Annotated in this window: 39 protein-coding genes (1 of these 39 only partly in view); 25 read left to right on the forward strand and 14 right to left on the reverse strand. The window is 36.8% G+C overall.

Annotated elements, in window-relative coordinates:
- Window positions 1–82, forward strand: the 3' portion of a protein-coding gene (gene cueR, locus EHQ59_RS03210; protein ID WP_135617702.1) for a Cu(I)-responsive transcriptional regulator. It extends 308 nt beyond the left edge of the window; the window shows 82 of its 390 coding nt (coding positions 309–390); the start codon falls outside the window, past its left edge; the stop codon is at window positions 80–82.
- Window positions 83–182: 100 nt separating this feature from the next.
- Here cueR and EHQ59_RS03215 read toward each other — a convergent pair whose 3' ends face one another.
- On the reverse strand, window positions 183–1,298 hold the full coding sequence (locus tag EHQ59_RS03215; RefSeq protein WP_135617703.1) for an SGNH/GDSL hydrolase family protein: 1,116 nt from the start codon (window positions 1,296–1,298) through the stop codon (window positions 183–185).
- A 46-nt stretch (window positions 1,299–1,344) separates the two neighbouring features.
- Here EHQ59_RS03215 and EHQ59_RS03220 point away from each other — a divergent pair, with 46 nt between their 5' ends.
- Entirely contained in the window at window positions 1,345–2,754 is a 1,410-nt protein-coding gene (locus EHQ59_RS03220; protein WP_135617704.1) for an LA_3751/LA_3752 family putative glycosyltransferase, read from the forward strand.
- A gap of 65 nt (window positions 2,755–2,819) precedes the next feature.
- Window positions 2,820–3,731, forward strand: coding sequence for a hypothetical protein (locus tag EHQ59_RS03225; RefSeq protein ID WP_135617705.1), 912 nt, complete (start codon window positions 2,820–2,822; stop codon window positions 3,729–3,731).
- A gap of 18 nt (window positions 3,732–3,749) precedes the next feature.
- On the opposite strand, the gene EHQ59_RS03230 is transcribed toward EHQ59_RS03225, so the two are convergent.
- Window positions 3,750–4,061: a hypothetical protein gene (locus EHQ59_RS03230; RefSeq protein ID WP_135617706.1), complete on the reverse strand. Its 312-nt coding sequence runs from the start codon at window positions 4,059–4,061 to the stop codon at window positions 3,750–3,752.
- 110 nt (window positions 4,062–4,171) lie between these two features.
- On the opposite strand from EHQ59_RS03230, the gene EHQ59_RS03235 reads away from it, so the two are divergent.
- Together EHQ59_RS03235 and EHQ59_RS03240 are read left to right on the forward strand one after the other, a co-directional pair.
- The gene (locus EHQ59_RS03235) at window positions 4,172–4,456 is read left to right on the forward strand and encodes an STAS domain-containing protein (RefSeq protein ID WP_135617707.1); all 285 of its coding nucleotides are present in this window, start codon (window positions 4,172–4,174) and stop codon (window positions 4,454–4,456) included.
- 90 nt (window positions 4,457–4,546) lie between these two features.
- A complete protein-coding gene (locus EHQ59_RS03240) occupies window positions 4,547–5,659 on the forward strand; it encodes a hypothetical protein (RefSeq protein WP_135617708.1) in 1,113 nt (370 codons plus the stop codon).
- Between the two features lie 22 nt (window positions 5,660–5,681).
- Here the strand turns inward: EHQ59_RS03240 and EHQ59_RS03245 are convergent, their stop codons facing one another.
- From EHQ59_RS03245 to EHQ59_RS03265, 5 genes are all read right to left on the reverse strand, one after another.
- Window positions 5,682–5,840, reverse strand: coding sequence for a hypothetical protein (locus EHQ59_RS03245; RefSeq protein ID WP_244245360.1), 159 nt, complete (start codon window positions 5,838–5,840; stop codon window positions 5,682–5,684).
- Between the two features lie 13 nt (window positions 5,841–5,853).
- Window positions 5,854–8,979, reverse strand: coding sequence for an HAD-IC family P-type ATPase (locus EHQ59_RS03250; RefSeq protein WP_135617709.1), 3,126 nt, complete (start codon window positions 8,977–8,979; stop codon window positions 5,854–5,856).
- 118 nt (window positions 8,980–9,097) lie between these two features.
- A complete protein-coding gene (locus EHQ59_RS03255) occupies window positions 9,098–9,505 on the reverse strand; it encodes a hypothetical protein (RefSeq protein ID WP_425270112.1) in 408 nt (135 codons plus the stop codon).
- Window positions 9,506–9,533: 28 nt separating this feature from the next.
- Entirely contained in the window at window positions 9,534–10,337 is an 804-nt protein-coding gene (locus EHQ59_RS03260; protein ID WP_135617711.1) for an SDR family NAD(P)-dependent oxidoreductase, read from the reverse strand.
- A gap of 163 nt (window positions 10,338–10,500) precedes the next feature.
- Complete coding sequence (locus tag EHQ59_RS03265; RefSeq protein WP_135617712.1) at window positions 10,501–12,513, reverse strand: neutral/alkaline non-lysosomal ceramidase N-terminal domain-containing protein; 2,013 nt, start codon at window positions 12,511–12,513, stop codon at window positions 10,501–10,503.
- A 183-nt stretch (window positions 12,514–12,696) separates the two neighbouring features.
- Between EHQ59_RS03265 and EHQ59_RS03270 the strand changes: the two genes are divergently transcribed.
- From EHQ59_RS03270 to EHQ59_RS03290, 5 genes are all read left to right on the forward strand, one after another.
- Window positions 12,697–13,023, forward strand: a complete 327-nt coding sequence (locus tag EHQ59_RS03270; RefSeq protein WP_135617713.1) for a DUF3817 domain-containing protein — start codon at window positions 12,697–12,699, stop codon at window positions 13,021–13,023.
- Between the two features lie 2 nt (window positions 13,024–13,025).
- On the forward strand, window positions 13,026–14,561 hold the full coding sequence (locus EHQ59_RS03275; protein ID WP_135617714.1) for a lipid A deacylase LpxR family protein: 1,536 nt from the start codon (window positions 13,026–13,028) through the stop codon (window positions 14,559–14,561).
- Window positions 14,562–14,656: 95 nt separating this feature from the next.
- Window positions 14,657–15,976, forward strand: coding sequence for an MFS transporter (locus EHQ59_RS03280; protein ID WP_135617715.1), 1,320 nt, complete (start codon window positions 14,657–14,659; stop codon window positions 15,974–15,976).
- Between the two features lie 4 nt (window positions 15,977–15,980).
- The gene (locus tag EHQ59_RS03285; RefSeq protein ID WP_135617716.1) at window positions 15,981–17,675 is read left to right on the forward strand and encodes a glycoside hydrolase family 2 protein; all 1,695 of its coding nucleotides are present in this window, start codon (window positions 15,981–15,983) and stop codon (window positions 17,673–17,675) included.
- A 10-nt stretch (window positions 17,676–17,685) separates the two neighbouring features.
- A complete protein-coding gene (locus EHQ59_RS03290) occupies window positions 17,686–18,879 on the forward strand; it encodes a YheT family hydrolase (protein WP_135617746.1) in 1,194 nt (397 codons plus the stop codon).
- Here the strand turns inward: EHQ59_RS03290 and EHQ59_RS03295 are convergent.
- From EHQ59_RS03295 to EHQ59_RS03305, 3 genes are all read right to left on the reverse strand, one after another.
- A complete protein-coding gene (locus EHQ59_RS03295) occupies window positions 18,876–19,421 on the reverse strand; it encodes a DUF4334 domain-containing protein (RefSeq protein WP_244245362.1) in 546 nt (181 codons plus the stop codon). The two genes, EHQ59_RS03290 and EHQ59_RS03295, sit on opposite strands and share 4 nt — an antisense overlap.
- Before the next feature lie 86 nt (window positions 19,422–19,507).
- Window positions 19,508–20,236 carry a flagellin family protein gene (locus EHQ59_RS03300; protein WP_135617718.1) on the reverse strand — a complete coding sequence of 243 codons (729 nt, stop codon included), beginning with the start codon at window positions 20,234–20,236 and terminating at the stop codon, window positions 19,508–19,510.
- Window positions 20,236–21,387, reverse strand: coding sequence for a hypothetical protein (locus tag EHQ59_RS03305; protein WP_135617719.1), 1,152 nt, complete (start codon window positions 21,385–21,387; stop codon window positions 20,236–20,238). Before EHQ59_RS03305 ends, EHQ59_RS03300 begins: the two co-directional genes overlap by 1 nt.
- Window positions 21,388–21,577: 190 nt before the next feature.
- Here EHQ59_RS03305 and EHQ59_RS03310 point away from each other — a divergent pair, with 190 nt between their 5' ends.
- The 3 genes from EHQ59_RS03310 to EHQ59_RS03320 all read left to right on the forward strand — a co-directional run bounded on the left by EHQ59_RS03310 (window position 21,578) and on the right by EHQ59_RS03320 (window position 25,137).
- Window positions 21,578–21,988, forward strand: a complete 411-nt coding sequence (locus EHQ59_RS03310) for a CoA-binding protein (protein ID WP_135617720.1) — start codon at window positions 21,578–21,580, stop codon at window positions 21,986–21,988.
- A 194-nt stretch (window positions 21,989–22,182) separates the two neighbouring features.
- A complete protein-coding gene (locus EHQ59_RS03315; protein WP_135617721.1) occupies window positions 22,183–24,558 on the forward strand; it encodes a TonB-dependent receptor in 2,376 nt (791 codons plus the stop codon).
- Between the two features lie 15 nt (window positions 24,559–24,573).
- Entirely contained in the window at window positions 24,574–25,137 is a 564-nt protein-coding gene (locus EHQ59_RS03320; protein WP_135617722.1) for an LIC_11695 family lipoprotein, read from the forward strand.
- Between the two features lie 9 nt (window positions 25,138–25,146).
- On the opposite strand, the gene EHQ59_RS03325 is transcribed toward EHQ59_RS03320, so the two are convergent.
- Both EHQ59_RS03325 and EHQ59_RS03330 read right to left on the reverse strand, forming a co-directional pair.
- Window positions 25,147–26,253, reverse strand: a complete 1,107-nt coding sequence (locus EHQ59_RS03325; protein ID WP_135617723.1) for a PepSY-associated TM helix domain-containing protein — start codon at window positions 26,251–26,253, stop codon at window positions 25,147–25,149.
- A gap of 108 nt (window positions 26,254–26,361) precedes the next feature.
- Entirely contained in the window at window positions 26,362–29,883 is a 3,522-nt protein-coding gene (locus EHQ59_RS03330; RefSeq protein ID WP_135617724.1) for a nitrate reductase, read from the reverse strand.
- Window positions 29,884–30,301: 418 nt separating this feature from the next.
- On the opposite strand from EHQ59_RS03330, the gene nirB reads away from it, so the two are divergent.
- The 7 genes from nirB to EHQ59_RS03365 all read left to right on the forward strand — a co-directional run bounded on the left by nirB (window position 30,302) and on the right by EHQ59_RS03365 (window position 39,923).
- Window positions 30,302–32,821 carry a nitrite reductase large subunit NirB gene (nirB, locus tag EHQ59_RS03335; RefSeq protein WP_135617725.1) on the forward strand — a complete coding sequence of 840 codons (2,520 nt, stop codon included), beginning with the start codon at window positions 30,302–30,304 and terminating at the stop codon, window positions 32,819–32,821.
- Window positions 32,822–32,839: 18 nt separating this feature from the next.
- Window positions 32,840–33,220, forward strand: coding sequence for a nitrite reductase small subunit NirD (nirD, locus tag EHQ59_RS03340; RefSeq protein WP_135617726.1), 381 nt, complete (start codon window positions 32,840–32,842; stop codon window positions 33,218–33,220).
- Entirely contained in the window at window positions 33,217–34,008 is a 792-nt protein-coding gene (cobA, locus tag EHQ59_RS03345) for a uroporphyrinogen-III C-methyltransferase (RefSeq protein ID WP_135617727.1), read from the forward strand. Before nirD ends, cobA begins: the two co-directional genes overlap by 4 nt.
- Before the next feature lie 9 nt (window positions 34,009–34,017).
- Window positions 34,018–34,932, forward strand: coding sequence for a bifunctional molybdenum cofactor biosynthesis protein MoaC/MoaB (moaCB, locus tag EHQ59_RS03350; RefSeq protein WP_135617728.1), 915 nt, complete (start codon window positions 34,018–34,020; stop codon window positions 34,930–34,932).
- A complete protein-coding gene (locus EHQ59_RS03355) occupies window positions 34,929–36,119 on the forward strand; it encodes a molybdopterin molybdotransferase MoeA (RefSeq protein ID WP_135617729.1) in 1,191 nt (396 codons plus the stop codon). Before moaCB ends, EHQ59_RS03355 begins: the two co-directional genes overlap by 4 nt.
- Before the next feature lie 198 nt (window positions 36,120–36,317).
- Window positions 36,318–37,673, forward strand: a complete 1,356-nt coding sequence (locus EHQ59_RS03360; protein ID WP_208652311.1) for an MFS transporter — start codon at window positions 36,318–36,320, stop codon at window positions 37,671–37,673.
- Window positions 37,674–37,766: 93 nt separating this feature from the next.
- Window positions 37,767–39,923 (forward strand): molybdopterin-dependent oxidoreductase, encoded by a 2,157-nt coding sequence (locus tag EHQ59_RS03365; RefSeq protein ID WP_135617730.1) that lies wholly within the window; start codon window positions 37,767–37,769, stop codon window positions 39,921–39,923.
- A gap of 5 nt (window positions 39,924–39,928) precedes the next feature.
- On the opposite strand, the gene EHQ59_RS03370 is transcribed toward EHQ59_RS03365, so the two are convergent.
- Window positions 39,929–40,996: a HesA/MoeB/ThiF family protein gene (locus tag EHQ59_RS03370; protein ID WP_135617731.1), complete on the reverse strand. Its 1,068-nt coding sequence runs from the start codon at window positions 40,994–40,996 to the stop codon at window positions 39,929–39,931.
- Between the two features lie 127 nt (window positions 40,997–41,123).
- Here EHQ59_RS03370 and EHQ59_RS03375 point away from each other — a divergent pair, with 127 nt between their 5' ends.
- The 5 genes from EHQ59_RS03375 to EHQ59_RS03395 are packed head-to-tail and all read left to right on the forward strand — an operon-like array spanning window position 41,124 to window position 43,968.
- Window positions 41,124–42,059: a GTP 3',8-cyclase MoaA gene (locus EHQ59_RS03375; RefSeq protein WP_135617732.1), complete on the forward strand. Its 936-nt coding sequence runs from the start codon at window positions 41,124–41,126 to the stop codon at window positions 42,057–42,059.
- The gene (locus tag EHQ59_RS03380; protein WP_135617733.1) at window positions 42,060–42,302 is read left to right on the forward strand and encodes a MoaD/ThiS family protein; all 243 of its coding nucleotides are present in this window, start codon (window positions 42,060–42,062) and stop codon (window positions 42,300–42,302) included.
- Between the two features lie 10 nt (window positions 42,303–42,312).
- A complete protein-coding gene (locus EHQ59_RS03385) occupies window positions 42,313–42,738 on the forward strand; it encodes a molybdenum cofactor biosynthesis protein MoaE (RefSeq protein WP_135617734.1) in 426 nt (141 codons plus the stop codon).
- Window positions 42,728–43,351 (forward strand): molybdenum cofactor guanylyltransferase, encoded by a 624-nt coding sequence (locus tag EHQ59_RS03390; RefSeq protein WP_244245363.1) that lies wholly within the window; start codon window positions 42,728–42,730, stop codon window positions 43,349–43,351. The genes EHQ59_RS03385 and EHQ59_RS03390 overlap by 11 nt, the downstream gene beginning before the upstream one ends.
- Window positions 43,348–43,968, forward strand: a complete 621-nt coding sequence (locus tag EHQ59_RS03395) for an HAD family hydrolase (RefSeq protein ID WP_135617736.1) — start codon at window positions 43,348–43,350, stop codon at window positions 43,966–43,968. Before EHQ59_RS03390 ends, EHQ59_RS03395 begins: the two co-directional genes overlap by 4 nt.
- Here EHQ59_RS03395 and EHQ59_RS03400 read toward each other — a convergent pair.
- Window positions 43,939–44,652 carry a sensor histidine kinase gene (locus EHQ59_RS03400; protein WP_341867133.1) on the reverse strand — a complete coding sequence of 238 codons (714 nt, stop codon included), beginning with the start codon at window positions 44,650–44,652 and terminating at the stop codon, window positions 43,939–43,941. The genes EHQ59_RS03395 and EHQ59_RS03400 overlap by 30 nt on opposite strands.
- Between the last annotated feature and the right edge of the window lie 88 nt (window positions 44,653–44,740).

The following is a 44,740-nucleotide window of genomic DNA, read 5'->3' on the forward strand; positions in this document are numbered from 1 at the left end:
TACCTTAAAACATCTGGTCCACAATTGTCATGGTGACCATAGACCCGACTGTCCTATTTTAAAAAATTTAGAAAGGATTTAGAAAAAATTCCGCAACAGAAAACTGGATCCGAGATACAACTAAAAGCAAAAGAAGTGGCCTTTTTTTAGAAGACTACGGATTCCACTAACAATCAGTGATTTCATAAAGATTTTTTGATTGTATCTGCGATGAGTCGATTTGCTTTTTCATTGAAGTGGATGTCTTCTGGTTGTAATAAGTCTCTATGACTACGAAAGATTGGACGTAAATCAATCAAAGGAATTTGAAATTCTTGAGCCAATTGTTGCAATGCTAAAATGAATTCCGCATCACCCGTAAGCCAATTTGGATCCAAAGGAAAACCAATTTCCTTGTACACTGCAAACCTTGAGGAATCAAATTCAACATCGAGAGGAATATAAACAAGTGTGAGTGCAACATTTCGTTTGGTGAGATTTTCTTTGAGTCTAAACAAGATCTGTTTCCATCGTTTCCAATTTTGACTCGATACAGATTTTACCTGTAATGATTCATAAAAATAATTAGGACTAATCGAATATAAGGTTTTAAATGATGTGTAATTTGGTGGAATCGGAGGGGAATCTTTTGGATTGCCTCTTTTTTTATTATCCAGTAATGGCAAATTAGAAAGACGATTCAGTTCTTCTGTCATTCGAACTTGCACCGATTGGAAATACTCTCGTTTCCTAATCGATCGAGAGTACTCTGGTAAAAAAAACGTAAGTACATCCCTATACCAACTTTGTCGTTTCACAAAATGAAGAAAATCGGGTGTATCTCCCGTCTCATACACATCATTTCCATAAATCACTAAGTATAATTTTTGAAACGAAATGGAATCTTTTATCGTTTGGTATATCGAAAATTCGTTTTCTAACGTATAACCAGGAACACTGACATTGATCCATTGGCAATTCGTCTCAGCATTCAAAAGTTCGGTAAAACGATCCTTTAAAAAAATTCCCGAACCAAACGTTTGCGAATCACCTAATACGAGATAATGACAATTTACATTTTTCAACCCATTGGGTTGTCGGATACCAAATTGGTTTGTTTTCCCGTATTCTACTTCTCCATTCCGGAAAAAAGGAATGGTTTGGTTTGGGGGATAGTGATAGGTTCCATATTCGACAAAGGGAACTAAAAACCATCTGTCTACGAATCTAAGGCAAAGAAAAGCAGAAACAAAGATGATGAGGATCAAAAAAAGGAACCGAAGTTTTGTTCCACCTAAATGTAAATTCACTTTTTTCATTGTAGAACTGTGGAACTCTTATACCATGTACTAGATTCGATTTGATATGAACCTGTCCAAAAAAGCAATAGGATTCTTTTTTCTCTTAGGATTTTTCATACTTTGTTTTTTCCTCACAAAGATGGATGCAATCAAATCATTTTCTGATTTTTCTTTATTCGAATGGCAAACTCATTTGGCCACCCAAGGGAAACTGTATTTACCTTATACTCATTCCTCTTTAGATCCAGAATATCAATTCTTTCCGTTACCGAATTTGTTTTTTCACCTAACAAAAAATAATGCTCACGCAACTTTTCCTAATTTATATCCAATTTTAATGTCTCCATTGTATTTACTTTTTGGAGTTTACGGAATACAAGTCGCACAGTTTGTACTTTTTCTGATTTCCATCTGGATATTTTTCCAGACCACAAAAAATGAAGTTTTGACTTTGTTTTTGTTTTTTAGTTCTTCCATCGTTTTATATATCTTTTTGGTTCATGATACCATCTTAGTCTTTTTTATAGAAATCCTGGTTCTCTTTTTCTATCAAAAGGAAAAACCATTTCTGACATCACTCTTGACTGTTATCGTGATTTGGATGAGACCGGAAATGGGTTTTGTTTTTTGTTTTTTACCTTTTTTGTTTCCTCATTCGATTCCATGGAAAAAGTATTTTTTTCTTTGCAGTGTCTTGTTTCTCTTATTCGCTTTGATTAATTTTATTTTCTATCATTCCTTTTTACCCTTACGATTCTTAAAGAATTCCCAATCCCAATGGAATCCTGAAGTAGGAATCTACTTACTGCGTTTGGTTTGGCAACAAATCCCAATATTTATACTCTTTATATTCTTCCTGATTTGGGAATGGTTTCATCAGACCAAAAATTATTTACATATCTTCCTTGTTTGTACCACAATTTTGGTTTGTTTTGTTTCACCGAATACGGGGGGACATGATACACCAAGATACCTATATGGTTTCATACCTTTGTATTTACTCTCGATGGAAAACAAAAACAAGAAACTTACAATTCATCCCGTGATCGTGACTTTTTTTTTGCTCCTTATGTCTATCTATTTCACCTATGGGCTCCATTCCCAATTCAAAACCTTAGCTAAAATCTCCAAGTATCAATCGAACACTTTGTCCGAAATCGCTTCATTGAAAGAAAAAACAATTGTGGTCAACAATTCTGATTTATCGTTTATCCTTTTGCCACTATTGACTCAAAACAAAGACATCCTTCTTTTGCGGGAAGAAGTATCTAATTCAGGTTTTGTCAATTTTTTGACAAAAAACCAAATTCCAGAATTTGTGTTCGTGGAAATTCCTCCGAGTCCCTATCCCATCCCTGATTCCCTAGTTTCCGAAGATTGTCAGAATCACTGTATCTACCAAAAACGAGAATCTAATCCCTTACCCAATGCTCTGTTACCCATCTCTATAAGCCGTTATCTCCGATCTTTCTAATCAATAGGGATTTCTGACTTGATTTCTAACGAAACTCTCTATAGTATTTCTTGGGAAAGGTTCGTATGAGTTCAAATAAATGTCCAAGTTGTGGTAGCACCAATATATACCAAGAGTCGGCAAATATTTTTCGATGTGGAGACTGCTTCGACAAACTTCCGTCAGCTTCTCTTTACGACAGTCCTCCACCGAAAGTATACGGAACCAATCAAAAACTAGAAAGTTTTTCCTTTACTAAGTACAAATACATCATCATCGCCGTTGTTGTTGGTTGGATGTTTCTCGGAACCGTCATTACATCGATCTCTCAATGGATCAATTTGAATAACACTGCAACATCAGAAGAAGAATCACAAGAAATTGCGATTGATCCAAGTTTAAATAATGTAGAGATCCAACCGGAAGGTGAGTTCACTCTATTAGGGGAGATTCCTGATACAATCGGCAATATTTATTTTGTTGGTAAATTTGAAAACCAATCCGAGTCAACTCTCCTCATGCCGAAAATCACGGTCAACTTACTTGCGGAAGACGGAACTAGTGTAGGCAAATGTGAAGGGTATGGAGATAAAAACTTTGTGACAAAAAATGAATCAGTAAGTTACGAAGTTCTTTGCACCGATGCTCCCAAATACCATCACTACGAACTACTTCTGACTGGTACAAATTATGTGGCCGAATTTTCTCGACCAAATTTTACTTTGTCTGCCATCAATGTAAAAAAAGTAAAAAACAAAGGCACTGTGATTACAGGAAAAATCCAAAACAGTGGATCCACGATCGCAAATTACACTAGAGTCAAATGTCTCTTAGTTGGTGCGAATGGAAAAACTTTCGATTATGGAACATATACTTGGGATCAGGAAGATTTTCCACCACAAGAAACTCGTACCTTTTCCTTAGAATTCAATCGATCAAAAGAAAGAGCTGCTTCTTATTACTGTGACGCTGATGCAGTGAACCAAGAAGCGAATTAAAAGAGGCCAATTAAGATTTTATGATTTGTCCCACTGTGCATGTAGGACTTGGTAAAAATTTTCAATCGACTTATCTAGGTTATGAGAACGCCAATAAGGATTGGATTCTAGTGCAATTTGTACGTTTTTGACAACACTTCTGATGAAATTCGTGCGCTCAATTTTAGAACCGTTTTCTAATTTTTCAAATGTTGTGTTACGGGTTGCCAGTTCTCGTTTGAGAGCAGTAGATATCACTATCACCGCATCATCTGTTGTTAGTCGGTGCTCCATCACCAATAATTCTGCTGCTTCTTTGATGAGTTTCAGTTGTCGATTGCTTACAGTCATGAGATCGAAGCATATTTGACAATAAGGGTTTCTAAAAAACAAGACAGAAATGGATTTTTGTAGCGAAAAATTCTTTCAAAATTTCCAATACAGAAAATAAAGAGAGAACTTTGGCAATTTTGATCAAAATCAAAAATGAAGACATTTCCTTCGATGGACTGAGTGGTTTTCGTGAAAGGATTATGTCTACCATCAAAAACAGCAAAGAAGATATAGAATTGGATTTCTCAGAAATCACCATGTCCCTTGACAGCGCTACCATAGGCGAATTGATGAAGTACCATTCGACCTTAGAAGCGCAAAACTTGCAGTTACGCCTGACAGGTGTAAACAAATTGATTCGCACCGTCTTCCGATTGAACAAACTCGACACCATCTTACACCTAGCAGAATAACTAAGGATAAGTACGCATTGCACTGTTTCTCCTAGTACGAATTTCAAAACGTACATTAGGTAGTCAAAACTCATTCCGTCAAATTCGAATATGAAGTACGGAATTCTTATTACTCTTTCTCTCCTTATCCTCCAGCTTAATTGTGAAAAAAAAGACAAAGACTCTTACTTATGGGCGATTGCCTTACTTAACTCTTCGCAATCAAAAGAAATCCAAACACCTGAGGAAACTCCAAACCCAGAGATTTCCTTCCCAACCAAAATCCATTTCACTGTTTTCACTGGACCAGAAACAAAAGGACTATGTCCAAGTTTTGGAGGTCTATTTGTTCAATACAAAAGAGGTGAAGAAGAAACTTGCTCATCTACTGGTTGGGAACCTTCTTGTGTTTCTTATCTCTATTCTCCAGATGGAACGATCAAAATGATCGATGCGAGAAGTTTTTTGGGGCTCAGTTTCAACGAAGATTTGGAAATGCCATCACATATTTTTCCCACAAATTCAACTTCCAATATTCTATGTTTCAAACAAATGATGCCAACTGACAACGATCATGTGGAAATGTATAGTTTCCAATTGCAGGCAATCAAAAAAAATCAAACTGTTTGTGAAGGAACTTGGAACGACACTCAATGTGTAGATTCGATACCGATTTTTGGTACCTCAGAATTTCTCATGCCGAAAGAATTCCCTATTTTAACTACGGATGGAGATGGGCATGTTGGTTCCCAAACTTTGAATCTTAAATATGTTTCTGAAGAAAATTTTTATACCACTTGTACTTTTTTTGGCAATGAACATAGAAAAGTGGAAGGATTTACTTGGAATGCTTATATTGCAGGCACTGGAGAGATGGGAGATGGCCTTGGTATGTGTCGTCAATGTGAGCAAAATTACTGCGAATCAATCGATCCAAATACGGGCCTTGCTATCCAACTCACTCCAGAAAGAATATTTCCAATCCCAGTTGGCAACATCATCACAGCAAAAAAAGAAATCATTTTACATGTGATCAAAGGCCAAGGACCAGGCAAACATAGTGTCAGATGGAATATACAAGGTTTTCGTCAATGGGTTGGCCCAAAAGAATTGTTGGTAATGTTATCCAATAGCAATGTTTTATTTGTCTTCCTTTTTCCCATCCTTCTAACAGTATTTATATTTCTAAAAAAGTTTTGGAAAAAAAGAATCAAATTTAAGTGAGCAAATGATCCATCAACCTAAGTTATGTTTCATTTTGCACGGGTAATGCAATTTGAAATGCAACTTTCGTTTTTGGTTTTCCATCCCAATCCAGATGGTCTTTTACATTAAAAATTGAAATTTTACCTTGGTGTTTTTTGATGCAATTATCCACATAACTCAATCCCAATCCAAAATCCAAGGTTCCATATTTTTCAAATTTTTAGTCTTTTTCTTCGAAAGTATTTCAAAATTTCTGAATACAATAATAAAACAACTGTTCCATGGAAAGCAAATCCGTAAACATGAAATGGTAACGGAGCAAAATAATAGATAAATCGTAAATCAGTATAAAAGAATAAATAACATAACAAAAAGGAAAACAGAATCCCGATCCAAATGATTTGATTGGAAAACAAATTCATTGTAAATACAGATTCCAACTTAGACCTTTTGCTAAATACATTTGCAATTTGTACTGTGATTGTTGGGAAAAAGAAAGCAGTGAGGGATTGCAGATACTCAGGACTTGCCTTTGTCATATTGAGTCCTTCTGGTGAAGAAGGCATCACTCCTCCACATTCCGTGTATACAAAATAGTAATAAGTACTAAGACAAGCTCCTAATAATATCATCCCTTCCATCAGATAAGATTTTAAAATAAAACCAAGAGAGATCAATTTTTCATTTCGATTCCTTGGTTTTCGATTCATAATTCCTTTTTCCGGTGGTTCCGATCCCAAACCCATCGCTGGAATCAAATCGGTTCCGACGTCTACAGCCAAAACACCCATCACTGTCATAAGGAGAGGAAACCCAGGAATCAATGCCCAAAGCAGGAAGGGAATCAACTCTTGTGGATTCGAGTTTAAAACATATGCGGAAAATTTTCGAATATTCTCAAATACCCCTCTTCCTTCTTCAATCGCGGACACTATGGTTGCAAAATCATCATCCACGATGATCATACGAGCAGCTTCTTTAGCTACCTCAGTACCACGTTTGCCCATGGCAATCCCGATATCGGCTTTTTTTAAAGCAGGACCATCATTTACACCATCTCCTGTAACGGCAACAATTTCACCTAACTCTTGTAATATTGTGACAATTCGTAATTTTTGAGATGGGGAAACTCTTGCAAAGATAGGTTCCCCTTTTTTAACCCATTCGCGTAAACTGATATCGTTCATTTGATCCAATTGGACACCAGTGATGACAACAGGTGATTCCCCACCGATCCCAATGGATTTGCCTACCGATTCTGCAGTCAGTGGGTGGTCTCCAGTGATCATCAGAATTCGAATACCCGCCGTATGACATTTTGTGATCGCATCTGGAACTTTTGGCCGAATGGGATCCGCAAGGCAAGCATGTCCCAAATAAATCAAATTGGATTCTATTGCATCTAACGAGAGTTCATTTTTTGATGTGGTACTTACTTCTAAGGTTTGGTAAGCAAATGCTAATACACGATTTCCTTTTCTAGCTGATTCATCAGAACTTTGTTTTAATTTTTCTCTCTTTGTTTCATCCAAAGGATAAACAGAACCATTTTCATACACATAAGAACAAATCGATAAAATTTCTTGAGGTCCTCCTTTCGCAAACGATGTAGTGAAGTTTTGATTTTGCACCACCACACTCATTCGTTTCCGAATCGAATCAAATCCATTGGTAAATATCCTTTGGTTAGAAGTATTTTGGATTCTACCGGATGCTAAATACAATAAGGCCAGTTCCGTAGGATCACCCATTGGATTTGGAACTAAGGATGCGTTATTGCAATAGTATCCACATTCCAATAATAATTGACTGCCTTCTTTTTTAGAAAATTCATCAGGACTTAAGAAGTGATTATCAAAATACAATTCTACTACACGCATTTGATTTTGAGTCAGTGTTCCCGTTTTATCTGAACAAATAACAGTCGTACAACCCAATGTTTCTACACTGGATAAATCTTTTAAGATTGCATTCCGTTTGGCCATCCTCGAAACACCTAATGCTAGTGATAAGGTGACAGTAGGAAGTAAACCTTCAGGGACATTTGCGACAAAGATTCCTATAAAAAACAAAAAGGCTTGCACAAAACTAAGGCCAGCGACCCAATACCCAACTGCTAAAAAAATCACTCCAATACTAAAAGCAAAAAAAGATATAGAGATAACGGTTTGCCTTAATTGTTTTTGTAATGGACTTTCCTCTCTTTTGATTTTGGAGGTTAATCCTGCGATTTGTCCAATTTCAGTTGTTTGGCCCGTCCCAAATACAATGGCTTTCGCCTTACCTTTGATGAGGGAACTTCCCGCAAAAAGAATGTTTGGCATCTCTAACCAAAGAAATTTCCCTTCTAAAACGATTTCGTTTTCTGATTTGTAACGACGTGCGGAAGTAGATTCACCTGTGAGTGATGAGTTATCAACTTCTACATCCTCAGACTCAATGATTCGACAGTCAGCAGGAACAATATCACCTTCCGAAAGAACGAGAAGATCCCCTGGAACAATGTCATCAGCCTGAATGGTTCCTAACTCACCTTCTCGAATCACAGGGCATTCATTTGCTAATAAGTTTCGTAATGCTTCCACAGCATGATCGGATTTAGATTCTTGAAAAAAAGAAAAGATCCCGTTGATGAGGACAACAATGAAAATGGCAATCCCTAATTCTGGCATGTCTACACCAGGCACAAAACAAAGACCCGTTGCCACCCAAAGTAAAACGGCAAATAAATTAAAAAAACTTTTTAAAAACTTCCAAATCACAGGTGTGGATTTTTCTTTTTCAATGACATTTTTACCAAACGTTTTCAATCGAAAGTTTGCTTCTTTTTTTGTAAGACCATTTTGTAAATCAGTTTGTAACTCAAAAGCAATCTGAGACTGATTTAAGTTTTTATAACTTGGTTTCATGTTTTTTTCACCAAGTTGAACCACACTGAGTACATCCACAGCCTTCTGACACTTCAAAAGTTCTTCAAATATTTGAGGTAACAAAGAAGATAAACCATGTAACAAACGTAAGTGCAAGGAGGGCAATGCTTCCGGTATCATTTGATACAATACAAGTTGTATCTTTTTCTCACTTACGAAAATTCCATTTGGCAAAAGGAATAAAAACAATTCAGGAGTTTTGATTTTTTGGGAGCGAAAATGAGGAATGAGAATCTGATCCCCAATCCTTTCAAAGGTTTGGTTGGGGATCGAATGGAACCGGTAGTGGATTTCTTCTTGTAATTCGAGTTCTGGAATTTTTTTGATTAATGCGTTTTGAACATCTTCCCAATCATTTGCATCTTTTAGAATTTGGATGGAATCAACATTTAGATATTCAAGTAACATAATCGAATTTTGTCCCTAGTCTTCATCGGACGATATTTTGGATCAGAATCTATCGATTCTATGTGAATGAAAACTTCAGGAAACGATGGATTCAAAGACACTTCCAAAGGAAATTTGATTATTCTTGGAAAATTTCCTTGGCCGCTTTCGGGTAACGCAACTGGATACCATCCCACCAAACATCTGTACTAAAGGCAGCAGATTCGGCTATTTGCCATTTTCCATTCACTCGTTTGTACAATGCTTCTACATGGCAACAGTCATAAGGAAGATCTTCTGCCAATTCTATCTCTTTTCCATCTTTTCGTTTCGCAGTACCACGAAACCAAGCAAAATCACCTGACAATTTAAAGTGTTCCACAACAAATACAAATTCTTGTTTAAACTCTTTTGTTAAGTTGGCTCTTAATAAATCTAACAAATAGGTACGTTCTACTTCGTTTGATTTATTTTTTGTTTTGTAATCCAAAACATTGGTTTGCGAATATAAACCAAAACTAAAAAGGAAAACTAGTAGAATATAAATACTCTTTTTATCCAAAGGAACCTCCCGTTTATCGAACCTTTACTTTTTGGATCATCTTAAAAAATAAGGAAGGAAAAAATGTTTGTAAAAACAAACCAAATTTTTCTTTGAATCCAGCAATCACAACTTCCCTCTGATGATTTGCAACTGCATGTAAAATGCGATGAGCACAAAGTTGGACAGGGAGTCCTGATTCAATGACGGCATCCATTTTTCCCGTGGAAGACCCATCTCCTTGTAATGCATTTTTTGAGATATTGGTTTGGATAAAACCCGGGTAAACCATCGTAACAAAAATTCCTGATTTTTCTTCCTCTGCACGTAACGCATGAAAAAAACCAACTAACGCAAATTTGGATGCAGAGTAGGCAGAACGAAGAGGACTTCCCAATTTCCCTGCGACGCTCGATATCACAGCAAAATGAACCGATTTTTTGCCTAAAATTTCTGGCAACATCGCGCGAGTTAACTCAGCTGCTCCAAAAAAATTTGTGTTCATGATTTTTTCAATCGTGGACAAATTGGTTTCTTTCGTAAGAGATCTTTGGCTTATCCCACCATTATGAATGACAACTTTGGGGATTCCATATTTTTTCAGACATCGTTTAGCAAATTCAGAGACAACTTGGTATTTTTCTAAATCCAGTTTCTCAACAGCATATCTTCCTTTTTCTAAACCGAGATCCTTGGCGATTTGTTCCAAGTCTTTCGGTTTTCTTGATGCCAATAAGACATTTGCATTTTGCTGATACGCTTGTTTAACTAATTCTTTTCCAATTCCAGAAGAGGCACCTGTGATCCAAACCCATTCTCCTTGATAAAACTCGTTCATAGATTCCCCTTCACGTTTCAAAATAACAATTTAGAGAAAATATAAAGGATCAATGTTTTTTCACAACTTGTTTTCTATGGCAGGACTTCTTTGATGAGAATTGTAAATATCAAAAATTACGGTCTGCCTTTGCAAAAAGGAACAGACCTATGTGTATGTCAGTTTACTTGGAGAGAGTAAAACTCGGGCATTCAATCCGATAGGGATTTTTTTTGCCTTGGGAATTCAAATACATCGCTTCATGTACAAGCCGATATTCTCCTTTCGGAAGAGACTCATTCGTTTCCCAAATCAAATTCATTTTACCAAGCCCACCAAAAAATAAACCAGGCTCTTCATATTCAAATTTGGTATCATAATTTGCATCCGATCGAATTTGTTTCCAAACATTTCCCTGTTTTGTTTCTACCAAGAGATAGGATTTCACTTTCGGATAACCAATATTCGGATTTGCCGCATTCACTTGGCAAAGTGCAGTTTCTCCATTTTGGTAAACTTTTGCATTTTCCTTTAACACCTGTTTGGGTTCATCTGATTTCAGTTCTGAGTTTGGAAGTTTTAATGGATGAACACGATCCGAAAGATCCAGTGGTTTCAAATCCCAATTTGATGATTCGGAAACTTCATTTCCTTTTAACAATTCTTTGGACATGAATGCAAACTCTTGGCGAAGTGCGTTTAAACTTTGTCTCCCATGTAAGGTATGCCCTCCTTCATAATTCTGAGTGTTATATTCTTCCGGTGTGGTGATGTATCCCGAAAAATCATTGGTTAAACCAGACAAAACAATTTCCGAAACCCGACCGTGTAAAACAGAGTTTACTTCTTTTTTTAACCTGCGACTCGACATCGTCGTCACTTCATGTGGCAAAACCAAAATGGAAAGATCACCAAGTAAAACAAGTCCGTACGGCAGAATTTGTGGTAAACTTGGAATTGGTTTTGTTTCGCCCATAGGGAATAAAATAGCTTTTGGTTTTTGGCATTCACGTAACGAATCAGAAGGAGATTGTAACATGAATTTGGCGATCCAATCAATATAAAACTTTCGATTTTTTTCTGTCATCCCTTCATGAAATAACCAATGTCCACCACCTTCTTCAGTTGAACCTGCAGCAAATGCATAACCGTAAGCAGATGGACATGTGTATTCTGTTTTGCCAGTGCCGGAAAATTCACTGCTGACGGGATGCCTACTCATATCAATGAACTTTTGATAGAAACTAAGACCAACTTTTAATGATTTTCCTTGTGCCAACAAAATCTCTTGGCTCGCTAAAAATTGTCGTTTGCCAATGATAAAACTACTTTCATAAATATCTTTGCCTGGGCCCGTATTATTCAAATTTAAATTCGGTGATACATCTCCTTCATTCGCTTGTGCAAAAATAGCGATAAAGGAAGGATTCCCTTTTTTAGATTCGGCTTCTTCGGCTAACAGAGATGCAATTCCCTTATTATCAGAGGAAATCAAACGATTATCAAAAGTAATATTTGTAGGATGAACTCCATACCAATTCACAAATCCGATTGCTTTTCCATCTACATAAACATTGAGTTGGACCATCTCACGATCAATGGTATCTAGATAAGACTTTCGTTCGGATTCTGGATTTGCCAGGTACGCCGACAAACTTCTGTTCACACCTGCATCTGGTACAATGGATTTCCCAATTTTTAATTCAGCTTGTTTTCTATTTGCATATGCTTCTTTAATGGCTTCAAAAATTCCATCCCTTAGTACAGCATATGACTCTCCATAAAACTGAGAGGAATAAAACGAAACTTCTGAATAATGGAAATGTCCCGCAGGGCCACTATGAGTATGGGAAGCATTGAGTAAAACATTTCCAAAATGAAACTTGGGATCCACTTCCTTTTGGAGTTTGGCCACTACTTCTCTTTGGATTTCAAATGGGATTCCTCCCACCTCAGCCGTGACATAGGCCAAAAATTTCTTTTGGGATGGCTCTTCAATGACAAGTGCTCTTGCAAATTGGCGAGTTTGGATTCCGATCCCCGTTTGGTCTTCCCTTGCATACCCCCAAAACATAACACCCACAGGTGGTCCCGTGATGTCTTTTTTTGCCATACCAGCTAGATAAGATTTCGAGTCTTCGGCGAAAACAGGGAGGGAAAGGGAAAGAAGAACCAATAGGAGGAATCGTTGTTTCATCTGACTTGTTTTCCTGTCTTCCAGAAAACTTGTCAATCCCAAACAAGTGTCGACTATTTTTTCGCGGTTTCGCACCTTTGTTTAAGTTTGGACACAAATCCCCGTCTCAATCCATCCGAAAGAAAGTAAGGACGAAAAGAGAAAGGGTTTTGATTCTGGAAAACTCTACGAAAAGGTGTTTTTATGCTTTCACTTTTACAAACCAAGTTGGGTCGATTTCGAATTTTGGCATTTTTAGAAGGACTTTCTTTTTTAACGATTCTCTTCATTACCATGCCTCTCAAGTATCTCTACCAAAACCCAGAACCAAATAAAATTGTTGGTTTAGTTCATGGATTACTTTTCCTTTTGTATTTGGTGGAACTCTTCCAAGTAAAAGTGGAGTACGATTGGAAAATGAAAAAAACAATCCTTGCTGCCTTAGCATCAGTGATTCCATTTGGAACGTTCTTTGCCGAAAAATATTTATACTTAAAACCAGATGATAAAGAAACAGGAAACGTAAAATAAACATGAAATCAAAATTTCTTTTGCTAGTTATTTTCACCAAACTTGCGTTAACAAGTGGTATCTTAGGCCAAACCAAAACCACTAAAAAACCAACACAGATTAAACCCGTGATGGAAACACCTGTGGAAATTGAAAGAACTGCAAAAGAAACTCCAGACCAATACCAAGTTCGTCTGATCATGGAAAATGATGCCTTTGGTGGATTCTCTGATCGTTATTATACCAATGGTTCTCGATTAGAATTTCATATGACAGCAGGAGAATCCAATCCTACACGGAAAGTTTTCAGTTACTGGAATGATATTTTTATCACACCATCTGAAACAACAAAATACTTACAAGGATTTGCTGTTGCCCAAGAATTTTATACGCCAACAAACATTACAAAGGCGGATGTATCTTACGGGGATAGGCCTTACTCCAGTCGTGGATACTTTAGTAATTCTTTAACCACCGCTACTGAAGACACAAGCATCACTACGGAACTCGAATTGGGTATGATTGGACCATCAGTTGGTGGCAAATCAGCACAAATGAATTTTCATAATTTAATTAACTCACCAACACCTCAAGGTTGGGATACACAAATTCCTGATTCCTATTCTGTTGCTTTGAGAACAGACATACGTAAGTACTACCATCGTTTTTTTGGAACCCAATACAATCTCAACTTAGGTAATATCAATACGGATGTATCTTTTGGTTTGATATTCCGTTTTGGGAATGTGGACAAAACACCCGGACCTGGGAGTTCCGCCTTACAACCCGGTCCCCCTATCCTTCATAATGAAGGAAATGGATATTGGTATTTTTACATAAATCCTGGTGGAACACTACAAGCATACAATGCCACCATCCAAGGCCAAATGGGAACCGATAAGGCTTATAAATCACAAAACAGAAGTTCGGCGTTCAGTAACTGGGATAGTTTTTTAAATAATCCAACTCCTGATGTTGGTGAAAGGGAATTACAATACCGAGCTTTATCCGAAGATAATGGAAGAAATACATTACAAAGATATGTTTTGTTTAATGAATTTTTAGTAAAAGGAACTAACAATCCTTATAACATTGGTTTAAATTACTTACTCTTTAATAATATCTTTAATGGTGCCGAAGATATTGCGTTCACAACACGAGTCTTTTTGTTAAAAAATTTATCGGATCAATGGGAACAAATTCCAGACAATGCAAAGGCCTTAGCCATTTATTCCATTTTTCGCCCTGAAGGTGGAAAACTTCCTCCTATCGTTCGTTATTACTCCTATGAGATTTTATCTCAGTTTATCTTAGACCCAAAACAAAGAGAAACCTTATTAGCACTCTTACGGGAAGAAGTCGAAGACCGGGAAAACAAAACCTACATTGCCGATTTAAAACGTGCCGTAGGGTTTGTCCGCGCTGGATTTGTCTCCGTCTCCAATGCAGGATTTATGTTTGGTTTACATTATAATTACCAAACCATTGATTTTCAATCGGCAAGGGGACTTCCGCAACAACACCAGTGGATTGGTTTTCAATTGGGCAAAGTGTTTTAACGAACAAGTTTGATTTGTTTCCAACGCAAACTTTTGAACTAAATTCAAAAATAAGACTCGCCAAACAGTGACGATTCACAGAAAACTGTGCGATCATGAAGAATCGCAGTTTGAGTAAAGACCTTTGGTTTGTCTTAATATTATTTGGCCTTGTGGGTCAAATCGCTTGGTCAGTAGAAAACATTTACTTCAATTTATTTATCTATAATACCATTTCCAAAAGTACTTCTTCAGTGACTCTTATGGTGCAACTCAGCGGAATTGTGGCTACTGTCACGACCTTAATTGCTGGTATCTTATCTGATAAACTTGGGAATCGAAAGTATTTTATCTCCCTTGGCTATTTCTGTTGGGGAATTCTCACACTTTCCTTTGCCTTCGTCACCAAAGAAAATACACAAACCTGGTTTGGGTTATCAGACGAAGTCCAAATCATCCAACTCACAATTGCCATTGTAATTACGTTAGATTGTATCATGACTGCATTTGGTTCTACCGCAAATGATGCTGCTTTTAATGCTTTTGTCACTGATAATACAAGTAATGCTAGAAGTTTAGCAGAAGGAGTCTTGTCTGCTATGCCACTCATTGCTATGTTAATTGTTGCTGGTGGGTTTGGCATCGTTGTCACTTCTTTTGGGTATCCCGGACTCTTTGTTGGAGTGGGAACTCTCATGTCCCTCTCTGGTGTGATTGGATTTTGGTTTATCAAAGACAATCCCAATCTAAAGAAATCAGAATCAAATTGGATTTCCGATATACTGTATGGATTTCGTACCACCGTCATCCAAAACAACAAACGACTGTATTTGTATTTTCTAGCGATGGGAATCTATGGGATTGCTAGCCAAATTTATATGCCATACTTAATTATTTTTATGCAAGAATATTTACATTTTGATGTGATCCAATATTCTATCGTACTGGCAAGTGTCATTATTGGAACAAGTTTGATTACTATTTTTTTAGGAAATCGATTTGATGGACAAGACAAAGATCGAATGTTAAGGATTTTTTCTTTTGTTTATATCATAGGAATGACTAGCTTATATCTGACATCAAAAGTTTTCATTGGACAAAACTCCAACTTACTGATGTTACTGGTTGGGTTTACAAGTTTGATTTTGATGACAGGTTTTGTTCAAATTTTAGCTCTTCTTGGTGCACAAATCAGAGATTATACACCAGTCGAAAATATTGGAAAATTACAAGGGATTCGTATGATCTTTTTTGTATTAATTCCTATGTTTATAGGGCCAATGATCGGTCAAAAAATCAATGAAACAACAAATTTAACCTATATTGATCCGGCCAATGGTGCTCTTGCACATGTTCCTTCTCCCGAAATATTTATCACAAGTGCCATCTTTTGTTTAATTATCTTCTACCCACTAACACTACTCAAACGGACCTAAACCATTGAAACAAAATATTCCATTTCCCGAATACCCAAGACCTCAACTCAAACGTGATAGTTATTTAAACCTAAATGGTGAATGGTTTTTAGGCCATGCAAAACAAGGGGAAACGATCGAATACCAACATAAAATATTAGTCCCCTTTTCCCCAGAAGCAAAGGCGAGTGGTCTCGGCAATTTTGTTGTCCAACCAAATGAAGTTTTATTTTACAAAAGAGAATTTGAAGTAAGTGCAGATTTTTTAAAAGACATCACCATTTTACATTTTGGAGCTGTTGATTACTCTTGCATTTGTTATGTGAACGGAAAAGAAGTTGGATTTCACCAAGGTGGATTTTTACCTTTTTCTTTTCATGTTTCTAAACTGATCAAAATAGGGAAAAACGAAATTCGTCTTACAGTCACAGACCCAACCGATACAGGTCCGCAAGCAAGGGGAAAACAAAAGCTAAACAGAGGAGGAATTTGGTACACTCCTCAATCTGGTATTTGGCAAACAGTTTGGATGGAAAGTGTTTCCGTCGATTATATCAAAAACCTAAAAATCACACCTAACATTGATACCAAGTCGGTTGAAATCGAAGTGGAGACGGAAAGTGATTCCATTCTTGTGCAAATTCTAAATGGTACCGAAGTCATCGCAGAAAGCACCAAAAAGGTTTCCACTCTTTCTATCCCCGATATGGAACTTTGGTCTCCTGAAAATCCTAAGTTATACGATGTAAAAATCAAAACCAAAACTGATTCAATTGAATCCTACTTTGGCATGAGAAAATTTTCCATTGGATACGACGGCCAATACAAACGCCTTTATCTAAACAACAAACCCTATTTTCACAATGGATTATTAGACCAAGGATATTGGGCAGATGGATTATTAACACCACCTGACGATGAGTCGATGATTCGAGAAATCTCATTAATGAAAGAAATGGGATTTAATACCTTACGCAAACATATCAAAATTGAACCACTCCGCTGGTACTATCACTGTGATCGTATTGGTATGTTAGTCTGGCAAGATTTTGTTTGTGGGGGAGGACCTTACGAGACATGGAAAGTTGCTTATTTGCCATTCATAGGTTGGAATACTGATGATACAAAATATCGTTTCCTAAACCGTACAGATGAAAATGGGAAAAAAGAATTCATTCGAGAAATGGATGAAACTGTTTCCCTTTTATACAATACAGTGTCCATTGCTGTTTGGGTTTTATTCAATGAAGGTTGGGGACAATTTGATAGTGTGGCTCTTACCAAAAAATTGAAACAACTCGATTCAACGAGAACGATTGATAGCGTGAGTGGATGGTATGACCAAGGAAAAAATAGTAGTGATCTTAAAAGTTTACATCTCTATTACCAAAAACTAAAAGTTCCCAAAAAGGAACCAAGAGTCATCGTTTTGTCTGAATTTGGTGGTTACTCTTTAAAAACGGATGGTCATGTATATGACGAAAAAAAATTATTTGGCTACAAGGTATTACCTTCGAAAGAATCCTTACAATGGGAATATAAAAAACTGATTGAAACGGAACTTTTACCTTTGATCAAACAAGGCCTAAGTGCTGCAATTTACACACAAGTGAGTGATGTGGAAGAAGAAATCAACGGGATTGTCACTTACGATCGAAAAGTAGTAAAATTCGATATTCCTTTTCTGAAAGAACTGAATGCAAAACTAACCTATCATTAAATACTTGGTCATGTTGTCAGAAAACATAACATTGATTTTAACTGCTTTGTTACTTTTGGGATTCATCATCTATTATTTATGGGATGTGGCCGAATATCCTGTTCTTCGTTTTCACGAATCTGAATTTTCATCACAATTGATTTCAGAAACGAAACAACTCACAAAACGTTATTATCCAACGGTTTGGTGTTTTAACCAACATCTGATGTTGTTTTTACTAATGTTCCGCGAATCTAAATCCAAACCATTTCCATATGATAAAATGGAACTATTGGAAATGAAAGATGGTGGAACCACAGGTCTTGCTTGGGCTGGCATTTCCACTGTTAACCAAAAAGACGATACACCCATAGTCGTAGTTTTTCATACGATCAGTGGCGATGAACAGGATATAAAGGCAACCGTATCCCATTTACGAAAAACATACAATTGGATCGTGGTTGTTTGTATTAGAAGAGGTCATGGCAACCTACCTTTAACCAAACCAATCATCAATACGATGGGTTCCACATCCGATCTAAAGGAACAACTGAGTCATATCAAATGCCAATTTCCAAACAAACCCCTGTTAGGAGTTGGAATTTCAGCCGGTTCTGGACTTCTTGCAAGATACTTAGGGGAATCAGGTGCTAAAAGTATGTTCCAAGCGGCAGTTGCCGTTTCACCAGCTTACGATATAGAAAAAGCATTTCATCGAGTGCATCCTGTTTATAGCAAAATCATGGGACAAAGGATGATCAATTATTTCCTCAAACGTCATTATGAAACGTTTGCCAATGTCAAAGGAACGGAAGAACTAATCCAAATCAAATCCTTAGGTGAATTCCAAGATAAACTTCACACCATCTCAGGTTTCAAAGACAAAGCTTCGTATTATCAAAATTCAAATCCCATCTTAGTTGCCTCTAAAATCAAAACACCCTTACTCATTTTGAACGCTGCTGACGATCCCATTTGTGTGAATCAAAATGTTTTGGAGAATTTGTATTGGTTGGAAAGTTTAAAAAACACGATTCATGTCCATACCAAAAGAGGAAGCCACATTGCATTTTTTGAAGGGATCACTGCCTCTTCTTGGTCCGACCGTTTGATTGGTGAGTATTTTTTATCTGTCTTAAAAATAGGAAATGGCAAACCAACCTATCAGGTTGGCAAGCCTAACGAACAAAATCAAATCAACTTAGGAAAAAAATCTAAATTCTAATCTCTCTCTAACACAAAGAAAAATGGTTGTTTCATTCCTTTAAAGTCCATACAACCTAACAATGTATTTTGGTTTACCTTTCGAAAGACATCATGAATAGGAAGATTATCATAAGTCATTGCGGATGTCACCTTCCCTCGGAATTCAATTTGACGCACTCTTGCTTTTGATTTGTTTGTTTGGAATAAAAAACGAAAACATAAAAACAAATATTTCAACGGCCATAAATTCGTAGAAGGAACGATCGTAGCCAAACGAACTGGCATCAAGGAAGGATTGACTTTAAATAATTTTTTTCCCAAGGTTTGAAATACTAGGGGATGCACATTTTCTGAATCTACAAATTCCTTTCCATACCAATTGAAGGTTTCCAATGCACCATCCATGGTATGTCCTGTATGAAATCCAGAACCATGCCAGCGGCCCATCATCTCTTGCATTTGTACCACGTCTAAGGTGTCAAAAAGTGCAAAAGATTCTTCTGTTGAATTGTTCTTTTTAGAACGCATTTCATTAAATTTAGTTTCTAAGGATGATTTCATCATTTCAAAATAGCTCTAACCTGTTTTGACAAGTGACTGTTTTTAGGAAATATTTTTTGCGAAAAAGAAAATCAGATTTTATAATCTCATTTAAGAACAGATTGGATTTGTTTTCGTTCTTGTTGGATTCGATGTATTGCATGTTTCACTTTCTTTTGGAAGTCCGCTCGATTTGAGAGCGCCAACACATCATTTTTAAAATTTACTAAACCAAGTGCGTTAGCAGTCATCGTCGCAATAAAAACTTGGTAACGTTCGTTCTTATTTTCTGTTAGAAACCACATGGATGCAGTACGAGATGATTTGGCAAAATCACCCAGGAACAATGCCATACCATTGAATTCAGCCATGGATGCAATTCGATTTACCTCATCAACTAACTCATCTACTTCTTTTTGTTTTTCCTTTTGGATCGACTTATTTTTCCCTACTTCCTTTGAAACTAACAAAAGTGATTCGGATATTGCTAGTATACTTTCTAAATACACCAATGTTTGATGAATAAAGAATTTCTGTTTTTCAAATGTCGTTCTTTTGGGTTGCAATTGATTTAATCTCTCCAAACCAATTGCTGTGAGAGATACAAATTTTAGCCTTGAGTCGATAGCCTTAAAGTTGTCCTGCTTCAGTTTCATACGCAGGATACTGCTTGAATTTAGGTTCGTGTGCAAGTTCATCTCATACCCAGATGGCTTCCCAACTTCCTTTTGCTTAAAAAGATTCTGAATGGTAACCCTTGTTTTTTGAATTTGTTTTACAATTAATGACTCACGAATCGAAACAAAAGTAAACATGGGGTGGTATTTTAATTTCATTAAAGTTCTCGTGTTAAGTATTTTTTTCTTTCTTGTCTAAGGAAATGAATTCCCTCTTCTATTGACTTATATGTTTGAAATGCCAAATCCATTGTGGAAACAGAAAGGATTGACCCATCTTGATTTTCCAATCTTAAACTTCTCATCCATTTTTGATTCCCATTCGTTCGAAGATTTAAATTTTTCATCATGATCACAAGTGAGGAAACAACCATTTGTTGGGATTGGCGATCCAAAAAATGATATACTCCACTTTGCATATGATAAGCCCTCTCTTGAATCGTATTCATAGCCGATTCAAAGCCATAATAACGAAGAAAAATCGGCAATGGACTAACACTGGATTGAGTATCTTTTAGCTCTCGTTTCGTTTCAAACTTATATTGCAAATCACTCATATAGGAATAACGGACCACATATTGATGCCATCTAGCACGAGCTCCCTCCAACTGAAATTGGGATCTCTGAGTATGATCCAAAAAACCATACAAATCCATTTGGAAACGGTGATCCATAGATTTGGAAAACTCGGCTGGTTCCAAAGAAAATATAAATTCCATAGGGCTAAAATTGGCAAAAATTGATTCTTTCTGATCTCCACCTAACCAAGGCAAAGATAGATCCAATTGAAAGGGAGTAGATAAATGATTCTCTTTCCCTTTATCAAGAAACAAAGAAAAATAATAGGTTTGATTCTCGGACCCGAATCGAATCATGGCATTTTTAATGGTTTCGGAATCAGAAAAAAATTCTTCTTTTGAATACCCATCCAAACCAATTCGTAAACTTAAGTTTTGCCAAATCCCAAGGATTAAAATCGTCAGTTCTGAAATGATCTCCATGCGTAAACATAGGAAATAAAGTTTTTGGTAAGAAGTAATTGGTTTCTGTTTTTTGAGAGGGAATCTTAGTTCTAATTCTTGAGTGAATGTATCTAAAAACTCTTCTAGTTCGATGTTCACGTAGTATATTTTCGAAGAGATGTCTGAAAGGATATCGGATACCCGATCCATTGGATACGTTGGTATCTCAAACTCCGAAGTAGAATTGGTCGATTCATCCTTTTTCGAATTGGCTTTTAACTCGTTACGAAACCCTGAAAGGAGTAGTGCAGTAAGTGAAATTCGACTGATAAATTCTTTTCTTTGCATTTTGTATCCAAAAACTAAATATACTTTTTAATAAAATATCCTAGTTTGCGCTCCTTATCTATCAATATGCAAAAACAAAACACAATCGTTTTTTAAAATCCCTAAATAGATTCAGAGAATTCCGGTCAAACCTGAAAATACATCTAAACTTATACTTGTAGTCGGTATTTGCATCTGGTATCCTATTCCCATGAATGTCGCAGATTCTGAAATCAAATCCTTGTTAGAAGCTTACAAAACAATCGCTGTTTATGGTTTGAGTCATGACCCATCAAAACCTAGCCATTATGTTCCCGTTTTTATCAGAGAAAAAGGTTGGAATGTTCTAGGAACTTACCCCAAAGAACACAGTGTAGGTGGCTTTTCGATCTATAGAAGTTTAAAAGAAATTCCAAAAGAGAATCGAAAGTTTATCGATGTCTTTCGTAGTTCTGACAAAATTCCAGAAATAGTGGATGAGATCTTAGAATTGGGTGGAACGGAAGTGTTATGGCTGCAACTCGGGATCTCTCATCCAGAAGCAGAAAAAAAAGCAGAGAACGCTGGCATCAAAGTGGTTTCTGACCGTTGCCTCATCATTGAATACAATCGTTTCTTTTAAGTTGCCAATTCTCCCTTTTTAGCGGGAATACATCAGCATTTCCACGGGTTAAGGTGGCCAAATGGGAAACAAATCAACCTGATGCCCCGACTTCTCCCTTTCCCAATGGATTAGAAGGCAATCCAGCTTAATTGATATTGAGTCTTTGTCTCATTTATTCTTGCAAAAACTAACCTCTTCAAAACAATGACCACATGCATCCCAATCTTGAGATTCATTCTCATATTCTTGCAATCCGATGCCCTCTTTTACGAACACTGTTTCGCCATTTCCATTCGAAGAAAAATCTCCTTTGGCTCCTCTTCTGTTTTTGTTTTGCGGTCAATCCTTCGCTTTGGTCACAAACACGCGAAAACGTTCCGAAAGAAAGTTCGCCTGAAAACACAACCGAACCCGTAAAACCAAAACAAGAAAATGGGATTCGCGTCACAGGGAAAAAAGACCAAAGAGACCGGGAAATCCTAAGGACTCCGAATAGCATCAGTCGTCTGAACGAACAAGAAATCCAAGACGCTGGAATCAATCGAACCAATGATATCGACAAACAAGTTCCTAATTTTTCGATCATTGATTCAGGTTCTCGAAACTTCACATACTTTAATATTCGCGGGATGCGTAGTATTGCATTTAGCGAACCAGCAGTAGGTTTGATTTTAGATGGGATTCCTTTAAATGATAATGTAGCACTGAATACGGAACTTTATGGCCTTGAGAATATAGAAGTATATCGAGGAAGCCAGGCCACCTTGTTTGGAAAAAATTTTCAAGGTGGTGTAGTCGAAATTAAAACAAAAAAGCCCACTAACGTAGCAGAAGGAAAAATCACTTTAGATTTTGGTAATTATAAAAAACAAGAAACATCAGTTTATTATAATGCACCTATCATTTACGATAAACTTTATTTCGGTATCGCTGGTAAAACAACGGAACGAGAAGGTTATCTGTCAAATGTAACTGGTTTTTATTATCCGAACAATCGACCTTATGAAGTACCAGTTGAAATCTATAAAACTCATCCTGATGGGAGAAAAGGGAGAGCGGGAAGATTTCGATTGTATTACACTCCCAACGAAATATTTGAAGCCGATCTACAAGTCAGTGCTGAAAGTTTTGATGATGGTTCCCTTAACTTAGTCAATTATTTAGGAGCAAAATCAGAAAGAGAAAAAGCATTATTGCAAGGATGTGTAGTAGCGCCATCTAACTGTTCCAAACTATACGGAACATATGTGAATCGAGTCAATGGAGATCGCAAAGTATATTGGGATTATGAAGGAAAAAGTAATGTCACAGGAAACACATATTCCCTAGCAACTACAACTAAATTACCTTATACAAATTTAAAAACTGCGTCTGCAATCAGAAAGATGGATATTGATCCTATTACAGCAGATGCAGACTTCACTAAAATTGATCAAAACCGCTCCATTTACATTGAAAAAGCAACTACCTATTTAAATGATATTTATTTCGAATCAAAAGATAAACACAATCCACTTCAATTTAAAGTTGGAATTTATTCTTCTAACAAAGTTACGAATATTGACCAGGCAAGAGAACATAGAGTTCAATTATATGTCATCAATGATTTCCCAGGTTTAAGTGCCCCTACACAAGAAAAAAATTTATCAAGGCTACATGATAGAAATATAAGTTTTTATACACATAATAGTTATACTTTTTTCGAAAAATTTACCATTACTCTCGGTGCTCGACTCGAACGACAAGAAAGCCGTTTGTCTCATACGGAACAAGCAGTTGGAGTTTCACCACTTAACCCTCTAGGCGGAACATTAGTATTATCTGATCCATACACAATTAACAATCGTTACAATTACAACGTATCTAGGATGATTTTCGATTATAAACCCATTGAAAATTTAATGTTCTTTATCGGTGTTAGTCGTGGATATAAAAATGCAGGATACAGCACTGTTGTCAATATACCCGAAAGAGCAAGTTTCAAACCAGAAATAAATGATACGATAGAAGCTGGAGTCAAATCAGAATTTTTCCATGGTAAGTTTGGTCTCAAATACACACAATTTTATACTGAAACAAAAGATTTCCATGTGATCCGAGCCATAAACTTATCACAGTATGTAAATCTAAATGCGGAAATGGTTACAATTCGAGGTTACGAACTCGAAACATTTTTAAAACCACAAAAGGATACAAAACTAGGTTTGTCGGCTGGATATACCGAAGGTATCTTCAATAAATTCCAAGACACAGTTCTTAACCGTAATTTTGACGGTAAATGGGTTCATTTCATTCCCAAATACGACATCGTTAGTTACCTCCAATACCGAAATGATTTAGGTATATTTTTTCGAGGAGAGTTCCAAGCAGTAGGTCAGATGTATTTTGCTGCAGATAACACTGTATATAGCGATCCATACTATGTATTGAATACAAGAGTTGGATATGAAACTGATAAGGTTTCCGCTTATTTATACATGAATAATATTAACAACAGATATTACTTCACTTCTTATATCGATGGTACCTTTCAAGCAGTACCAGGCGCACCTCAAACATATGGATTCATGTTAACGTATAAAATTTAATTTCTGGAGAACAATATGAAAAACAAAACCAAATCTTTAATCACGATCCTTTTCATTGGAATCAATTTTTTCCAATGTGACCTTTTTGAACCTAAAGACAAAATTACTAGTAATGAATTAGTAGAAATTGTTACTTTACAACAATTGAATGCAAATAGTATGAGCGAAGGCCAAAGATTAGGTCTTACAATCGCTTATAGCCATAGATTCAGTGTAAAAAATGGTCCTCAACTTTTTTGTCGCGAATATTCAACTGCTTATTTGGAGAAAAAAGCGGAGTGGGAATTAAACATAGAACAAACTTATGCGACAATCGGAAATGCAATTGGGATCGATATTGTCGTAGAGAGAATTGAAGGACCATGTGCCATCAGTAACAAAATCAGCGCATGTCACTACGACGGTGTTGATGGGATTAACGATTTAATTCCTTACGCTTATTCGACAGAAGGTGAACATCAGTATTTAATTCCAGCTTATATCTACTATGGTATTACAAATCTCAAAAATGCGAAAGAAGCATGTGAAGGATATAATGGAACATATGTTTGTTACGATCCAAACAAATGTTGGCAATAAACAATAAATTTAACCCAAAGAACTAAGTGAAAACGATTTAGTTCTTTGGGTTTGGTATTTTAATTTATTTTTCCTCTTCCGATAAAAAAGTATAATCCCACTGATTGATAGAATCGCAGGTGTGAGCCCAAAGATAACCCAAAGAATTTTACTAAAATGATTGGCAAAGGTCCCAAAATGCAAAGGCCTAAACGAATCCAAAAATCGAACGAGTAGTGTTTCACTCGACATATCTACACGATGTGTTTGTTTTTTTGAATTTGTATCAAACAATAAGTAAGAACCATAACGACTTTCCCAAGGAGATGATTGGATTCGATTTCCATAAAACCCAATTGGATCCCCAACTTGATGATGTGGAAAGGAAATATACCCTAGTTGAAATCCATCGATTTCTTCTTTACTACGAATGATGAATTCATCCAGGGATTTTGATTCAGACCAAAGGCCATGGACAACCGTTTCTTCAGGATGGGTTTGAATCAATGTGTCTCGTATACTCCACCATCCTCCTGTCATCGCTAAAATCAGATGGAACCAAACTGCATTGATTCCGACAAACTTATGTAAGTCTGAAACAAGGATTTGGAATGATTCACGGAATCGGAATCGAAATAAACTCATCCAGAATCTTTTATACAATTTGATACCAGTGATCACTAATAGTAAATATATGACAGCAAAACATCCTACTATGAAATAACCAACACCACCTAAAAACAAACTGTAATGCAAAACCAAAAGAAATCCATAAAAGCTATCACTTCGATCTTCTTTTAAAGAACCGATCACCTTACCTTCGTAAGGATCTAACAAATAGACATTTTCTTTACTTGGAAGATTTATATCATGGTACCAAATTTGGTCAGGTTGTTCTTTGTGATCAGAAACCAACCATCCAGCGACACTTCCCTTCGGAACTTCTTTTACCAAATGTTGATACAATTCATCAAAGGTTTTTCTTTTTAGTTTCGGTACGACTTGGATGGGAGAAATATAGGATTGGATTTCTTTTCCATACACAAGTAGGGAACCAGATACTCCGATTACGAATAAAAAACTAGATCCGAAAATTCCTAAGATCAGATGGATTTGGTACCAATGTTTTGCTTTCAAATGAAGATTCCCGAAGAAAGGATTTCTCCATATTATTGAGAATAGGTCTCATTATCAAGTATCTATTTTTCAGACTCTTCTCAGCAAGGCCGCTCACCCCCATCGAAGTCAGTTCAAACTGCTTGTTGGTGACAATGTCCTAAGGATTTGACTCACTTCTGGTCGGCAACTTCCGCATCCGGTTCCGGCACCTGTTTTTGTCATGATCTCACTCAAATCTTTTGCTCCTTCCCGGATCACATCTTCGATATTGCCTCGCCCCACCCCATTACAAGAACATACAAGAACACCTTTAGGTGGTTTGGCGGTAGAGATACTCGATAAAAGTTGTTGTCGTTTCTCACCTAATTCTAATCCAGAAGCGATCAAATTTTTGTATTCTACAAATTCAGATTTATCACCAACGAGAATTGCGCCTACAAGTCTGTCACCTTTCACAATACATTTTTTGTATTTCCGTTTCTTTCGATCCATAAATACAATTTCTTCGTATTCATCTGTTAGGTTTTCAAATTGAACTCCTGGTAAACGAAGTGACACAAGCTCTAAACCAGGGATTTTCAGAAGATTGGAATGTAAGGAACCTGAATACGTATGAAATCGATACCCATAGATATGACTTGCTGCGATTTTTGCTTGTTCTTCAGCCGCGAGAACAGTTCCGTATACACCTGAGGCATGTTCTGCGACCTCGCCAATCGCATAAATATCAGGATCAGATGTTTGTAAAAATTCATTTACCTTGATCCCTTCTCCAATTTCAATTCCCATTTCTTTTGCTAAGGACAAATTGGGACTTGTTCCCATCGCATAAACAATTCCATCTGGGTATAGTTTTTTTCCATCCTTCAATTCCACATAACTAACTCGATCATATCCATGTACTTTTGCGATTTCTGAATTGAATAAAACTTCGATTCCACGGCTTTCAATTTCTTCTCGTAAGATATCACAAGCCACAAGATCGAGTTGTTTGGACATCAGCCGATCCGTTCGCACTAAAACAGTCACTTTCACTTGGAGAGATTTTAATGCAGACGCAAGTTCCAATCCAAGCAGTCCACCTCCAACAATCAAAACATGGGAATCTGGAACAAAAAATCCTTTGATTTTATCGGCATCGGTTTTTGCTCTTAAACTAAAAACTCCCACCATATTCGGAGAAATTGTCTTTGGAATTTGTGCCGAACTACCTGTGGCAATGATGAGTTTATTGTATGAGTAAGAATTTCCCAAGGAATCCTTAACAAGTTTTGCTTCTGGCAAAATTGTAGTCACAGAAGTGGAAGTATGAAGTTCAATGTCCCATGACTGTACTTCTTCTGGACTAACACTCGCTAGTTCCATAAACAATTTTTCACCACTGATAAAATCAGGAAGTAAAATACGATTGTATAACGGATTTTCTTCCTTACATAAGACGGTGATTTCATCTTCAGGACAAAGATCTTTGTAGTGTTTAATGAAAGCGGATGTACTGTTCCCACCACCAATGATTAGAATTTTTTCTTTTTCTTTTTGATATTTTCGAATTTGCACTGCAGAGATTTTGAAGCCAGGTTGTTTTGAAAACGGATCAAATTCTTTATTGGTTAAATTATTTGCACGGGATTCATCGTTTTGCTTTTTTTTGCCCCAATGCATTGGTAAAAACACAGTTCCTTCTTTGATTGTATCTGTGATTTTCGCTCTCACTCGAACAAGACCTCGTTCATTGAAAACTTCTACAAGTTCTTGATCTTCAATACCAATGGACTTTGCATTGGTTGGATGAATTTCTAAATAGGGTTCACTTTTATGTTCCATGAGTTTACGGACTTTCCCCGTTCTTGTCATGGTATGCCATTGGTCTCTAATTCGACCCGTAGTGAGTATCAATGGAAATTGTTCTGAAGTTTTTTCCGATGTGTCATCTGGTTTCACATCAAATATTTTTGCCTTTCCATTAGGTCGATAGAACTTGTGATCTGTAAATAACCTCGGGGTTCCATCCAAACTATTTTCAGGAAAAGGCCATTGCACGGAACGTTTCTTCTGTAATATCGAATAGTTCAATCCACTAATATCAATTTTTGTACCTTTTGTTAATGCGGCATGTTCCAAAAATACATCTTCTTCAGAGTTGTAAGCGAAGGATGCACCATATCCCATTTTTTCAGCAAATTTTTGAATGATCCATGTGTCAGGAGTGGCTTCTCCAGGAGGATCGATGACCTTTGAAAGATAAGTCACTCTTCTATCAGAGTTAGTCATCGTTCCTTGTTTTTCTGCCCATCCTGCTGCTGGTAATACGAAGTCGGCATAAGGGATAGCAGCCGAACTCATCGAAATATCTTGTACAACGACAAGCTCTGCTTCACGTAACCCTTGTTCTACTGTTCTTGCATCGGGTAAACTTGTTGTAGGATTTGTACAAACAATCCAAACTGCTTTCATTTTTCCCGTTTTCAGATTTTCAAACATCTCAACGGCCGTATAACCAGGTTTACTTTGAATTTTTCCTTCTGAAATTCCCCAAAACATTTCCACTTCGTTTCGATGTTCTGGATTACTCAAGTCACGATGTGCTGGTAATAAATTACAAAGGCCACCAACTTCTCTCCCTCCCATGGCATTGGGTTGACCCGTAAGAGAAAAAGGACCTGATCCTGGTTTGCCAATTTTCCCTGTGATGAGCGATAAATTGAGTAATGCTAAATTTTTATTTACACCTATCACACTTTGGTTTAAACCCATGGCCCATAAGGACAAAAATCCTTTTGCTTCATGTATGTAGCGAGCAGCAAGTGTTATGTCTTCGATAGGAATCCCACAAGTTTTTGCTGCTTCCTCTAAATCAAAGTTTTCTAGAAATGTTTTTAATTCACTAAACCCATCTGTATGTGACTCAATAAAAGAATGATCTATCCAATTTTGATCGATCAAAATTTTGGCGATGGCATGGAAAAGATAAATATCTGTTCCCGGATGAATTTGAAGATGAAGATCTGCGTCTTCACATGTGTCTGTTCTTCTCGGATCTACAACTATGAGTTTTGTATTGGGAAAATTTTTCTTTTGTGCTTCAATCCTACGAAATAGAATAGGATGGCACCAAGCAGGGTTCGCTCCTGCAATGAGAAAACAATCGGCAAGCTCAATGTCTTCATAGGAAACAGGTACACTGTCTTCACCTAAGGACATTTTGTACCCTACAACTGCTGAACTCATACAAAGTCTGGAATTGGTATCGATGTTATTACTTCCGAGAAAACCTTTGATTAACTTATTGATGATATAATATTCTTCTGTTAACAATTGTCCTGAAACATAAAAACCAACGGAATCGGGTCCATACGTGTTGATCAGTTGTTTAAACTTTTCACTAATGGAATCGAGTGCCTGATTCCATGAAATCCGTTTTAAATCTTCTTTTCGATCGGAACGTTTCATCGGATAAAGAATGCGATCACTGCGATCCATCACAGTATAATGTAAGTTTCTTCCTTTAGAACATAACAAACCTAAGTTAGCCGGGTGTTCTTTATCCCCTTCCACTCGAATTTCATGATTTCCTAATTTTTCAACTGTCACACCGCAGCCAACGCCGCAATAAGAACAAGTAGAAGGATATGTTTCTTTGATTTGCACAAAGGAAAATTAGCAATTATTATGCCAAATGCTGAAAATTTCATAAAAATGCTTATTCCCATGGGAAAAATGCCAAAGTCTATCAAATCCGCCATTCCTGTTTCCTAATATTCTAAATCTGGAAATGCAAATTGTACATATCTTACACAATTTGCATGATTCACATCGATTTTACGAAATCATTTTCATCGGAAACCAAACCAAAAGTTCGAATTACGAAGAAAACGGAGAGAGAAACTACATAAGAATACCCTAATTCCATCAGAAAACATACAATTTGTGTAAATTCCCTACGTATCTTTGCTAAATTAGACCTTTTTTTGAACTAGATGCCCTTCTTAGGTACACTTCGTGCATAAATAGAAACAAAGGGTTCCCTATTGGTACCTTTAATTTCTGCCCTGGGTTAGGTATAAAGATGATCAAACGGAAGTTAGTTGTCATTGGAAACGGAATGGTTGGTCACAGATTCTGCGAAAAATTAGTAGAATTCGGTGGGACAGATAAATTTGAAATCACAGTTCTAGGAGAAGAACCAAGACGTGCGTATGACCGAGTGCATCTCTCTGAATACTTTGCCAATCGATCTGCGGATTCTCTTTATCTATGTAGTCCAGATTGGTATAGAACCAATGGAATAAAATTATTATTATCAGAACCAGCAGTTTCACTTGATACAGTAAAACGAAAATTAGTCACGAATTTAGGAACCGAATTAGAATTTGATGAATTGATTTTTGCTACAGGATCTTCTCCTTTCATTCCACCACTGGAAGGACTTAACAAAGAAGGTGTTTTTGTTTATCGTACAATTGAAGATTTAGAAGAAACATTAGAATACAGTAAAAAAATCAAAAAAGCAGCCGTGTTAGGTGGTGGATTACTCGGTTTGGAAGCGGCAAAAGCACTTGTCGATTTAGGAAAAGAAACACATGTCATTGAATTTGCACCAAGACTCATGCCACGTCAGTTGGATGATGGTGGAGCTTCTATTCTAAAAGCCAAAATCGAAGAAATTGGTGTCGAAATCCATTTGAACAAACAAACGGAAACAGTTTTAGGGGACAAAAAAATTGAAGGATTCGCTTTCAAGGATGGGGGAACCTTAGACTTTGATATGTTAGTTGTATCGGCGGGAATTCGTCCAAGAGATGAACTGGCGAAAGAAGCAGGAATCGCTGTCGGAGAACGGGGTGGAATCATAGTAGATGATGGGATGGGCACCAATGTGTATGGAATTTATGCCATTGGGGAAGTTGCTTTACACAGAAATTTTATTTATGGACTTGTTGCTCCCGGTTACGAAATGGCAGAAACTCTTGCCTTCAATCTTTGTAGCCCTGGAAGTAAACCAAAAGTATACGTTGGTTCGGATCTATCCACTAAACTTAAGTTAATTGGAGTTGAAGTCGCATCTTTCGGGGATGCCTTAGGACAAAATGAACATATTCCTATCGTTTTCAAAAACCCAAGAAGTGGTGTTTATAAAAAGTTAGTCATCTCTCCTGATGGAAAGTATTTATTAGGTGGAATTCTTGTAGGAGATGCAAAGGCATACGGAAACTTATTATCCTTTTACCTCAATAAAATGGAATTACCAGAAGAACCAGAAACACTCATTGTAGGTTCTGTATCTTCTGAAAATTTATTTGGTGCAGATACCTTACCTGATGAAGCAAAAATCTGTTCTTGCAATAATGTCTCAAAGGGAGACATCTTACATGCGATACGTGAAAAAGAATGTTTTGATATCGCTAGTCTAAAAAATTGTTCGAAGGCTGGTAGTGGTTGTGGTGGATGTCTGCCACAAGTAAATTCCATTTTGAAAGCAGAATTAAAAGTGCAAGGCAAAGTAGTTACCGAACATCTTTGTGAACACTTTAAATTTTCCAGAAAAGAACTGTTCCAACTCATCAAAGTAAAGTCCTTAAAGACATTTCCTGATGTTTTAAAAGAAGTTGGGAAAGGACATGGTTGTGAGATTTGTAAACCTGCTGTTGCCTCGATTCTGGCGAGTATCTGGAATGAACCAATTTTAAAACATAGAGAAATCCAAGATACCAACGATAAGTATTTAGCAAATATCCAAAGAGGGGGAACCTATTCGGTTGTTCCGAGAATCCCAGGTGGCGAGATCACACCTGACAAACTGATTGTGATTGGAGCCATTGCAAAGAAATACAATTTATATTGTAAAATCACAGGTGGACAACGCATCGATTTGTTAGGTGCAAGAATAGATCAACTCCCTGCTATCTGGAAAGATTTAGTAGAAAATGGTTTTGAAAGTGGCCATGCTTATGGAAAATCCATGCGAACTGTTAAAAGTTGTGTTGGATCTACTTGGTGTCGATTTGGAGTACAAGATAGCACTTCCTTTGCCATCAAATTAGAAGAACGATACAAGGGAATTCGTGCACCTCATAAACTAAAATGTGGTGTCTCTGGTTGTATCCGAGAATGTGCGGAAGCTCGTGGAAAAGATTTTGGAATCATTGCAACAGAAAAGGGATGGAATTTATACATCGGTGGTAACGGTGGTGTGAATCCAAAACATGCGATACTGTTTGCAGAAGATTTAGACGAAGATACCTGCATCAAATATATCGATCGTTACATGATGTTTTATATCCGAACTGCAGACAAATTGATGAGAACATCAACCTGGTTAGAACAACTAGAAGGTGGAATTGAATACCTAAAAGACGTAGTCATCAATGATCGTTTGGGAATCAACTCACAGCTAGACGAAGAAATGAAACATTTAGTAAACACATACCATTGTGAATGGAAAGATGTTGTGGAAGATCCAGAAAAACAAAAGAAGTTCAAACACTTCGTCAATAGCAACGAAACGGATTCTAACATTCAATTTATTGAAGAACGTGGCCAAATTCGCCCAATCGATTGGGTTGAAAAAGATTTAGTGAAAACTTAAAGAAAGAGGATACATCCGATGCAAACAAATCAAAATACAAAAGAAAAAGTATTCATTGGCCCAGTTTCAGACTTTGAAAAAGAAGGTGGAGTCAGTGCAAAAATTGGGAACAAACAAATTGCAATTTTTTACTTTGAGTCCAAAAACGAATGGTATGCATGTGATAATGCTTGCCCTCACACAGGAGACATGGTTTTATCCAGAGGTTTGTTAGGTGACACAAATGGAGAACCAAAAGTTGTATGCCCACTACACAAACGAAACTTTTCCCTGCAATCGGGAGAGTGTTTGAATGATGAAAACTATAAAGTAAACCTCTATAAAGTCTTAGTAGAAAATGGATCTGTCTATTTAGAAGTGGATCCTTCCCTTTTGTTACCTTCTGGAATTGTGTCATGAACCTTCCTATGGCATCCAAACAAAGTGGTAAGGTTTATTTAGTGGGTGCAGGACCTGGCGACCCTGAACTTCTTACGATCAAAGCATTAAAGATACTCAGAAAAGCAGATATTGTCTTTTATGATGATTTAGTTTCTCCTCGGATCCTTGGAGTTTGTCGAAAACGAATCCAAATGGTTTATGTAGGGAAACGATTGGGAATTCATAGTTGTTTACAAAATGAAATTAACGATAAACTCATCGAAGCAAGCCAAAATCACAATACAATCGTTAGGCTGAAAGGAGGGGATCCTTCCATATTTGGTCGCGTGGGCGAAGAATATGCATCCCTTTTACAGGAGGGGATACCTTGCGAAATCATCGCTGGAATTACAACTGCCTCTGGTGTTGCCTCTTCCCTTGGATTCCCACTCACCCATAGAGATTATGCGAGAGAAATTTTGTTTTTATCAGGTCACAAAAAAGACGGAGTCAACTCTGATGCCTTCCAAAATTTAAATTGTGTAGGCAAAACAATTGTAATTTATATGGGATTAAATTCACTTCCCTTGATCGTCTCGGAATTGATCACTGCAGGGAATGCAAAAACAACTAAAATTGCCGTAATTCAAAATGCAACTTTAGATACGGAACGCGTTTTTACTGGCGATTTGGAAACAATCGAAACCATCGTATTAGAAAACGAGGTCAAATCACCGGCTATTTTGGTGATTGGTGAAATTGTTCGATTTTATGAAGAGATGAAATTTTTGAAAAATGGCTGTGCTTCCATTCTATCTCCGATATAAGGGATAAGAATGAATGATATCACAGGAAAAAGAACAACTCTTCGGTTTGCAGAAGCAGAAGGGTTTGTCTATTGTCAAAAAGAAACCATCGAACGGATAAAATCCAATACTCTCCCCAAAGGAGATTTGTTTGGAGTTGCAAAAGCCTCTGCACTGTTAGGTGCAAAAAAAACAGCAGATCTCATTCCACACTGCCATCCTGTTACCATCGATTCATTTTCAATTCAATTTGAAATTATAGAAGAAAAAAATGCAGTCCGAATTTTGACTCAAGCAAAATCAATAGGAAAAACTGGGATCGAGATGGAAGCATTAACTGGTGTGACTGTCGCCGCTCTTGTCATCTATGATTTATTAAAACCGATTGATAAAACACTAGAAATATCTTCTGTTCGATTGTTGGAAAAAAAAGGAGGAAAAACAGACAAACAGATTGCAAAATTTGCATTTGGCTCCACAGCCAAGATATTAGTTTGTTCTGATTCTTGTTTTGCTGGAAACAAAGAAGATGGATCAGGTAAAGTCATCGCCGAACTTCTTAAAGAAGAGGGAGTGGACGTTTTAGAAACAAAAATTGTTCCCGATGAACCAACAGAAATCAAAGATACAATTATAAAATGGACGAGTGAAAAAATTGATTTAATTGTCACTACGGGTGGCACGGGGCTTGGACCAAGAGACAACACAACCGATACCATCAAACCGATGTTAGAAAAGGAAATACCAGGCATTGCCGAAGTCATGCGATCTTTTGGCCAAGATAGAACTCCATTTGCTATGTTATCCAGATCCATTGCAGGAAATATTGGAAAGTCCATCATCATTGCAGTTCCAGGGAGTACAAATGGTGCCAAGGAAAGTATGACAGCAATTTTACCTGCTATCTTTCATGCAAAAAAAATGATGATAGGAGAAGGACATTGATTTCTTTTGCTGAAGCGATCAATCAAATCACTAAGGAAGGAAAATCATTTGGTATTGAATCCATCTCCTTATCGGAATCCTATGGTCGCATATTAGCAGAAGAGGTAAAAGCGGATCGCGACTATCCACCTTTCCACCGATCTGCTATGGATGGCTTTGCCATCTCTTCGAATGATTTCATTGCACACACACAATTTCCTTGGGAAAGAGAACTGCATGCAGGATCTACACTCACCAAACAAAAAGAAGAACAAGTGATTCGCATTATGACAGGAGCTCCCGTTCCAGAGGGTTTTGATGCAGTCATTAAAGTAGAAGATTCCCTTTTATCCGAAACAGATGGGAAAAAAATGGTTTTGTTTTCTTTAGAATCCGTTTCCTCTTGGCAAAATATCGCCAAACAAGGAGAAGATGCAAAAAAAGATGACTTACTTCTTCCCATCGGAACTTCTCTCAGGCTCTCTGAAATTTCCTTACTTGCGAGCTTAGGAAAAACTAATGTTTTTGTATTTCCCGCACCAAAGGTAAATATCCTCTCTACAGGTAATGAAGTGGTTCCTATAGGTGTCACTCCCCTGCCCCACCAAATTCGAGATTCCAATTCCTTTACGATTTCGACATTTTTAAGAAAGTATCAAATCAAACCAAATCATATCTCTCATGTTCGAGATGAAGAGAATCAAATGAGAGAAGAGATCAAACAAGGATTATGTGGAGATATTTTAATTTTATCAGGTGGAGTGTCGATGGGAGAAAAAGACTTGGTTCCTTCTATCCTAAAAGAATTAGGTGTGGAAACCATCTTTCATAAAACAGCCATCAAACCAGGAAAACCAATTTGGTTTGGTAAAAAAAATAACACCTTTGTATTTGGATTACCAGGAAATCCATTCAGTGTACAAACCTGCCTTCGTATTTTTTTAGACCCTTTCCTAAGAGTCTGTTTCTCAATGCCAAAAGAAACCTATCTGAAATTTCCACTTTCCCAATTAAAAAAGAAAAAACATTCCCTTACAGAATTTTTTCCCGTACGATATCATACAAAAGAAAAAACAATGTTAGAACCAATTTCATTTAATGGAAGTGGTGATATCAAAGCAGGAATTTTTTCCGATGGCATCGCTCTTTTCCCGAGTGAAAAAAAACAAATCGATGTTGAAGAAGGAATCGAATTTTTACCTTGGTAAATCGTTTTTAATCAAATTGTACGTTCCGTACACAATTGATTCGAATTTTCTACAATTCTAATTTGATTCCCTTTTCTTTACATTTTCCTTAAGAAAACGCTCAAAAAACCCTTTATTTTTGTAGGTTTTACCAGCCTAAGAGTGAGTAGAATTGGTACGCTTTTTGCAATTATTCTCTACATAAGGAGAATCATTCCCGTGACGATTACACCTCATGCGAAAGCAACCAAAATCGATTTATTTAGTTTCAAAACTCCCCAGATGAGAACATTCCATCTCACTTGGATTGCATTTTTTCTATGTTTTTTTGGATGGTTTGGAATAGCACCACTTATGGTTTTTGTAAGAGAAGAATTATCTCTTACCAAAGCACAAATAGGGAACATCATCATTGCATCTGTTGCCATCACAATCTTTATGCGCTTATTGATAGGTTGGCTGTGTGATAAAATTGGACCGAGGATCGCTTATACTTTTTTGTTAATCTTTGGATCAATTCCTGTTATGTGTATTGGCCTAGCAGATAGTTATCTATCCTTTTTGTTACTTCGTTTAGCGATAGGTGCAATTGGAGCTTCATTTGTGATCACGCAGTATCATACTTCTGTGATGTTTGCACCAAACATTATAGGGACAGCAAACGCTACGACGGCAGGTTGGGGGAATTTAGGTGGTGGTGTGACACAAATGGTGATGCCACTTATTTTTGGATTCTTTGTTGCCTTTGGATTTACAACAGGAGTCTCATGGAGACTTGCTATGGTTGTCCCTGGGATTGCACTCTTTCTCATGGGGATCATCTACTATTTTGGAACCCAAGATACACCAGGTGGGAACTTTAAAGATATCAAAGATACTTATCCTACATTCCAGGGTGGCAAAAAAAATTCACTTGCGAACTTCTTTTTAGTGATGAAAGACTCAAGAGTTTGGTTGTTATTTTTAGCATACGGTGCTTGTTTTGGAATTGAATTAACAATCAATAATATTGCTGCCTTATACTATGTTGATCAATTCAAACTCACACCTGCAACTGCAGGACTGATCGCTGGTCTTTTTGGATTGATGAATTTATTTGCAAGAACCCTAGGTGGAGTTTTTGGAGATAAATTTGGCATCAAATGGGGGTTACGTGGTCGCGTCATTTGGTTATCTGCTGCACTTGCAGGCGAAGGGGTCTGTTTGATTTTATTCTCGCAAATGACCTCCTTGGTTCTTGCGATTTCTTCGATGATTGTGTTTAGTTTGTTTGTGCAAATGTCTGAAGGAGCGACCTTCTCTGTGGTTCCCTTCGTAAACAAAAAAGCAATTGGTGCTGTCTCAGGCATCGTGGGTGCAGGTGGAAACGTCGGTGCAGTTTCTGCAGGATTTTTGTTCCGAGGTGAATTAACTTACCAAAACGCCTTACTTTTGATAGGTGTGCTTGTGACAGTCTCTGCCTTTTTTGCCTTACTCGTTCGTTTTTCTATGGAAGAAGAAAAGGAAGTAGGAGAAGAAATGAATCAAACTGTTCCACCTATAGAAAAAAATCCAGAGTTGGCCACTGCCAACTGATCGCAAATACGATTCAAAAAATCCTTTGAGAGGCAAATTTCCACTTGTCTCTCAAAATTTTCACTTATACAATTTCTCTCTTAGGAGAGAACGATGGAAAAAACACATTACCGATCTTGTAATTTATGCGAGGCCATGTGTGGACTCCAAATCGAAGTTAAAAATGAAACCATCCATGGATTCAAAGGTGACCCTCTCGATTTGTTCAGTAGAGGACATATTTGTCCGAAAGGCCCTGAACTAAAAAGTTTATACGAAGATCCTGATCGATTAAAATTCCCTCTTAAAAAAACTGCAAATGGATGGGAAAAACTATCTTGGGTAGACGCCCTGTCTGAAATCGCAGAAAAACTTGTGAACATACAAACAAAGTATGGGAACGATTCTGTTGGGATTTATAATGGAAATCCAACAGTTCACAATTATGGTTCGATGTTATACGGACAAAGATTTGTGAGTCGCATCAAAACCAAAAACAATTTTTCGGCCACCTCCGTTGACCAACTTCCACACCAACTTCTCTCCTATTTAATGTTTGGTCATCAATTGCTAATCCCCATCCCTGATATTGATCGAACGCAGTATTTTTTGATACTAGGTGGAAATCCATTTGCCTCCAATGGAAGTTTGATGAGTGTACCCGATGTCAAAAAAAGGCTGAAGGCTATCCAAGATCGAGGTGGAAAATATGTTGTAGTTGATCCAAGAAAAACAGAAACAGCAGAACATGCAAATGAACATATTTTTATCAAACCAGGAACTGATGTATTCTTTCTATTAGCAATACTACATGTTCTTTTTTCTGAAAAACTGATCAAAGATAACCCTCTCATCGAAGAATCAGATATACAATCCATTCAAACTTTGGTTAAAGATTTTGACCTTGAAAAAGTTTCTAAAATCACTGGTATATCCAAAGAAACCATACATCAAATCGCTTTGGACTTTTCCAAATCATCGTCTGCTGTTTGTTATGGGAGAGTTGGTGTATCAACCCAAGAATTTGGTGCTCTTTGCCAGTGGCTTATCAATACAATCAACATCTTAACAGGCAATTTGGACAAGGAAGGAGGGGCCATGTTTACTTTGCCTGCTGTTGATTTGGTAGGAGAAGGATCAGTGATGCGTTCTTCCCCAGGTAGTTTTAATACGTACCAATCAAGAGTACGTAAACTACCAGAGTTCAACGATGAATTACCTGTCTCAGCTCTTGCTGAAGAAATTTTAACGGAAGGAGAAGGACAAATTCGAGCTCTTGTAACATCAGCTGGAAACCCAGTATTGTCCACACCTAATGGATCAAAGTTGGAAAAGGCTCTATCATCTCTGGACTTGATGATTAGTTTTGATTTTTATATCAATGAAACCACAAAGTATGCTCATTATATCTTACCTCCCACATCTACTTTAGAACATGATCATTATGATTTGATCTTTAATGTATTTGCCGTGAGAAACACGACCCGATACAACCAACCTCTTTTTTCGCCTGTAGACGGGATGTTACATGACTGGGAAATATTCTTCGATTTGACCAAACGGATGGAACTCGTTCGATCTAAAAAAGAAATGCCGAAAGAATTGATTAAAACTAAACTAACACCTGCCAGTATCATCGATCATGCCTTAAAATCTGGACCATATGGAACCAAACAAAATCCAGAAATTCAAATGAGTTTAGATCTTCTGAAAAATAGTCCTCATGGATTTGATTTGGGACCTTTAAAAAAATCTTTCCCAGAAAGGCTTTATACTGAAAACAAAATGATCCAACTATATCCTAAACTCTTAGAAAAAGATATCCCTAGACTCAAATCAAAATTCCGGGAACATTTAGATGCCAATCAATCCTTATTTCCATTTTTGCTCATTGGAAGAAGGCATTTGCGAAATAATAATTCATGGATGCATAACTTACCAAAACTGATGACCGGAAAACCAAGATGTACGATGATGATCCATCCCGAAGATGCAAACAATTTAGGAATTCAAAATGACGAAGAAGTCCTTGTCACTTCGAAAGTCGGAGAGTTAAAAATCCCAGTCGAAATAACAGAGGAATTGATGAAAGGTGTCGTGAGTATTCCTCACGGATTTGGACACAACCGATCTGGCACAAAACAAAAGGTAGCATCACAATTTTCTGGAGTGAGTATCAATGATCTGACTGATGACCAAACTCTGGATGAATTTTCTGGAAACGCTGCATTCAGTGGAATCCAAGTGAAAATCAACAAAATAAAAGTTTGATTGGTTTACTCTTCCGTTAATCTATGTACGAACAACTTTCTTCCACCTAACATGGAATACCGTTTCGGAAAATGGTTTAAAAATGTAAGAGCTTCAAGAGAACGTACACCTGACTCACAAATACAAACAATAGTTTGGTCCACATGTAAGTTAGGTTTTTTACCATTTCTCAATTCGGACAAAGGAAAATGAATCACATTGGCAATTGGATTTTCCAATACCTCTTCCATTTCTCTCACATCTAAAAGAACTGTAGCCCCATCTTTTTTCAGTTTGATCCATTCCTCATAGTCAATTTCATGTTTTTTTACTTTAGCATCTTGGGTTTGATTTGGTTTCTTTTGGCAAATACAATCCGGGTCTTCCTGAAGCTTGGATTGGTATAGGGAAATTGGATTCCATTCCATAAAATAAACTGTATCGAATTCGATTTGATTCGGATTTAATAAATACTGCAAAACTAAAGAGGCTTGGTAATTTCCAGCTAGAGTTGTTTGAACCCCTAAAACCCCACCTTCATTGCAACTCAATGTATCTCCTTGATTTAAATTGGGAAACAAACAACGATAACACGGATTTCCTTTTCCTGAAAAAATGGCAAATTGGGCACTTGTTCGATAAACAGATGCAGTGACTAAGGGAATTCCTTTTTCCAAACAGAAATCGTTAATCGCATATTTAGAAGAAATGGTATCCGTACAATCCAAGACGATATCCCAGGATTGAATCATTGATGAGTTCGTATAAGAATTGATAAACTCAGAATAGGTCTCAATTTTTATCCAAGGGGCATGCTCTATTAAAACTTCCGAAACGACTTCAATTTTTTTTCGACCAATATGATTCCATGTAAACAAAGTTTGTCGGTGTAAATTGGAAACTTCAACAATATCAAAATCAACAAGGCCAATTTTTCCAATTCCCGCAAGCGCCAATTGTAACGCAGAGGGACAACCAAGCCCACCCAATCCAATGATTAAAACAGAGGCATCTTCCCATTTTTTTTGCCCCAGTCCCCCAATTTCGGGAATCAAAGTTTGCCTCAGAAAAAATTTATTCTTATCTATATTCATGATATTGATTGTATCTCAATAGATTCAAAACGAACTGAATCTATTTACCAATTTTTACTCCGGATCATCAGAAAAAAATCAATTTTAGTTTCCATTGTAGAATTCTTCTATAAAATCGTTTATAACGATGACAGTGGATACTCGAAAATTTGAAGTTTTAAGAATTAGTATCCTATCCCACTGCAATTTTGCATGTGTTTACTGTGCACCGAAAGAAAAAGAAAATTCTTCCGCCAAACATTATCAAATGTTAAGCCCAGATCTTTTACAAAGAAATTTAAAACTCCTAATCGCTCATATCAAAATCAAAGAAGTTCATTTAACAGGCGGCGAGCCCACTCTTCATAAAGATTTAATCCAATTAATCCAAATCGTAAAACAAAATTCCATCCAAGAAATAGCCCTCACATCAAATGGTAATTTTAAAACAGGACTTTTGGAGGATATGTTGGCAGCAGGACTAACAAGAATTAATTTTTCGTTAGATAGCATTTCACAATCTGCATTTGAAAGGCTAAGTGATCGAAATATCTCAGTTTCCCATGTTTTGAATCAAATTGAATCAGCAAAACGTCTAGGTTTCAATGTTAAAATCAATACAACCGTTTTGCGAGGTTTTAATGATCGCGAAGTGTTAGATTTACTGACTTGGAGTGGGGAACGCAATATTCCAATTCGATTTTTAGAGTTTATGAAAATGGGGCCATTACACAAGGAACATCCTATCTACTTTTATTCTGCAGAAGAAATCCAAGAACAAATCAAATCTATATACCAAGTCCGTAATTATCCTACTCCAGAAGATTCGACGGCTCAGTACTTTATTACAAATGAAGGTTTTATCTTTGGTATGATCGCCAATCACACAGAACCATTTTGTTCTAGTTGTAATCGATTGCGCATGGATAGCCAAGGAAGAATTTACGGTTGCCTCAGTGATGAAACTTCTTTTGCCTTACCGGAAACTGATGACGAAATACAATTTACATTAGAACAAGCAATGTTAACAAAAAAAAAGGAATTCACAGGTTCCGAATTATCAATGAAGTATATAGGAGGTTAAATGAAAGTTGAAATTTTATTTTTTGCAGCACTCAAAGATTTTTTTCCTAGTAAACAAGAAAAGGAAATCGAAGCAAATACAACTGTTACAACATTAAAAGAGCTTTTATGTAAAGAGAATCCAAATGCCACAAAAATTTTAAATGTCAGTCGAGTTTCTATTAACCAAAGGATATCCAAAGATTCTGATCTTATACCAAACAATGCGGTACTAGCAATTTTACCTCCATCAAGTGGCGGTTAACAAATAATCCATGGATCATATCACAGAAAACAAAATTGAAATTCCCATGCTTCTACCTTCCTTACCCAAAATGGGAGGTTATGTTTTATTTACGGGTATTGTCAGAGATACCAATGAAGGAAAAACAGTAACTCATTTGGAATACGAAGCTTACTCAGTATTAGCTGACCAAATGATCCAAGATATCATTCTCGACTCCCAAAAGAAATGGCAACTTGAATATGCAAATTGTATCCATCGGTTAGGACGATTAGATGTCGGGGAAATTGCTGTGATCGTTTCTACAGGTTCTATGCACAGAGATGAAGCATACAAAGCAAATCGTTACATTATAGACCGAGTCAAACACGAAGTGCCCATTTGGAAAAAGGAATATTATATCGATGGTAGTTCCGAGTGGTCAAAAGGTTGTGTTCATGAGTCACATGAACACTGACCTCATTTTTTTACTTCTTTCTGGAGGACGAAGTGTCCGCATGGGAGAAGAAAAAGCATTTTTACCGATCGGGCATAGATCCAATTTTCTAAAAAAACTCATTCAAAAATTAAATGTATTTAGTAAAGACCTGTATATATCAATTCGTTCGGACCAAGTGAGTGAGTATACATCCCTATTCTCCAAAGAAAGAATCTGCATCGATCAAAATTTCCCCATACAAGGACCACTAATCGGATTATTGTCTTCCCATTTTCTTTTCAAACAGACAGAGCCAAATTATCAGGCAATCTTTGTATTTCCCATCGATATTCCTTTCGTAAAATTAAAAACAATTCAACGGCTCATCAATCTCTACCAAAAAAATCCAAATGGTTCGGGAATCTTTTACCAATCAAACTCGGGACTTGAACCTCTTTGTGGGATTTACCACCGCCAAACATTAGAAAATTGGGAATCAGAAATCCATTCAAAAACGAAACTTGAGTTTTCTCTTCAAAAGAAAATCCGATCAATTAGCCCACAACCTGAATATATTTCACTTCCTAAAGAAGAAGAGAAATTCTTTCGTAACATAAACACCAAACAAGATTTGGAGTTTTATTCACAATGAAGTTATTATCGAACAAAAAATTTTGGATATTTGATATGGATGGCACACTGACAGTTGCCAAACATGATTTTTTAGCCATCAAAGAAGAATTGGGAATTTCATTGGAGAAAGACATCCTCACATCCTTATCTGAATTACCAGAAGTGGAAAAAAAAGAAAAACAGATTCAACTCAATGAAATAGAATTCAAAATCGCCAAACAAGCCCAACCGATGGTTGGTTCCGCAAATCTACTCACTCACTTGAAAGACAATGGGCACCATATGGGAATTCTCACTCGGAATAGTTTTTCCAATTCCATCGAAACTTTAAAGGCAGCTGGAATCCATACATACTTCCATGAAAAACACATCATTTGCCGAGATAGGGTATTACCCAAACCAGAACCAGACGGTATTTTGTATTTAATGCAAGAATGGAATGCCACACCTAACCAAACGGTGATGGTGGGTGATTATCTTTATGATCTTTTAGCAGGAAAACGAGCAGGAGTCGAAACTATTTATATCGATCCAAGTGGAAATTTTCCTTATCAAAAAGAGGCCACCTATCAGGTCAAAGATCTCAATGAAATACTAACATTATCATCAAATTTGAATAGGATTCACATTGACTAATGGGAATTTAATTTCTACATATGTTCCCTTCTCACCATCAAATGAAATTTTTCCTTTCAATTGTTTCACTAAATTTTTAACAAGCATTATCCCTATACCTTTTGATTCACTCCATTCCCTTTCAAGTCCAAGTCCATTGTCTTTTACCACTAAAACAAATTCCTCACCTAATTTACCTAAACTCACTTCAATCATACCTTTACCTTCTTTTGTAAAAGCATGGCGAAAGGAATTAGAAACCAATTCATTTAAAATGAGTCCGATAGGGATGGCTCGGTCTAAATCCATTTCCAGTCCTTCTTCAATCAGCTCACGTAGTTCGATATTCGGATTCTCTTTCAAATAAATTAGTTTTAAATTGAACAAAATTGAATTAAAGATTTGGTTTAAATTTACAAAAAGAAGATTGGGGGATCCATAAATGATTTTGTGAACTGAAGCAATTGCATTGATTCGATTTTGAGTTAAATTCAATGATGTAGTTAGTTTTTCATCATTTTCCGATTCAATTTGCAAAGACATAAGCCCTGAAATAATTTGCAAATTATTATTAACACGATGGTGAATCTCAGTGAGTAGTTTTGATTTTAGCTTTAAATCCATTTCCATTTGAGACTCATGTTGGATTATGGTAGCTTGTTCTTTTTTGATAGTATGAACATAAATAAAAATCAAAATGAACATTGCATACAAATCTAGCGGATTCAACAATTAAGTGCAACGATTTAATTGGCACACCAAAAGACTTCGTTTGGAGTTTTGAATCCTAGAG

Source organism: Leptospira kemamanensis, assembly GCF_004769665.1.
GTDB classification, from domain to species: domain Bacteria; phylum Spirochaetota; class Leptospiria; order Leptospirales; family Leptospiraceae; genus Leptospira_A; species Leptospira_A kemamanensis.

Bases quoted from the DNA above. Each gene is read 5' to 3' on its own strand.
- EHQ59_RS03215 (WP_135617703.1), bottom strand. From the start codon at position 1,298: ATGAAAAAAGTGAATTTACATTTAGGTGGAACAAAACTTCGGTTCCTT.
- EHQ59_RS03220 (WP_135617704.1), top strand. From the start codon at position 1,345: ATGAACCTGTCCAAAAAAGCAATAGGATTCTTTTTTCTCTTAGGATTT.
- EHQ59_RS03225 (WP_135617705.1), top strand. From the start codon at position 2,820: ATGAGTTCAAATAAATGTCCAAGTTGTGGTAGCACCAATATATACCAA.
- EHQ59_RS03230 (WP_135617706.1), bottom strand. From the start codon at position 4,061: ATGACTGTAAGCAATCGACAACTGAAACTCATCAAAGAAGCAGCAGAA.
- EHQ59_RS03240 (WP_135617708.1), top strand. From the start codon at position 4,547: ATGAAGTACGGAATTCTTATTACTCTTTCTCTCCTTATCCTCCAGCTT.
- EHQ59_RS03250 (WP_135617709.1), bottom strand. From the start codon at position 8,979: ATGTTACTTGAATATCTAAATGTTGATTCCATCCAAATTCTAAAAGAT.
- EHQ59_RS03260 (WP_135617711.1), bottom strand. From the start codon at position 10,337: ATGAACGAGTTTTATCAAGGAGAATGGGTTTGGATCACAGGTGCCTCT.
- EHQ59_RS03265 (WP_135617712.1), bottom strand. From the start codon at position 12,513: ATGAAACAACGATTCCTCCTATTGGTTCTTCTTTCCCTTTCCCTCCCT.
- EHQ59_RS03270 (WP_135617713.1), top strand. From the start codon at position 12,697: ATGCTTTCACTTTTACAAACCAAGTTGGGTCGATTTCGAATTTTGGCA.
- EHQ59_RS03275 (WP_135617714.1), top strand. From the start codon at position 13,026: ATGAAATCAAAATTTCTTTTGCTAGTTATTTTCACCAAACTTGCGTTA.
- EHQ59_RS03280 (WP_135617715.1), top strand. From the start codon at position 14,657: ATGAAGAATCGCAGTTTGAGTAAAGACCTTTGGTTTGTCTTAATATTA.
- EHQ59_RS03290 (WP_135617746.1), top strand. From the start codon at position 17,686: ATGTTGTCAGAAAACATAACATTGATTTTAACTGCTTTGTTACTTTTG.
- EHQ59_RS03295 (WP_244245362.1), bottom strand. From the start codon at position 19,421: ATGAAATCATCCTTAGAAACTAAATTTAATGAAATGCGTTCTAAAAAG.
- EHQ59_RS03300 (WP_135617718.1), bottom strand. From the start codon at position 20,236: ATGAAATTAAAATACCACCCCATGTTTACTTTTGTTTCGATTCGTGAG.
- EHQ59_RS03305 (WP_135617719.1), bottom strand. From the start codon at position 21,387: ATGCAAAGAAAAGAATTTATCAGTCGAATTTCACTTACTGCACTACTC.
- EHQ59_RS03310 (WP_135617720.1), top strand. From the start codon at position 21,578: ATGAATGTCGCAGATTCTGAAATCAAATCCTTGTTAGAAGCTTACAAA.
- EHQ59_RS03315 (WP_135617721.1), top strand. From the start codon at position 22,183: ATGCATCCCAATCTTGAGATTCATTCTCATATTCTTGCAATCCGATGC.
- EHQ59_RS03320 (WP_135617722.1), top strand. From the start codon at position 24,574: ATGAAAAACAAAACCAAATCTTTAATCACGATCCTTTTCATTGGAATC.
- nirB (WP_135617725.1), top strand. From the start codon at position 30,302: ATGATCAAACGGAAGTTAGTTGTCATTGGAAACGGAATGGTTGGTCAC.
- nirD (WP_135617726.1), top strand. From the start codon at position 32,840: ATGCAAACAAATCAAAATACAAAAGAAAAAGTATTCATTGGCCCAGTT.
- cobA (WP_135617727.1), top strand. From the start codon at position 33,217: ATGAACCTTCCTATGGCATCCAAACAAAGTGGTAAGGTTTATTTAGTG.
- moaCB (WP_135617728.1), top strand. From the start codon at position 34,018: ATGAATGATATCACAGGAAAAAGAACAACTCTTCGGTTTGCAGAAGCA.
- EHQ59_RS03365 (WP_135617730.1), top strand. From the start codon at position 37,767: ATGGAAAAAACACATTACCGATCTTGTAATTTATGCGAGGCCATGTGT.
- EHQ59_RS03370 (WP_135617731.1), bottom strand. From the start codon at position 40,996: ATGAATATAGATAAGAATAAATTTTTTCTGAGGCAAACTTTGATTCCC.
- EHQ59_RS03375 (WP_135617732.1), top strand. From the start codon at position 41,124: ATGACAGTGGATACTCGAAAATTTGAAGTTTTAAGAATTAGTATCCTA.
- EHQ59_RS03380 (WP_135617733.1), top strand. From the start codon at position 42,060: ATGAAAGTTGAAATTTTATTTTTTGCAGCACTCAAAGATTTTTTTCCT.
- EHQ59_RS03385 (WP_135617734.1), top strand. From the start codon at position 42,313: ATGGATCATATCACAGAAAACAAAATTGAAATTCCCATGCTTCTACCT.
- EHQ59_RS03390 (WP_244245363.1), top strand. From the start codon at position 42,728: ATGAACACTGACCTCATTTTTTTACTTCTTTCTGGAGGACGAAGTGTC.
- EHQ59_RS03395 (WP_135617736.1), top strand. From the start codon at position 43,348: ATGAAGTTATTATCGAACAAAAAATTTTGGATATTTGATATGGATGGC.
- EHQ59_RS03400 (WP_341867133.1), bottom strand. From the start codon at position 44,652: ATGTTCATTTTGATTTTTATTTATGTTCATACTATCAAAAAAGAACAA.